The organism is Geomonas anaerohicana (assembly GCF_016458305.1).
GTDB lineage: Bacteria > Desulfobacterota > Desulfuromonadia > Geobacterales > Geobacteraceae > Geomonas > Geomonas anaerohicana.
Window position 1 is genome coordinate 1 of the sequence record NZ_JAEMHL010000015.1, and the last position, 57,671, is coordinate 57,671.

Below are 57,671 nucleotides of genomic sequence, written 5' to 3' on the forward strand. Positions count from 1 at the left end.
GGGGTACATGACACCACTGGAGTATGAACAGAAAACAGCCTAAACTTAGTTGTGTCTATTTTATCGGGGGAAGATTCACGGCGGCTGGGGCTTTCACCAGGGAGGCGCCAGCGATATCTATATGACGGCGGTCGCCTCCGCTGCCCTGCAACAGTTCCCTCAAGTAACCTCAATAGCAACTGCGGTAAACAAAGCATCCGCGTATCTCGTCAACCACCAGAATGAGGACGGCGGTTTCGGGGCGTCCGGGTCGACTGCGTATGAAACTGCCGTCGCTTATTCCGCTCTCGTGGCTGTTTCGAGCAGCTCTCCCGCTCTTTCTGCCGCCATCAACTACCTCACCGTTACCCAGTCCTCGGACGGCTCATGGCAGGAGGACCCCTATTCGACCGCTCTTGCTCTGAAGGCGCTCCATTACTCTGAGAACAAGCCTGCCGCACCGCCCGCACCTCCGGCTGGCGGAGTAATTGTCGGCACCGTTGTGGATGCTGTCACCAACGTTCGCGTCAGTGGGGTGGCTGTCGTCCTTGCCGACAACTCGCTCAACGCCACGACCACGGATTCCGCGGGGAACTTCACCCTTGCCGATGTCCCCTCCGGTTCCCACCTGCTGAATTTCTCAAGGACCGGCTACGCTTCGGTAAGTGCGACCGCCAACGTCGTTGTCAACGCTGTTACCGATCTCGGCAATGTCTCCATGGCTTCCAGCTACTCCACTGGCACCATTGCCGGGAGCATCACCGATGCGACCGGCAAACCGCTTGGCGGCGTCACGGTTTCGGTGACCGGCGCCTGGACCGGTAATGCCGTGACCGGTACGGATGGGAGCTACGTCTTTTCCTTCGTCACCCCGGGGACGGTGACCGTCACTGTAGCCAAACCCGGGCTGACCGCCATGACCGGTTCGGGCACCGTCTACGCCCGGACCACGCTTTACTTCTCGCCGCGCTTGAGCAACTCCCCGCCGCCAGTTACCACCGGCACCATCGTGGGGCGTGTCATCGGCAGTTCTTACTGGGAGGGGCCGATACTTCCTCTGGACGGCGAGCCCGGGGTGAGGATCACGCTCTCCAACGGCACCTACACCGAACCTGATGCCAACGGCTATTTCATCATTCAAGGGATCTCCCCGAACACCTACCAGACCACGGTCGGGAAGGACGGTTACGCCACCAAGATTTTCCGGTTGGTGATTACTCCCGGCAGCACCATCGATCTCGGCACCATTCGGCTGGAGAGCACTGTCTCCGAGATGACCCTCACCGGAAAGGTGACCGACGCCCTCACCGGCGCCCCTATCCCCGGCGCCGAACTGATAGTCTCGGACGGCAACCTTACCGGCCGCAGCGACTTCGCCGGAGTGTATGCCATCGCCGACATCAAGCATCCGAGTACGTTCACGCTCAGGGTTTCCGCTGCCGGTTACGTCGGCAAATCGTTCACTATCGGCTCCTCGGCATGGCTCGAAACCATGGACTTCGCCCTGGTGCCGCTGAACATGAAAGGGAGCATGACCGGTTTCGTCGTCGATGCCGACAGCGGGGTTCCCGTTCCCGGTGCGGTGATCACCTTGTTGGACTCTGCCAGCAGCGCCGTGTCCGACAGCGCCGGAGCCTTCAACCTTTCGTCCGTCTCCGAGGGGGTGCAACGCTTCACCGTAGCCGCCGCAGGATACGTCACCCGCACGGTAACGACTCCCATCGTCGCGGGGGCTGCCAACAACCTCGGCAAGATCCCGCTCTCGGTGAACCAGTTGGGGGCTTCCATCCAGGGGACGGTGTCGGACGCCGTCGCCGGGGCGGCCTTCGCCGGCGCGTCGATCCAGACTTCAGGCGCCGCGGTGCTGCAGACCACGACTGCAAACGACGGGGGATACCGTCTGGACAACGTGGCCCCCGGCGCGATCACCGTCGAGGCGGCTGCACCGACTAAACTAGGCTACTATCCTGCACGTTTCAGCGCCATCCTCGACCCGGGCGGAGTGCTGGTGTTCAACCCGACCCTCACCACGTTGAAGCCCGGCGCCGTCGAACTGTCGGTGCAGACGGATAAGGAGTCCTATCGGAAGGAAGAGCGGGTAGGATTCTCCGTGGTGCTCAAAAACAGCGAAAGCATCAGCCGCAGTACGCAGTTGCGCGTGAGGATGATCGACCCTTCCGGCGCGACCATCTTCGAGGATGGCGCAAGCACCGAACTTGCCGGCGACGGGGTAACGGCATTGGATTTCACCGCTCCGCTTCCGGCCAACGTCCAGGGGGGGCAGTACACCATCTGCGCCGAACTCTTCGACAGCACGGGCGTAAACCTCGGCCTGGTCAGCAAGAACATCGCAGTCGCCACGAGCCGGATAGCAGTAACGCCGATCCTTCCGGCAGCCTTTGCCGTCGGGCAAAACGAGGTGAGCTTCGATCTCGCCAACGCAGGCGAACTCCCGGTGGGAAGCGGTGCCTTGGAAATTACGCTTAAGGACCCGGACGGGACGGCGATCGCCACTAAAACGCTGAGCTTCGCACTCGGGCTGGGGGAGCGCACCACGCTAAAATTCGCGCTGACGATCCCCCCGCTCAAGTTCGGAACCTACAGGCTCAGCTACCGTCAAAGCGACGAGACGGTCGAAGGGCTTGCCAAGGAGATCCCGCTGCCCAACAGTATCGCCATCGCCGCCCTCTACGACAGCAACTCGCACCGGGTCAGGAACAGCGCGGGGCTTACGCTTCTCATAACTAACACGGGGCGCTTCACGATGGCCGGGGAGGGGAGCACCATTCCGGTGTCGGTAGCCATTCCCGATGCGGCATTTGCGGAAACCAAGATGCTTGCCCCCGCGCCCGCCGTCGGCGCCGCCGTGGGGAGCGCTCTTGCCTTCAGTTTCACCATTCCCGAAACCATGACCGCGGCACAGCATCCCACGAGGATCACCGTCACTCTCCCTTCCGGCTCCACCTCAGTGGAGAACGCGACACTCGCCATCCCGGAGTCGTCGCTCGCCATCGCACCGCTTGCGGCCGGCTATAAGGCAGGGGAGGTGATCCATGCCACCATCACCAACGACGGGGGCGTGGATACCACCGCGCAGTGCCGCTTCAGCCTCTACGATGCCAGATCGGTTACGGTCGCAGAACAGCTGACGAGCACGACGCTGTGGGCCGGCGCTTCGCAACCGCTCGACCTTACCGTTCCCGCCGGAGCCACAGACGGCAGTTACCGGCTGGAAATGAACTGCAAGGACCTGAAAAACGGCAAGGATTTGCTGGTGGAACATCCTGCTTCGGTGACGGGTGTCAAGGCTTCCATCAATGTCACGACCGACAAGGATAACTACCTTCTTGCCGAGGCCGTTACCGCACTGGCCGGCATCACCAATAGCGGCACCGATTTCAGCGGTGGCAATCTTCACCTCAAGGTGACCACCGGCTCGGGAGTCCAGCAGACGAAGACCTGGACCACTCAGGCCGATTTCCAAACCGGAATACGCAGCTCCGTCGACACATTCGGCGTGAACGACTGGATCATCCCCGACGACGATTTCAGCGCCGCCAGCATCAACAGGAACCGATGGGCCGCAACCGGAAACGTCTCCGTGCAAAACGGCAGGGCAGTCGTCAACAGCACCGCGGTGCCGTCGCAGTTGCTCAGCCTTTGGCAACTCTCGGGGGACTTCGATATCGAGGTGAAGTTCGATTCCAGTGTGAGTGTAAACGACCAAGGGCCGCGCCTGGCCGTGAGCTGCGGTTCCTGGTCCGCGGCGGTGCAGAACACCGTGGCCTCCGGCTGGAAGGGCGAGCTGCTTTTCGGTACGCAGCAACTCAGAAATTCCACTGGGGCCTACGCGAATTCCGGACGCCTCAGAATCGTCCGTAGCGGCAGTTTAGCGCTTTTGTATTACTGGAACGGGACGACGTGGAGCGAGTTGCTGCGCGGCTCAAACGAGTCGGTGACCCAGCCGGTCCAGGTGGCGCTTTCGGCGTGGAGCAGTGGAAGCGGCACCGGGCCCAGCGCGGCTTTCGACGATTTCAAGGTGAACTCGGGACGCATCAAGACCGAGAACCAGACCGTGGACTCGGTGCGGCTGCTCCCGCTGGATGACAACTTCGATGACGGGGTGCTGAACACCGACCGGTGGCGGGTGTCTGCCGGGGATGTCCCCGTAGAGTCCTCCGGCTCCTTGCACCTGAAAAGTTCCGCAGCAGCTCCAAGCAGTAGTGTCGAACTGCGTCCGACCCTGGCGGGAGACTTTTCGGCAACGCTTGATTACAAAAACTTCCTGGCCACTCCTACGGGAATCCCGAATGCACAGCTGTACCTTTTCGCCAGTATCTCCGGAACTCCATCCGCCTTTTACGTGGTGAGGGGCTCGGGCGAGCCATCCAGGGTGGGTGGGCAGTATATCGTGGGGCTCTCCATCATCAATGGCAATTACTTCATCGGCTTAAACCAGCCATTCACGTCGAACTTCGGCAAGCTGCGCCTTGCCAGGTACGTTACCACCGGGAACGACGACTATTTCGATGGCACCAGCTGGAATACCTGCTTTTCGGATCCCGGGCTGCCTACCGCACCTGCCGTCGTGAGCATCAGCGCAGGGAGTGGCGTGGATAAGCCGTCCCTCGACGTCGATCTGAACAATTTCTATACCAATAAGGGGACCTACGCCGCCAGCGGCAAGCTTTTCCTCAAGCACGACAGCGGCATAAGCGCAAACCATTGGGGGAAGCTGTTGTATTCGGCGCAGACCCCGCAAGGGACCTCGATCACCATCCGTACGCGGACGGCCGAAACCGAGGCGGGATTGAGCAGTGCCATCTGGAGCAGCTACGCCACCGCCAGCGGTGCGCCCGTGACGAGCCCTGCCGCTCGCTGGATCCAGATCGAGGTGAACCTCGCCACGGCATCAACCGAGGTCACGCCGGTTCTGCAGGACCTGACCGTGACCTACGCGACCAATCCGGGGGAGACCGTGTGGGAAGCGGACCTTCCGGTAAACCTTTCGGTTTCGCAGGTGAAGGAATTGACCGGCGCCATAGGTTCCTTGCACCGGATCGGCAAGTTCACCCTGTCGGGGACCCTGTCGTCCAGCACCGGCCAGTTGGTCGCCTCCGCCGAATATCCTTTTTACGTGGAGCAGGGCAACGTCCAGGGCACCCTGGCGACGGACAGGAAAACCTACCGTCCCGGCGAGACCGTGACCTTCACGGGCAAGGTCAGCAACCTCTCCGGTATCGCGACCAGCGGACTTGCCATCGTGGTTAAGGGGGCTGGTGGAGAAACCCTGTTCCAGGACAACTACAGCCTCGCCGCCAACAGCACCCGGACCTTCAGCTTTACGATGACCGCCGGCGCCCCCGGCAACTACAACTACTCAGGAAACGTGACCCAGGGGGGCGTGGTACTCTCGGACCTCGCCGGAACGTTTGAGGTGGCCGGTCCCGAGATGAATGCCGATCTGCTGGTGCCTGAAAAAGTCGGCGATGCTCCCTTCGTCGTCTCTCTTTCCCTGTTCAATACGGGCAAGGTTGCCGCTGTCGCCACGGTCCGCTTCTCGGACGACTCCGGCGGTGCCATCGACGAACAGGCGGTCAGTGTGCCCGCCGGTGAAAGCAGGGTGCTGCAGTATCAGCGGCAGACCGCGGTATCGACGACCTACACTGCTTCACTGACTGGCGACCTGACCGCGACCATTGCCAAGAAGGCGCAGTACGTTCCAGCCGTGGCCGGCAACGCCGTCGGCGGCACGATCGTGGCGGACCGCGTGCGGTATTATCCGAACACCGCGGTGGTGCTGATCTCCACCGTCAGCGCCTCGGCTGCCAGGGAAAATCTCACCACGGTGGTCAGCGTGACTAACGGCAAGGGGCAGGGGCTCTACACCGCCGTCCAAAGCATACCTGTGCTGAACGCGGGACAGACCCTCTCCGGCAAAAGCTACTGGAACACGGGGAGCGCCCCCGCCGGAACCTACAAGATCTCTCTCCAGGTCCTCGACGCGGGCTCTGTGATCGCGACGGCCGGCTGCGACCTCGTCATCGAGACCCCGACTAAACCCAGCGTGCTCCTGCGAGCGGCCTTGTCGATAGACCGGCAGAGCGTGCTTTCCGGCCAAGCAGTGAACCTCTCCTACGACGTTGCCAACATCGGCAACGTGGACCTGGCAGACGTACCGATCGCCGTCCGGGTCGTGGATTTAGCGGAACAAAAGATCTATGACACGATAAGCGGTCAGATCAGCCTGACTGTCGGGGCATCCGCAGCCGGCAGCGGCCGGGTCGACACGCTGAATTACGGCGCCAAGGACTACCTCGTCATCCTCTCGGCGACCATCGGTGGCGTCGAAGAGACCTTGGCCGGTTCCTATTTCCGCGTCGAGGGTGCGCCGTCGACACCGGCGCTCTCCTCTCCGCCGGTGGGGTCCGACGTGGAGACTCTTACGCCGGTGCTCGCGGTGAGTAATGCGGCCGATCCCAACAATGACCGGCTCAGCTACGCTTTCGAGGTCTACTCCGATCGTGCCATGACCACCTTGGTGGCCTCGGCAACGGTGCCGGAAATGACCGGCACCACTTCGTGGACCGTGCCCGAGCCGCTGGTGGAGAACGTCACCTATTTCTGGCGCGCGCGGGCCTATGACGGGCGCCTGTACGGCATTTGGATGGATATCGCGTCCTTCAGGGTCAATACCGCCAATGATCCTCCCTCGGCGCCGACCGTCTCCGGTCCGGTTGACGGAGGGAATGTCGCGGTGCTGACCCCGACTCTTGCCGTGACCAACGCAAGCGATCCGGACAGTGCCGACTTGACCTACAACTTCGACCTGTCGCTCGACCCGCAATTCACGCAGATCGTGGCGTCGGTGAAAGGGATACCGGCAGGGGACGGGACTACGTCGTGGGATATTCCGGTAAGCCTTTCAGAAAACACCACCTATTACTGGCGGGCGCAGGCCGACGACTGGTTTATCGAAGGACCATGGTCGGCCACCGCCGCCTTCTTCGTGAACACGGCCAACGATGCGCCCTCGGCGCCTGCGGTGGCGGCACCGGGCAACGGTGCCACCGTGGCAACGCTTGACACCGATATAGTGATCCAAAACAGTATCGATCCGGATTCCGCCGCTCTTTCCTACTACTTCGAGGCCGACACCAGGGCAACCTTCGATTCGCCGGATCTCATCCGCTCCGGCGCGGTAGCCGAGGGGACAGGAGGAACCACGTGGCACGTCTCGGGGCTGAAGGACAACTCGCGCTACTTCGTCCGTGTCAAGGCGAGCGACGGCGCCGCTGAAAGTGCGTGGTCGGCCGTTTCGCAGTTCGCGGTCAACACGGTGAACGATGCGCCGACCACCCCGGTTCTTGCCAACCCGTCCGACGGGTCGGGAGTGGCGGTATTCAGTCCGGCCTTGTCGGTGCACAACGCGACCGACCTCGACGGCGACCGTTTGTCGTACCAGTTTGCGGTCTACGCGGATGCCGCCATGACGCAGTTCGTCACCGGCGCGGATGCCGTTGCGGAAACGCCGGAGGTAACGTCGTGGCAGATACCGCAACTGCTCACCGAGAACACGACCTACTACTGGCATGCCCGTGCCTTCGACGGTGTCTCGTACAGCGCGTGGATGCCGGCGGCGGCATTCACGGTGAACACGGCCAACGATGCTCCATCCGCTCCCAAGCCGTACCTCCCTGCGGATAACAGCAGTGTGGAAACCACAACTCCTGTTCTTCAGGTGGTGAACGCCTCCGACCCGGACAGCGGCGCCCTGAGCTATGACTTCGAGATCTATTCCGGCACCTCGCTGGTAGCAAGCGGAACCGGGGTTCCGGGCAGTAGCTCGGGTGTGACCGGGTGGGCTCCGACTGTTGCGCTGGCCGACAACTCCGTTTATCTATGGCGGGCGCGCGCCTTCGACGGCGAAAGCTACGGGCCGTGGACGGCTCTTGCCTCCTTCACGGTGCACGTGCCGACGACCAGCATCAACGCCGCGATCAATTTCGATCCCAACACCCTGAACCGCCAGAGCGGCGGCACCTGGGTGGTGGTGTACATCGAGCTTCCTTCCGGTTACCGCGCGAGCGATATCGACATCTCCTCGGTCAGGCTGGAAGGAAGCGTGCCCGCGGAGGTGCGCCCCTATAGCATCGGGGACTACGACAAGGACGGACGCAGCGACTTGATGGTGAAGTTCAGGCGCAACGATGCGATAAGCCTCCTCCCGGTAGGTGACAAGGTGCCGGTGCATGTCTCCGGTAAAGTCGGCGGGGTGACCTTCGAGGGGGTGGATGTGATCAGGGTGATCAAGTGATGCGGGCTCGCAACAACAGAGGTCGTGTGATAGATGAGGCACATTTGAGCCATTAAGGATCGGGAAGGGACCATACCACCCGAAGCGACTACATCCGGGCGAGAAAAGGCAGGCCAAGCCGCTTTCGATGATGAGGGCGGCTAGTTCGGCGACGGATAGAGAGTGCTTTTCCGTACCGCATATACACCAAAAAAGAAACCTCCCGGTTTGAGCGTCATGGCGGCGAGCCGCCAGAGAGGCTTGGGAGGAGTTGTTAGCTGGTATATATACGATCTTCTCGACACAAGAGTGAAGTATCCGATCGGGGTAGAAATGGGCTGCTCAATCGGTCAAGCCGGTCAGCACATCTTACCGGTCATATCGCGATTGCCTCCTTGTCGATCTCGTCCTTCTTCTCTTCCGGAATTTCGGTATCCAGAACGACATCGACCGGAACCTTGATGAGCTTCTTGACCTCCGCCGCGATTTTCACCAGCTCCATCAACCCCGTTTTCCCCTTGATCGGCGACACCAGCAGATCGAGGTCACTTCTGTTGGTATCCTCACCGCGTGCGGTCGAGCCGAAGACCCTGACGTTGGTGACATGATGTGCCAGGGCGATGGCCTTGATCTGCTCCCGGTAAATGGCTACCTGCTCACTTGGCCGGGGGCGGGGGGGGCGCTTAGACCTAGTGGGGCTGAGGGGAGGGGTATCCCCTTTGAAGCCGCTTCCATTCTGGGCTCCCTGTGCGGCCTGTCTGATCAGGTGTCGGACAAAGGAAGACAGTGTGGTTTCCACACCTGTTCGGCGACTAAAATCCGCGGCAAGCTGCTCGGCCAGTTCCTTTTCTTCGGGTTCTATGACGATGTTCAGGCGTGCGGTTTTCACCTTGCTCCACCTCCTTATTTTATGTACATAATATACACATAAATGCGAGAGGAGGGCAAGGATGGTTGGCCCAATGCCGGGGCCGGATCAGCGGGTGTTTCCTGATTTTCTTTTTCGGAACTGACAGCTGAGGTAGCAACATGCGGCGCCGCCAGGCTTCTCCTGCATTTTCCTGTTCTTCCCTACATCTTTGACGTTCAGCTTACCTCGGCCTTTGCCGTCGCTCCCCTTCCCCTGCAGGACGAGGTGATTTTGGCCATTAGTATAGGTCCTCCTTGTTTGCTGAAGGATTAAAGGTGAAGCCCTTTATCTCCGGTGTCTCCTTCTCCGGAGCGGCCGTCGCGGGCTTCGCGGTTTTGCTTGCGTCGCCTGTGCTGCCGCGTTCATTAGCAGGTTGTTCCATGGGGCGGCCAGGCGGAGTCCGGATCAGGCTCTTCGTGTAGTTCCAAAAAGCAGCATAGCCGAAGGCCACTTTCCCCTCTTCGTACAGGATTCCCCAGATACTCTTGATAGACCACCCATCGCCGAGTGCCTGTATGATTTCTTGGCGTAGGGCCAGGAAGATGGCCCGGTTTTGATTTCTATTGGAGGCGAGGGGCTTTTTGCCGACAGCCTTGGCCGCTAATCGATCGGAGATGGTTTTGTTCATGGTGTCGGACCGAGATTTTCCGCGATTGGAAGGTTACTTATTCCATATTCTGTGTATCGAGCGATATTTTTCGAAATCGTACCATATTATTGGAAGATTTTTATTTATCAGCTCAAATTCTTGGAAAATCAGGGTAAAATTGCGACGTGGTCGAAAGTCGTATTGAGGAAATCGCCGCTCGGAGCAGGGCAGGATAGGTGAAGGTGGCCACCCGGCAAGCCGGTCATCCCCCTTCACCATCCCTTATTCGCGCTGCGCGCTCAACGGGTATCCTGCTCTGCGAGGCGGACGGCTACCGCCGTCCAAGAGGTCGACATGACGCAAGAGAAGAGACCAACACGTAAAAAGCGGCTGCGCGTTCCCGTGCTGCCGGACGAAGAAGCCGCCATCAAGAAGATGGCGGCCTCCACCGGCCTTCCCGTCGCCGTCTTCCTGCGGAACGTAGGCTTGGGCTACCAGGTCGGTAGCATTCTGGACCACAAGGCGGTTGAAGAACTGGTACGCATCAACGGCGATTTAGGCCGTTTAGGGGGCCTTCTGAAGCTTTGGCTGGCCGACGACCCGCGCGCCGCGCAATACGGGGAGAGGCTTATTCGAGCCGTCCTCTCCAAGATAGAAGACACCCGCGATCAGATGCACGGGATCATGCAGACCGTGGTCAGGCACAGGCCCGGTCGATGATTTTTAACGGCTAAAATATGAGACCGTCGTGATAGCCAAAAAAGTGCCCATGAGGTCCATCCGCAAGAGCGATTTTGGTGCCTTGGTGGAGTATCTCACCGACCGGCAGGGCAAACATGAGCGTATCGGAAATGTGTGGGCAACCAATTGCCAGTCGGAAGGCTGGCAAGTCGCGATCACAGAAGTTCTAAACACACAAGCACAAAACACCAGATCGAAAGCCGACAAAACCTATCACGTCATCGTGAGCTTCCGGGCCGATGAACAGCCCGATGGGGCAACCCTCAAGTCCATTGAGGGTCGTATCTGCGAGGGTTTGGGCTACGACAACCATCAGCGTATCTGTGTCGTGCACCACGACACGGACAACCTGCATTTTCATATCGCCATCAACAAGATTCACCCGACCCGCTACACGATTCGTGATCCCTATAACGACCACTGGACGTTGGGAATCCTCTGCACGAGGTTGGAACAGGAGTACCACCTCCAAGGCGACAACCATCAGGTCGGGAAAACGGGGAGCCAAGACCGCGCTGCCGACATGGAGCGGCAGGCCGGGGTGCAAAGCCTCTTAGGCTGGATCCAGCGCGAATGTGCCGAGCAATTGAAGAGTGCACGAAGCTGGGGGGAACTGCATACGATGCTGGGCTGCAATGGCCTCGAACTCAGGGAAAAGGGTAACGGCCTCGTCATCACTAACGGGGCTGGCATCGGCGTTAAAGCCAGTTCCGTGGCGAAGGAACTGTCGAAAACGAGCCTCGTACGTCGCCTGGGGAATTTCCAGCCGGCAGACGTTACGAAAATACGGCACGGTCGGCAGTATGAGGCACGGCCGGTGCGCTTTCGCGTCGACACAACAAAGTTATTCCGCAGATACACTTCCGATATGGAAGCAGCAGCTACGGCCTGTAAAACAGAAGGGGCCGCTGCAACGGAGCGCAGAAACCTGCACATCGAATCGGCCAGGAAAATTGCGCAGCATAAACGGGACGCAGTAAAGATCATCAACTGTTCCAGGATGAGCAAGAAAGTGCTGTACGGCGCAATCAACAGAACGCTGAGGAACGCGAGATTCAAAAGATTAAAAGGCGATGCCTCGCAGAACGGGTGGCCATCAAGGGCAAATATAAGCGCACTGCATGGGCCGACTGGCTGAGAGCGAAGGCCGTCGAAGGAGACCCTGAGGCGCTGGCCGCTTTGCGCGCCCGCGAGGCGGCAACCAGTCTGAAGGGGGACACCATAACCGGCAAGGGCGGCCGTAAACATGCGCCGCTAACGGCAGAACTGGACTGCATCACCAAGAAGGGGACGATCATCTATCACGTCGGCTCGACTGCGGTGCGCGACGACGGGGATAGGCTCCAGGTTTCACGGGGGGCAAACATGGAGGGACTGCAAGGCGCTCTACTCTTGGCGTCAGAACACTATGGCAGTTGCATCGCCGTCAACGGAACTGAGGCCTTCAAGGAACAGGTTGCCCGGGCGGCGGTGGTCGGCAGATTGTCCATTACCTTTGACGATGCAGCTTTGGAGCGCCGCCGTCAGGAACTGCTGGGATCAGGAGTCCTCAACGCGGAGGAGGCCAGTGGGCACGGCAAACGACCGGGAGCACGAACCGCCGGCGAAAGGCCAGGAGTCGACGCAGGAGATGATATCTGCGGCAGTGGCGGCCATGGATGCACCGCTGCAGCAATCCATCCAAGGGGAACCATCCGAGGAACAACAGCCGAGGGAGGCGTTGCCCGTTACGATAAGCCCTATGTTGGAGGCGTTGGACGAAAGCCGCCGCCCCAAAGCCAGAAACGTCTGCGAGAGCTGTCCGAACTTGGTGTGGTTCAACTCGCCAGCGGAGATCAAATGCTACTGCCGCACGATGTTGCTAATCGTTTAGGGCGAGAAGGAACCAAACCGGATCACGGCGTACGACGGAGTGTTCCTGGGCCAGGTGAGATGACGGTAGGCCAAGCCGCCGCGGAGAAGTATGTCGCCGAACGTGAGGCCATGCGACTGAAAGCCTCAGGTGTGCCTAAACACCGGCTTTACGACCAAGAGGGGCGGACCACCGCCGCCTACGCGGGAATCCGCCAGGTGGAAGGGGAAACCCTGGTTCTTCTGAAACGAGACGAGGAGATCTTGGTCCTGCGAGTCGCCGCCAGCGTCGCCGAGCGGCTCAAGCGTGTGGCGATCGGCGAAACCGTCACCGCTACGGCCAAGGGGCGTGTCGCTAGAACCAAAGCGCGGAAGATATAAAAGACAGGTTCAACAACCCGCGGGACCGCAGTTGCAGGGACGGGCCAAAGGGCCCAAGATCCGCAGGATAATCACGGTGCCGCGGTCTTCTCGTCGCGGCCCTGCAGACTGCCAGCAGGTTCTCCGCACAGCATTCCGATGCCAGCCCGCGCTGGGCGGGAGCATCCGCGAGGCACCGTGACGGTTGGCCTCGGGCTGCTCGTCGTGGTCTATCCGCCGACGCTGCTCATCCGGCCCAATAGCGTGGGTGCTATTCTGGACCGCCAGAAGAGCGGATGCCGCCCCCTCGCTAAAACCGTCAGGGCTTAAAGCCCCGCATTCCGCTTCCCCTTCTGCGGGAGAACGCCTCCGCAACCGCTCATCATCAAGCCATGCACCCTTCAATAGGACCGGAAACCAGAGCAGCCCAACAAAGGGGGGCAAGCCGTTGGAGCGGAGCCCTTCGCGGCAAACAGTGGTCATACTGAGAGGGGTCGAACGTCCGATCTTCTGCCAAAGCAGATGTATTACTTAATGGGTGGTGTTAATAATTTCTAAAGTTTGATGCAGCCGTGTCCGATATCAAATATATTGCCTATCAACGCCACCAGCCGCCCGATGAAGCCGGCCTCACGTCAGGGGTTGATTCCAGCATTAGGAGGCTTCTATGGACATGGATAAAGTGATCCGGCGCAAGCAACTCCTTGAGATGATAGGGGTAAGCGCCGCAACCCAATATCGTATGGAAAGGGCAGGGCTGTTCCCCCGGAGGTTTAGGCTCGGCAAGGGCCTGGTAGGGTGGCACCTGACCGAAATCGAGGAGTGGCTAAGGAGTCGCGAGCCGGTGTCGATTCACTGTCCGGATGCCACGGATAAAGGCAGCATTGTGGGAGTGGTGCCGCAGGTTGAAGTGCTGGGGCACCGCCCGGGGAGAGGGCGGAAGGACCCTTGATTAGTCTGCTAAGATACGTTTTAGTTCCTCTTCCCACAGCAGCATCGCCGCCTTCTTCTCCTTGGCGTACTGATGCAGGTTGTAAACCTTCACCACTCCCTGCTTCTTGTGGTTGAGAATCGCCTCTGCGTGCTCCTCCGGGATTCCTATCCGGGCCATTACGGTACGGGCGGTGCGCCTCAGGTCATGAGGGGTCCATTGTGGGAGGTTGAAGTACTTCCTACTCGCCACGTGCTGGGACAGGGTTTGCCTCACAATCGGGCACGGTTCCCCGGCATCTCCGGTTCTGTACGAGGGGAAGATGTACCCCTCGCTGTCCCCGATCAACTCCAATGCCAGGGGAGCAAGATAGACCCGGTGTGCTTCCTCGTTCTTGGTGTCCGCGCTCCCCAGCGTCCACCAATTCCCCTCGATCTGGCTGCGGTGCATGCTGGCCACCTCCCCAGGCCGCTGAGCGGTCACCAGCACCAGCTTGATCGCAGCCTTGGTCCTCTCGTCCCCTGTGCCTTCGTCTAATGACTTCCACACCTGCTTTAGTTCACTGTCGGACAGGATGCGTTTCTTGACGACCGGCTTCAGGGACGGAATCACCTTGCTGAGTTTCAGCATCGGGTTCGCCTCCAGATGCTCTCGGTGGATGGCGTACTCGAAAACTCCTCTGGCCACCTTATGTACGTTTTTGGCCTGCCCCGGTGCACGTGTCGCTACGTGCTCCAGGAGGGCAATGGCATCGCGTCTTCTTATTTCGGTTATGGGCCGGTCCTTCCAGGTGGGGAGGACATCGTTCTCCAGCGACATCTTGACCGTCTTAAACCAGGCCTTGGCATGGTTTGCCTCAGACCACTTGATGTACTGTTCGGCGAAATCTCCGAAAGTGGCGATGACAGGCTCTTCTGCCTCTTGGGGGAGAGGGACGTAGGCGGGGTCTTCACCCATCTGCACCTTGTTGTAGGCCTCGTTGTACTTGACCCTCGCCTCCGCCAGGGATACGTACGGGTATTGGCCCAGGTAGAGGTTCTTCTTCTTCCCCTGGAAAAGGTATATGTAAAGGAAGCTCTTGGTTCCCGACGGCAGCACCTGCAGGCAAAAGCCCCTTTTTTCACGAATGACCTGTTTCTTCTCCTCCGGCTTGATGCTTTGGAGATACTTGTCAGTAAATTGTTTCTTCATCATAACTCTCCGGGGAGGTGCAGCTCCCTGTTTCATGCTTGCATCCTTTGCATCCTTTTTGCATCCTTTTGGGGGCTGGCAAGGGGTGATGTGGAATGAAGCGTGTTGATGAGTTTTTAACAGTAAAACTGCGCAAAGTCAAGTGCTTACATCTTGGTAGTGATGCAGGGTGAGCCGCATTGATGCAGCGTGAAATGGTGAAAAACCAGACTTAGGATCTGGCACCGCAAGGTATAGGGGTTCAAGTCCCCTCTCTCGCACCAGTACTTCGATGAAGCCTCTATCTAGATTACAGATAGAGGCTTTTTCTATTCTGTGTATCTCCTGCTGGCAAAATCAAATCCCCCCTGTCCCCCCTTTCACAAGGGGGGGACGCACTGCCTTTTCCGTCCTTTTAATAAACATTTCTCTTGCGTTGTCTGTTCCCTTCTCCTTATTTGCATGCATGTCCGAAAATAGCCGGTTTTTTGGGTGAGGATGTTGTATCTTGCTAAAAAAGAGGTGGGAGCATGTCGAGGGACGAAGAACGGATATGGTACGCGGCACTGAAGGCGAAGGACGCCCGCTTCGACGGGCACTTTTTCGTGGGGGTCTCCTCTACGGGAATCTACTGCCGGCCGATATGCCGGGCAAAACTCCCCAAACCCGAAAACTGCACCTTCTACACCACGGCTGCTGCGGCGGAACAGGCCGGCTTCCGGCCCTGCCTTCTGTGCCGGCCGGAACGCGCCCCGGGAACCGCGCCGGTCGATGCCGGCATGGCGCTGGTGCAGCGGGCCAAGGTCCTGCTGGAAGAAAACTGCGGCAGCGGGCTGAGCATCGAACAAATCGCCGACCATCTCGGCTGCACGGACCGCCACATGCGCCGCGTATTTTCCGCTACCTACCACGTCACCCCTGTCCAATATCTGCAGACCTGCCGTCTGCTGCTCGCGAAAAGCCTCCTCACCGACACCGACCTCTCCGTGATCGACGTGGCGATGGCGGCCGGATTCGGCAGCTTGCGGCGCTTCAATGACCTCTTTAAGAGTAAGTACCGTCTGGCGCCTACCGCCCTGCGCCGGCAGTCGCCCCGCACGCAAAGCCGGGACAACGCCATCGTCCTGGCCCTGGGGTATCGCCCCCCTTACCAGTGGCGGCAGATGCTGGACTTTCTCGCCCAGCGCGCCATTCCCGGCGTGGAGGCGGTAACAGACGGCGCATACCTGCGCACCGTAGATCTCGTCAGCGCAGAGAAGGGACATGTATATGGCTGGGTGCGGGTGGGGCACCGGCCGGAACATAACGTGCTGACGGTGACGGTGGACCCCGCTCTCCTGCCGGTACTGACCCAAGTGCTGAACCGGATCCGGCACCTCTTCGATCTGTTCTGCGATCCGCATGCGGTGTTTGAAGTGCTTGCCGGTATGAACGCCATCCGCCCCGGCCTTTGTACCCTGGGGACCCGCCTGCCCGGTTGTTTCGATCCGTTCGAGATGGCGGTGCGGGCCGTGCTGGGGCAGCAGATTACCGTGAAGGCGGCGCGGACTCTGGCCGCACGGCTCGTGGCAGCCCATGGCACTCCCGTTGCGACCGGCATCGAGGGGCTCACCCACGCCTTCCCGTCACCCGAGCAGATCATTGCTTTGGACGGTCCCGTCGACGGGCACCTCGGTCCACTCGGCATCACCGGGGCCCGGGCGCGCACCATCCTGGAGCTGGCCCGGGCATTGGTGCGGGAAGGGATACGTCTCAACTTCGCAGCCGAACCGGAAAGGGAGCTGAAGCAGTTGCTGGACGTCCCGGGCATCGGACCGTGGACGGCGCAGTACATCGCCATGCGGGCCATCGGGTGGCCCGATGCCTTTCCCGATACCGATTTCGGGGTCAAAAAGGCGCTGGCGCCGCGCACGGCAAAGGAAATATCGGCCTTGGCCGCAACCTGGCGCCCCTGGCGCAGTTACGCAACGGTCAATTTATGGAACTCACTGTGAACGCACCGGCCCGGTGCACGAGGTAGCTATGATGTACTCGACACATCACTGGTCCCCCCTGGGGATGATCATGCTGGCAAGCGACGGGGAGAGCCTGGTCGGTTTATGGCTGGAGGGACAGAAGTATTTCGCGGCGACGGTGCCGGAAGAGACGGAGGAGAGACCGGACCTGCCGGCGCTTGTTGCGGCGCGGCAGTGGCTGGACCGGTACTTCAGGGGGGAGCGCCCCGCCATTGCCGATCTTCCCCTGGCACCCAAGGGCGGGGCGTTCCGCAGGGCGGTCTGGGACATCCTGTGTGAGATCCCGTACGGAAAAGTCATCACCTATGGCGACATCGCGAAAAGGATGGCGGCGCAGACCGGCAAGGCGAGCATGTCCGCGCAGGCCGTCGGCGGGGCCGTGGGCCACAACCCGATCTCCATCGTGATCCCCTGTCACCGCGTGGTGGGGACCAATGGCAGCCTGACCGGTTATGCGGGAGGCGTCGACAAAAAGATAAAACTACTGGAGCACGAGGGCGTCGACCTGTCGCGGTTGTGGATGCCCGGGCAGGGGACGCCTCTTTGAGAAGAGGCTGGCTGTAGCAGGGGAGGCGGTTGCCTCAGTACTCGCCGGCCATGGCCAGGGCCCGTTCCACCTTGACGGAGAGGGTGGCTTCGCGCAGCGGCTTGGGGATGAAGTCGAAGAAGCCGCGGCGCAGGGCGGTGGCTTCTTCGTCCACGGTGGCGGTGGAGGTGATCAGTATCACCGGGACGTGGGCGGTGTCGGGAAAGGTGCGCAGGCTCTCCAGGACGGCGTAGCCGTTGAGCTTGGGCATCTCCTTGTCGGTGATCACCAGGTCGAAGCGGTTGGACATGATCTCCTTGAAGGCCTCCATGCCGTCGCCGGCACAGACGACGTGGTACCCCTTGCGCCTCAGCGAGCCACTGATGAACTGGCTCACCGCCTGGTCGTCGTCCACGATCAGCACGCTTTTCTTGTCGGAGGCCGCCGCCGGAGCCGACTTGAGGTAGTGCACCTTGATGGCGAGCATGATCTCGCGCCGGGGGGCGACGTAAGGCACTATGCCCACTTTGTGCTCTTCGGCTATGGCGCGCAGCACCTCCGAAAGGGTCGGATCGCTGACGGCGACAGCAAGTTTCCCCTCCTGCCGCTTCAGCGGGAAGATCAGGTTGGCCATGGCCGTCTTGGCCGGGATCAGCCTGAGCAGGTCGTCGGCATACCGGTAACGGTGAAAGTCCCCCAGGAACTTCAGGTTGTGCTGCTGCGCCAGCGCCTGGGCCAGCTCGTCCGGCGTCACCAGCTCCAATTCCTCGAGCACGGTGCCGAACCGCTTTCCTTTCTTGCGCGCATAGGCGACCACTCGTTCCACGGTTACCGCGGAAAGGATGCCCCTCTCAACGAAGATCTCCCCGAGCTTTTTCCTGGTGCTGTGCTCCTTTGGCTGCGCCGCCTGCCGTGCAAACTCCACAAAGCCCCCTTTGGCCAGCGCCGACCCCCGCGTCTGGACGCAAAAAAGCCGGGGCTGAATATCGTCTGATATTTCGGCAACCCGGCTGTCTCGTGGAGACCCTTTAGGCTTTCCGCCCCATCCTCGCGAATGGTTTAGTATTGTCGTGTATCGGCAGATTTTTTCATCTGATTACACTCATAAGCCCGCTTCTGTCAAGGTCAATTACAAACAGCGCAGCAGGCATCGGTGCAGCCATTACAGAAAAGGCGGCGCTGCCTTTCCCTTTGCCCTCCTAAAGAGCTGAGACTGCGTCATTGTGTTCCCCAGCGGCTGTACATTGGACGAAGACTGCACCAAGTGACCAGTGTGCCTTTGTGGTCAATAGTGGGAGAAGTTTTCCCTTTTCCTGATTCAAGTATGAAGTTGCCGCTCCGATGAGTGATCATGTTGCTGAAAGAGCTGGCATATAACTTTATTGAGGAGGGGCGATGAAACGACTGGTCTTTTTCGTGTTGCTGTCCAGCGCGGTGACGGGCTGTGCCACAACCACTCCCGTCGTAATCAATGACGGTGTCAGGAGCCGTACCTTTATTCCCTGCACTACCGACTCGCTGTGCTTTCGCGACGGGTACAACGTGACCTGGGACAACTGGTGCGCCAACATCAACCGCGACTATCCCGTGTCCTACCGGCTGAAGCAGTTCGAGTACATGTCCAACCGCGTGGAGTACATCCTGCTGCCGCGCACCGAGATCGGCCGCGAGGGAGGTGACCAGTGAGATACCACGTAAAGGCTTTGGCACTGCTCACCATCGGACTCTGTTCGGCATGCGCCAACTCGGCCGCCATGGGCCCCGCTTCCGTGCACAGGGATGCCGACAGCTACCAAAAAGAAAGCCTCGAGTCCAACCAGCGCTACATCGTCGACGAGCCGTTGCAGGTCCAGGACAGCCTGACCCAGGTGGGAAAATTCAACGCCCGCATGATCTTCATGACCGACCAACTGGAGAGAAACGCCGACAGGAAGAGCCTGGAGAACACCTTTATCGTCACGAGCTTCGTCAATCTCGACAACCTCAACGAGACCACCTCCTTTGGCAGGCTGGTCGCCGAGGACGTGATCCACGAGCTCCAGGTACGCAAGTGGAAGGTCTACGAGGTGAGGCTTGCCAAGGATACCACCGTCAACGAGCACGGCGAGTTCTCCCTAAGCCGCGACATCCAGAAGATCCGGGCCCTCTACAAGATCGGCGGCGTGGTCACCGGGACCTATTCCGTTGCCGACAACCATCTCATCGTCAACGCGAGGGTGATGGACATCGGCACCGGGCTCGTCATTTCCTCCGGGCAGATCCATCTCCCCAGGAGCCACTACATCGACAGCCTGCTCTTCCGCGAGGACAAGCTGAGCACCATGAAGATCGTCGGGGATACCCCTTACAGCTGCCGCGACATCCCGACCTGCTGGGGCGGCCAGAGTACGGCAGGTGAGGGGATCCGTAAATGAAACCGGTGCGCCTTATGCTCATTGCCCTCGTCGCCGGGTCCCTCCTGTCGGGATGCGCGGGGACCTTGCCCATCACGGTGGGGGGGGACTGTCACAACAAGACCCTGCCCATGCTGCTCGATGCGACCGACATGAAGACGCTGTTCCACGACATGGCCCTGGAGTTGTGCACCGACAAGTGCGCCGACCGCCAGAGCTGCGCGCCCGCCTCCTGCCAGAATGAGACCGGCGGCAGGGCGACGGTCATGGTGACGGACTTCGCCGACTTGCAGAGCCTCGTTCCGAGCCAGTCGGGGATGCTCATGGGCGAGCTGATGCGGGGCGGGCTGAACTCGGTGTGCTGCTACAAGATCGTGCAGGCGGAGTTCGCCAAGTACTTCAAGCTCTCCGAGAACGGGCTGGTGGTGCTGACGCGCAGGGCCACCGAGGTGAAGAAAAACGAGTACCAGCAGCCCGAGGCGGTGGTGGGAACCTACACCTACCTGAGCAACAACAAGGTCCTCGTCTTCGCCCGCAAGATGGACACCGAGACCGGCACCATCTCGAAGATGGTGACCCGGGAGCTCACCTATTCCTGCGGCGGGAGCTCGGTCATCAACTACACCGTGAAGTAGGCCGGGTGCGGCCGAGGGGCAAAAAGATGGAAAAGGCTTACCCGCTGCCGGGTAGGCCTTTTCGTTTTGGATGTTTCTTTATGCGTAGTTTCGGTAACACCCGCCGAAGGGAGGCAACACCGGCAGGTGAGAAGCGAAAAGTTTGGGGAGGCATAAAGGCATGGCGCGCAACGGCTCGATGTGCAGAAGGTTTCACCACGAGGTGAAACCTTCTGCACCGACTTTGGGGGGAGCCCGCCAGGTCGGCCGCTGTAACAGCCGGTAATCACAACCGGCGAGGAGAGGCGGCTTACATGGCATGGCTCGTGTAAAGAACATTCGCAGCAGTAACAACCCCTTCAAAGGAGTACGACCCATGAAAAGAACGTTGGCGATTTATGCGGTGACCGCGATTACCCTGCTTTCATTTGCCAGCCAGGGCATGGCCCGGGGCGGGATGGGAGGAGGCGCCGGCCATGGCGCCGGCCATGGCGCCGGAGCAGGGATGGGCGCCGGAGCAGGTGCCGGAGCGGGTGCCGGAGCGGGTGCCGGAGCGGGTGCCGGAGCAGGGATGGGTGCCGGAACGGGAGCCGGCGCCGGTATGGCTGGCGCTGCCGCGACTGGGATGACCAACGGAGTTCGGGGGACTCACGCAAACATGGCCGCGTCCCAGTCGAAGACGACCATGCCGCAATCGATGAAGGACAGGGCGCTTGCCATGCATCAGGCTGCAGGACGGACGGCGACGCCGGCTACTCCCTAGCAGGGCAACCGCGTAAAGGAACAAGGTACACGGCGGGCCCGGTAGCGGACCCCACAGCACTGAATGAAAGGCTTGCCTCGTTGGAGGTAAGCCTTTTTTCGTGTGACCGCGAAGCTCATCACCGCCGATGATCTCCCTGCTCCCCGGTACCTGCGGGTTCATTCGCCGACCCGGCGAGAGCCGGGAGGGTGACCGTCGCCTTGGTCCCCCTGCCGGGTTCCGACTCGAACGCCAGGCTGCCGCCATGCTCCTTGACGATGGACGAGGAGATGTACAGCCCAAGTCCCGTCCCCCCCTTGTTGATCCTCATGGTGAAAAACGGCTCGGTGAGGCGCGCGAGCACCTCCTCGGACATGCCGTCTCCCTCGTCCTCGACGCTCAGGTTCACCGTCTCCCGCTCGCGGTCGTGCCAGGTCGTCACCACCACGCCGCTGTTCTTGTCCGGCAACGACTGCAGCGCGTTCATGACCAGGTTGATCACCACCTGGTCGATCTGCTGCTGGCTCCCCTGCACGGTCGGGAGATTCTGCCACAGCTCCATGCGGTACTTGTCGGTGTGACGCTGGATGTGGTGCCACAGGATGGCGGCTGAGTTCTCCACGCTCCGGTTCACGTCGATGGTCCCCTGCATGTCCAGCTCCGCGGGTTTACTGAAGTTCTTCATGTCCCGCACGATCTTGTCGATCTGCTGTGAGCCGTCCCTGATGCCGTCGTGCAGCTTGGGGACCATGTCCAGCACCTCGTCGTAGGTGAAGCCACCGAGCTCGAACTCTCCTTCCGCCTCCCGGGACGCCCGCAACCGCGCCAGGGCGTCCCGCGTGATCTGGGTCAGCACGGTGTTGTTGATGGAGATGCAGTGGTTGGGGTTGTTGATCTCATGCGCGACGCTGGAAACCAGCATCCCCAGGGAGGTCATCTTGTTGGTCTGGATCAGCTTGGCCTGGGTGGCACGGATCTCCTGCTCCAGGCGCAGCTTCTCCGAAATGTCCCGGATCGAGCAGAGCAGCAGTTCCTCGTCCTTGAGCCGGATCTTGGTGCCGCGCAGCGAGATGACGATCTTCTCGCCCCCCGTCTTGTAGCTCGCTGCCCGTTGCAGGAATCCCTGCGAGGTGTCGTGCTGGGCGAGCTCGGCCCTGAGCTTGCGCAGGTCCGGGGCGTCGATGAGGGTCTCCATGCTGAGCGACTGCAGCTCCTCGCGGCGCAGCCCGTAGAGCGCGAGCGCCGCGGGGTTGGCGTCGATCACCTGCAGCGTCTCCAGTTTCATCAGGATGACGGGGTCGTCGTTTTGCAAAAAGACCTGGTAGAAGCGCTCCTCGCTCTCTTTGAGCTCGCTCTTGGCCCGGGCGAAGTCGGTGATGTCGCGACCTTCGGCGACCAGGTAGATGACCGCTCCCGCCTCGTCCCGGATCGGTGAGAGGGAGAAGTCGACGTGGCGCAGCTCTCCCTGGTGGTCCAGGTGGGTGGTCTCGAAACGGGCCGGGATTCCCTGGCAGCCGGTGGCGATCGATGCCCGCAACTGTTCACGCAGCTCCGGGGCGTGGCGCCACCAGGGGGTGTCCCAGTAGGGGAGCCCTATGACGGCCTCCTTGGTGGCCCCGACCAGGGCCAGCGCGGTGCGGTTGGCGTCGACCAGCGTCCCGTCAGGGGTAAGTAGCCCCTGGTAGTGGAAGGCGTGGTCGGTGACCGAACGCAGCAGCCTTTCACCCTCCACGAGCTGCTGCTCCCGGTAGCGGATCTCGTCCGCCATGCTGAGCAGGTCGCCCGCCAGCTGCTCCACCTCGGCGATCTCCCCCGGCGGCCAGGGAGGCGATTTGTGGCCGGTGGCGACCCGGCGCGCGAAGCCCGCCAGTTCCTCCAGGCGGCGCGACAGGCGGCGGGCCAGGAACAGGGAGGCCGACAGGGCGAGCAGCAGCGCGGCGACGGCACCGGCCGCCACGTTGCGCGTGGTGATGACCACGGAGCGGTAGGCGCTCTGCACTGGCTGGGCGACCAGGACGTACCAGCCGATATGGCTGGAGCGCATCATGGTGCCGACCAGGGCGCGCCCCTGCAGCCGGAACTCTCCGCTCACCGGCTGCCCCGAGGCGAGGCCGCTGCGCACCAGGGGGATGTCGCCCATGAAGCGGGGAGCGGCCGGGGCGATGCCCCCCTGGTCCGCGATCACCTGGCCGTTGCCGTCGATGAGGATGATGTCCTGACCCGCGCCCCCGACGATGTCGCGCATGGACCCGATCAGCTTGGCCAGGTCGACCTCGCCGATGACGACCAGGTCGCCGCTGGGGACTCCCACCGCGATGGAGACTCCCTTGCCGAAAGCGGAGGGGAAGGTGTTGGACCAGACCGGCTTCCCCTCGCGCCGGGTGTCGCGGAAGAGCTGCTCATGGGCCAGGCTGGTCCGCTCCATGGTCCGGTGGTCCTGCAGGGTGTGACGGTGTTCCTTGGGGATGCCCGCCGCCCTGATCCGGCCGTCGGGGAGGACGGCATAGAGCAGGTTGAGTGAGCCCGATGCCTCCACCTCGGCATCGAGGATTTCCTGCAGCCCGCCCAGGGAGCCGGGGCGGGAAAGGGGGAGGGCGGCCACCGCCCTGACGTCGGTGAGCGCGGCGGAGAGGTAGTTGTCGAGAGCGACGCCGAAGGCCCGCGCCAGTTCGCGCTGTCCGGCGGCGACGTCCTGGGTGATGTGGGGGAGCAGCAGGAAGACGTTCAAAAAGACGACCAGCAGGAAGGGGATTACCGCCAGAAAGGTCGACTGCAGCGACAGTATCCTGCGAAAACGGTGGGTGGGCACGGGGCTCCTCGCGATGTGGCTCCCCCGCAGGGAGGCTGCCATGGGCATTCGGCGCGAAAAAAATTCTTTTGCTTTTAACATTTTGAGGCTAAGCTGGCAAACACATTTGACTATAAGCATTAGTTGATAGCAAGAGACGGCGGAGCGTACATGACAGCACAGGGCAACAAGAAGGGCGCGGCAGACCTGATCCTCCTGGTGGACGACGAGCCCCAGATACTGTTCGGATCGTCGCTGATGCTCAGGCAGGCGGGGTTGGGAAGGGTGCAGACGCTGGAGGACATCCGCCAACTGCTCCCCTTTCTGGCCGAGGAAGAGCCGGGGGTGATTGTCCTGGACCTGCAGATGCCGCACATCTCGGGCAAGGAGATGCTCGGGGAGCTCTCCTGCGGCTATCCGGCCATCCCGGTGATCATCGTCACCGCGGCCAACGAGCTCGACACCGCCATCGACTGCATGAAGCTCGGCGCCTTCGACTACATCGTCAAGCCGGTCGATGCCACCCGGTTCGTCACCAGCGTCAGGAAGGCGCTGGACCGCAACACCATGCAGCGCGAGATCGAATCGCTGCGCGAGTCGCTTTTGACCGGCAAGCCCGCCAACGAGGAGGCCTTCTCCGGAATCAAGACCAGGAGCCCGCGCATGAAGGCGATCTTCAGCTACCTCGAGGCGGTGGCCCCCACCGAACAGCCGGTGCTGATCACCGGTGAGACCGGGGTGGGCAAGGAGCTGATCGCGCGCGCCCTGCACGAGCTGAGCGGGCGCCGTGGGCCGTTCGTCCCGGTCAACAGCGCCGGCGTCGACGACCATGTCTTCTCGGACACCCTCTTCGGACACAAGAAGGGGGCCTTCACCGGCGCCGACCACGCGCGCGACGGCATGATCGTGCGCGCCGCCGGCGGGACGCTCTTTCTCGACGAGATCGGCGAGATGTCCCTCGCCACCCAGGTGAAGCTTTTGCGCCTTTTGCAGGAAGGGGAGTACTACCCGCTGGGCTCCGACGTCGCCTCCGCCAACCAGGCCCGGGTGGTGGTGGCGACCAACCGCGACCTCGGCGCCGCCATCGGCGAGGGGACCTTCCGGCGCGACCTCTACTACCGGCTCTGCGCCCACCAGGTGCACATCCCCCCGCTGCGCGAGCGGACCGAGGACATCCCGCTTCTTTTGGAGACCTTCGTGGAGGAGGCGGCCCGCACGCTGCACAAGGAGGTCCCGGAGTACCCCTACGAACTGGCGAGCCTTTTGGCCGGGTACAGCTTCCCGGGGAACATCCGCGAACTGCGCGCCATGGTCTTCGACGTGGTGACCCGGCACCAGCGGGGGAGGCTTTCCCTGGCGCCCTTCAAAGACGCTACCGGCGTCGGGCTTGCGGCCACGGCCCCCGAGCCCGACGAGGGGGGGCAATGGCTGAACCTCGCCGCCGGGTTCCCCACCCTGGCCCAACTTACCCAAAGCCTCATAGAGGCCGCCCTGAAGCGCTCCGGGGGCAACCAGAGGGCAGCCGCGGACCTTTTGGGGATCAGCCGCCAGGCGCTCAATCAGAGAATTAGCAAAAAATAATGTAATACTGCCGCATATTTAGCCTTAAATTCCGCTTAACCCACCTCCGCAGCGACTCGTTCGGGCAAGATTTCTTGCCTTGTCAAGTTTTCTTGCTCGATTGTGTAAACAGCGGGCGTTTAATGAGAACTTCGGCTGTTCCCTTCCTTTTGTCAATTTTTCTTGCTCCCCCGTAACCGCCCCCCCAGACTTTGCATCCGTTGCAAGTGCCGCCAGTAGGGAACTGCGCAATTTCACCAGCGCTGGCACGGGGCTTGCCATACCGCCCCCTGTGCGGCACGAACTCCAGTTCCGACCGGCCGCTCTGCCGCTCCCGCTCCAACGCCCTCACCCCAGCCCTCTCCCGGAGGGAGAGGGGAGGTAGAAGCATGTGGCGGAAGATCATGCCTAATCAGGAAAGAAAAACGAGGTGCGCGATGCTCAAGAAGGTGCTGGTAGTAGATGATTCGGAAATGATCCACAAGATGTACCGCCTGGTGCTGAACCGCTACAACTGCGAGATTCTCGACGCCATGGACGGACAGCAGGCGCTCGACATGCTGGAGACGCACCAGGGCATCCAGCTCATCCTGCTCGACATCAACATGCCGGTGATGAACGGGGTGCAGTTCCTGGAGAAGGCGGGCGCGCTCGGCTACCCCCAAAGGATCCCGGTCGTCATCATCAGCACCGAAGGTAAGGAGGGCGATACCATCCGCGGCCTGCAGTTGGGCGCCAAGGGGTACGTCAAGAAGCCCTTCAATCCCACCCTGCTGCACGAGCTGATCGAGAAGCTCCTGCTCCCCTCGGGCGGCGCTGCCGAGTTCGACCAGCGCCGCTGCGCCAACACCCTGTAAGCTGGCGGCCGTCGGGACCCGCGGCGCCTGCGGCGCCCGGTGCCGGCCCGCACCCGCTTGGAAAGGTAGAGAGATGATGCTGAACAAGGTTCTTGTAGTCGACGATTCCGCGCTGATCCACCAGATGTACCACCTGGTATTGGCGCGCTACCGCTGCCAGGTGCTCGACGCGAGCAACGGGCTGGAAGCGCTGGACATCCTGGCCCGGCAGTACGACGTGCAGCTTGTGCTGCTGGACATCAACATGCCGGTGATGAACGGGGTGCAGTTTTTAGAGAAGGCGTCGGCACTGGGGATCACGGAGCGGGTCCCGGTGGTCATCGTCAGCACCGAGGGGCGGGAAGCCGATACCGTGCAGGGACTCAAGCTGGGGGGGAGCGGCTACCTGACCAAGCCCTTCACGCCGAGCCAGCTGCACGAGGTGATTGTCAAGGTGCTCGCGGCCGGGGGGACCGGTCACGAGGCGGCAGAGGTGACGGCCCTTGAACGGTGAGTGCGATTTCTCAGTCCTGATCGGCGATTTCGTCGAAGACGCCGGGGGACACCTGGACGCGGTGGAGGGGTTCCTCCTCGAGTTGGAGCGGCGCGCCCCGGAAGGCTGCGACGGCGAGCTGGTCACCCTGATCCAGGGGCACTTGCACACCCTCAAGGGGAACTCCGGGATGATGGGGCTCGTGCCGCTGCAGCAGTACGTGCACCGCCTGGAAGAGGTGATGAAGGAGACCGGCGCCGGGGTGCTCGCCCTGGGCCCTGCGTTCTTCGGCACGCTCTACGGCGGCGTCAATGCGCTCCGCTCGGCACTGTTTGCCTTCGCCCAGTCCCCTGACGCCGCGCTTAATTTCGCCGCCGAGGAGACCGCCCTGGAGGCGCTGCGCGCAGCGCCCGAGGCCGCGGCGGAGGCGGAGGCGGTGGCGGTGGCCGTGCCCAGCCCCGCGGCCGACAGCGCCGCCCCGGCAGCCGGGGCGGTCGCCTCCCGTCCCGCCACCCCGGCGGAATTCGGCTACATCACCCAGAAAAGCAGCACCCTCAAGGTGAACTTCGAGAAGCTGGACGAGCTCTTGAACCTGATGGGGGAGCTGGTCATCCAGCGCACCGCCCTTGCCACCCTGGAAAAGCGCCTGCGCGAAGAGGTCACCGACCGGGAACTGCTGAACGCCTTCAACGAGACCAGCCAGCTGATCGGCAAGAGTACCGACGACCTGCGCCAGTCCATCATGAAGGTGCGCATGCTCCCGGTGAAGAGCGTGTTTCAGCGCTTCCAGCGCCTGGTGCGCGACCTCTCGGTGGGGCACGGCAAGGAGGTGCGCCTGCTCCTGGCCGGTGAGGAGACCGAGCTGGACAAGACGGTGCTAGACGAGATCGGCGAGCCTTTGCTGCACCTGATCAGGAACGCGGTGGACCACGGCCTGGAGACGCCCGCCGAGCGGCGCGCCCGCGGCAAGGAGCCCCGCGGCACCCTGACCCTCGGGGCGCGCCACGAGAGCAACCACATCGTCATCTCGGTCTCCGACGACGGCCGCGGCATGGACCCGGAGGAGATCCGCAGGAAGGCGATAGAGCGCGGCGTGCTGGAGCCGGAAGCGGCCCGGGCCATGAGCGAGGCGGAACTCCTGCAGCTGGTCTTCGTGCCCGGTTTCTCGACCAGGAGCGAGGTGACCGAGACCTCCGGCCGCGGCATCGGGCTCGACGTGGTCAAGAAGATCGTCTCCTCGTTAAACGGCATCATCGAGATCGAGTCCAAGGTGGGGCGCGGCACCACCTTCACCATGATGCTGCCGTTGACCCTGGCCATCATCACCGCGCTCATGGTGGAGGTGGCGGGCGAGACCTACGCGGTGCCGCTCTCCGGGGTCCTCGAGAGCGTCCAGGTGCAGGCAGCGGAGTTCCACGACACCGGCAACGGCGAGGTGATCATGCTGCGCGACCGGGTGCTCCCGCTGCATCGGCTGGACCGCTTCTTCGGGCGGGAGAGCGGCGCACAAAAAGAACAGGAGTACGTGGTGGTGGTCGCCAGCGGCGACAAGAAGGGGGGACTAGTGGTGGACCGGTTGGTCGGCCAGCAGGAGATCGTCATCAAGGGACTGGACGACTACCTGGGTGAGCTCCCCGGTATCTCCGGCGGCACCGTGCTCGGCGACGGCAGGGTCTCCCTCATCATAGATATCCCCTCGATACTGGGGCGCTGAACCTAAAGGCATAAGAGTTATCGCAAAGGAGAAAGGCATGGCAGAGCAATTTATCCTCCCAAGCTCGGGGCTCGCGGAGGACGTGCTGGCCCGGTTCATCGAACAGGCCCAGGAGGAGGTGGACCGGGGTACGCTGGTCGACTCCACGGCCCAGGGTGGAGGGGCGCTGCAACTGGTCACCTTCCGGCTGGGCAAGGAAGAGTACGGCGTCGACATCAACAGCGTCCAGGAGATCATCCGGGGGGGCGGCATCACGGATGTCCCCGGGGCCCCCCCCCACGTCGAGGGGGTCATCAACCTGCGCGGCAAGATCATCCCGGTGGTCAACCTGCGCCGGCGCTTTGCCCGCCCCGACATCGAGGCCAACGAGGAGCAGCGCATCGTGGTGGTGGAACTGGGCGAGAAGCGCCTGGGGATGCTGGTCGACTCGGTGCGCCAGGTGATCCAGTTCTCCACCAGCCTCGTCGAGGAGATGCCCGAGGACGCCACCACCCCCGAGGCGAGCTACATCCGGGGCATGGCGAAGCTCGATACCCGCCTGGTCATCATCTTGAACCTCAATCGTGCCCTCTTGCTCTAGCACGCGGCACTACCAGTAAAGGAGAAGGAGATGTTAAAGAACGTTCGCATAGGGGGCCGGCTCGGCCTTGGTTTCGGCATCATGCTGGTCATCGTCATGGCGGTTGGCGGCACCGGCTACTGGGGAGTGAAGGAGAGCACCCAGACCACCATCGCCATGCTGCAGGGGGACGCCACCATCTCGGAAAACGCCTCCCGGGCACGCGCCAACGTGGTGGGGCTTCGGCGCTACGAGAAGGACCTCTTCCTCAACATCGGTGACCGCGACAAGGAAAAGGAGTACCTGGGCAAGTGGAACGAGCAGCGCGAGCACCTGGAGAACCGCCTGAAGGACCTGGACAAGATCGTGGTGCTGCAGAAGGAGAGGGACGAGATCAAGGCGATGAAGGAGGAGCTCGCCGCCTACGAGGCGGGCTTCACCAAGATCTACCAGCAGATCGAGGCGGGGCGCATCAAGAGCCCGGCCCAGGCCAATAACGCCGTCGAGCCCTACAAGGCGGGCATCCACAAGTTCGAGTCCGTCTCCAAGGATATGGCCGACGAGAGCAACAAGCGCATGGACAGCAAGGAGAAGGTGATGATCGACCTCTCCCGGCACGTGACCCTTCTTGTGCTGGGAAGCGTACTGGTGAGCCTCGTGGTGGGGATCCTGGTGAGCTTTTTGATCACCCGCAGCATCACCGCCCCCATCAATGCTGCGGTCGAGGTGGCCAAGACCGTGGCCGCGGGCGATCTCACCGTGACCGTCGAGGTGAACTCCAAGGACGAGGTGGGCGAGCTGCTCTCGGCCATGCAGACCATGGTGCAGAACCTCATGGCCATGATCGGCAAGATCCGCGGCACCTCCGGCGAGGTGGCCTCCGCTGCCGGCCAGATCTCGGCCAACACGCAGCAGCTCACCAAGTCGGCGCACGGCCAGGCCTCGGCCACCGAGGAGACCTCGGCCACCATGGTGCAGATGGCCGCCTCGATCCAGACCGTCGCCGCCAACGCCGATTCCCTGGCCGCCAACGCGGACGAGGTATCCTCCTCCATCGAGGAGCTGGGCGTTTCCAGCGAGCAGGTGGCCAAAAGCGCCGACGTGATGGCGAGCGCAGTCGCCGAGACCTCGGCCACCATCGAGCAGATGACCATCTCCATCGAGAACGTGGCGCAAAACGCGGACGAACTGATGACCTCGGTCGCCGAGACCTCCGCGACCATCGAGCAGATCACCGTCTCCATCGACCAGGTGGCCAGCAACTCCCAGGAGCTGCAGAAGGTGGTGGCCGATTCCTCCTCCACCATCGAGGAGATGGCCGCGTCCATCCGCCAGGTGGCAAGGAACGTCGAGGAGGCGGACCAGGTGGCCAAGGGGGCGGCCAAGGAAGGAAACGCCGGCCTCGAGGCGGGTCAGCAGGCGGTGACCGCCATGGGGCGCGTGGCCGAGGTGATCGAGAAGACCTCCGACTCCATCCTGAACCTGGGGCGGCGCTCCGAGGAGATCGGCAACATCGTCAAGGTGATCGGCGAGATCGCGGACCAGACCAACCTCCTGGCCCTGAACGCCGCCATAGAGGCGGCGCGCGCCGGCGACGCCGGGCGCGGCTTCGCCGTGGTGGCCGACGAGGTGAGAAAGCTCGCCGAGCGCAGCATGGGGGCCACCAAGGAGATCGCCCTGGTGATCCGCCAGGTGCAGGCCGACACCGGCGAGTCGGTGAAGTACGGCGAGATCGCCTCCCAGGAGGCCAAGAACTCCATGGAACTGATCACCCTGGCCGGCAACTCTCTGGAGAACATCGTCTCCAGCATCGAGCGCACCAGCACCCTCATGTCCGACATCGCCCGCATGACCGCCGAGCAGTCCAATGCCTCGAACCAGGTGCTGAGGGCGGTGGAGCAGATGAGCGGGGCCTCGGACGTGGTGGCCAACGCCGCCCGCGAGCAGGCGACCGGCGGCAGACAGATCCGGATCGCCGTGGAGCGGATGAACCAGCTCACCCAGGAGGTGACCGGTTCCGCCAAGGAGCAGGCCTTGGGGAGCCGCCAGATCCGCATCGCGGTGGAGAACATGAACCAGGTCACCAGCCAGGTGACCCTGGCCACCCGCGAGCAGTCCCTGTCCGCGCGCCAGATCGTGGCCGCCGTGAACAGCATGACCGCCATGACCCAGTCGGTCGCCAACGCCACCTCCGAACAGAAGAAAGGGGGCGAGATGGTGGTGGTCGCCATGGACAACATCAGCGACATCACCCGGGAGAACCTCTCCGCCGTCGAGCAGCTCTCGCGCGCGGCGCAGAACCTGACCCAGCAGGCCGACGAGATGACGGCGCTGGTAGGGACCTTCAAGGTGGCCTGACATGGAACGAGCGGGGAACCTGGCATACCGGGACGGGGCGCCGGACCCGTACCTGGAGCGGATCCGGGAGCGGGTCTTCCAAAGGAGCAGGCTCTACTTCGGGCCGCGCAAGCTCTCCCTGTTCCGGCAGCGGCTGGAAAGCAGGCTGGCGCAGCTCGGGCTCTCCGATTACGAGGCCTACCTGAGCCTTTTGGAACAGACCCCGGCAGAGTACGGCTCCCTGCTCGACCTGATGACCATCAACGAGACCTTCTTCTTCAGAAACCCGGACCAGTTCCGCCACCTGCAACAGGTGGTGCTCCCTGAGCTGGAACTGGTCCGGGGGCGGGAGCTGATGCGCTCGTGGGGGGAAAGCGGCAGCGCCGGCGACAAGGTCATGAAGCTGCGCGTCCTGTGCGCCGGCTGCTCCACCGGCGAGGAGCCCTACTCCGTGGCCATGACCCTCCTGGAGGGGCTGCGCTACCCCAAGGCCTGGGACATCGAGGTCGTCGCCGGCGACATCAGCAAGAGCTGTCTCGATACGGCGCGGGTGGGGTACTACGAGACGGACCGGCTGCAGCAGATCCCGTCCCACCTGGTGCAGAAATATTTCGTGCCGAGCGCCGGCGGCGCCTTCGTGGGGGAGGACCTGAGGGCGCTGGTGCGCTTCATGCCGCTCAACCTGAACCAGCTCATGGAGGGGGAGCTCCCCCCGGGCCTTGCCACCGGCTGGGGCGGCTTCGACCTCGTCTTCTGCCGCAACGTGATGATCTACTTCGCGCCGGGGTGCCAGCAGCTCCTCGTGGAAACCCTCTCGCGGCTCATGGCCCCGGGGGGGCACCTGTTCACCGGCGACGCCGAGCCGCTGCATCTTTTCAGCCACGACCTCGCCGCAGTCCCCGATGCCAGCTGTCTCGTCTACCGGAAAATGGAGAACATAGAACATGCTTCAACCTTATGATCCCGTTGGTCCCGAATTGACCCGCCTGCAGGAACGTTCACTCCCGGAGCTGCTTCTGTTCGTCGGCGATGCCGAGCGCGGTCGCAAGAGCGAGGCCCTGGACACCATCATCGGCCGCGGGCTGGAAGCGATCTATCCCGCACTCGAGGCGGCGGTGCGCGACAATGACAACGCCGACCTGAGAAACGGCGCCATGGAAGTGCTGGTGCAGATCGGGGGGGACGCGGTGCCGCGCCTGGGGCGGCTGCTCACCGACGCAGACGTGGAGATCCGCAACTTCAGCGCGGTGATGCTGGGCGACATCGGCAGTCGCGACGCGGTGGACTACCTGATCCGGGCACTGGCCGACCCGGACAGCAACGTGAGCCACTCCGCCGCTGAGGCGCTGGGCAAGATCGGCGACCGCAGCGCCCTGGTGCCGCTGTTGGAACTTCTCAAGGGGGATTTCTGGCTGCAGTACCCGGCCATCTGCGCCATCGGAGAGCTGCGCGACTACCGCGCCGTGCCGCACCTTTTGCCGCTGCTCGATAACGAGATGCTGCGCGGCGCTGTGGTTGAGGCGCTGGGCAAGGTGGGGGACCACCGCGCCCTGTACGCGCTGGCCGGGATCCTCCCCTTCGTGGAAGAGAACCTGGCGCGCGGCGTGGCCCGTGCCATGGCGTCCATCATCACCACCCTGAACGACCAGGAGAGCTACAAGAACCGCATCGCCATGGGGAGTCAACAGGACCAGCTGCGCCAGCTCCTCTCCGCGCGGGGCGTGGAACGGCTCAAGTCGATGCTTTGGGAAGCCGGCGACGCCGAGACATCCCAGGCGGCGGCGATGCTCCTGGGGTGGATGGGGGAGCTCTCCGCCATCGACGGATTTTTCGGGCTCCTGGGCGACGAGCGCAACCACCAGGTGGTCGAGAACGCGGTGCTCTGCCTGGGGAGAGACGCTGAAGACAAGCTGCTGGCCGCCCTGGAGCATGACAGCGCCGCGGTGCGTCTGGTCGCCCTGCGCGCGCTGCGCTGGCTCGGCGTCCCCTGTGCGGCCGGCGAACTGGCGCGCCTGCTCTCCCAGGACGAAGAGCCGGTACAGCTCGAGGTGCTGGAGACGCTGCAGTCGTTCCCGGAAGAGTCGCTGCTGCCGCAACTGCAGCTCCTTCTGGCTGAAGGGAGCGACGCGCTGGCGCAGCAGGCGGCCGAGGTGCTGGCCCGCCATCGTCTCGGCCCCGTGCTGGAACTCTTCGACCGGCTGGCGCACTCCCCCTCGGTGCAGTCGCGGCGCCGGGCCGCCATGCTCCTGGGGTGCCTGAAGCAGGGTGGCGGGGTGGAGAACCTGCGCCTGCTCTGCCTGGACGACGAGCCCGAGGTGCGGACCGAAGTGGTGCGCTCCATCGGCAGGCAGCAGGTCAGCCAGGCCGTGCCGCTTTTGTGCCGGGCGCTGTGCGACCCCGAGGAATCGGTGCGCGAGGCGGCGGTGCTCGCCGCGGCGGAACTGGGTGAGACCATGCTCCTGGACGAGCTTTTGGCCCTCTTGGGCAGCGGCCGCGAGGACCTCGACTACTGCGTGATCCGTGCGCTGGGCGACATGGGGGCGCGTGACGCCGGGAGCTTCCTGGTGCAGTACCTGGTCGGGGGGGTGTCGCGCCAGCTCGAGTACGCCATCGTGGAAACCCTGGGGAAGCTCGCCTACAAGGAGGCTTCCGAGCTGGTGGTCAGGCGCTACCTGAACCACGCCGATCCCGACTTCAGGCGGCTCGCCGTCTACACCCTGGGTGAACTGGGCGACCAGGAGTCGCTCAAGGCGGTCGAGGAAGCGGTGGGGGATGCGCACTGGAGCGTGCGCATCGCGGCGCTGCGCGTGCTGGGCAAGATCGGCGGGGGGCGCGAGCTGCCGCTGCTCCTCAAGGGGGTCAACGATGCCGACGCCATGGTGCGCAAGCACGCCATCACCGTGCTCGGGGAGTTGCGTAACCCCGTTACCGTGCCGGAGCTGGTGGCACTGCTCGACGACCCGGAGGTGGGGAGGCAGGCCTTCGAGGCGCTGGTGACCTTCGGGCGTGGCGGGCTCCCCTGGCTGCACCGTATCATGAAGAAGAACTACAGCGCCGAGCTGCGCGAACGGGTCATCGACGTGATCGGGAAGATCGCGGACCACAAGAGCGTGGACGCGCTTTTGGAGCTTCTCTACGACGAGAGCGAGATCGTCCGGCTCGCCGCCATCGACGCATTGTGCCACTGCTACGATTCCCTGCCGCTCAAGCGCCTGATCCAGGTGAGAAAGGACGACCGCAGCGTCGAAGTCCGCACCAGGGCCGAGCTTGCGCTGAAGAGTTTCGCGCAGCAGGAATACCTTTGATGACCGTTGCGAAGATCGCGATGCAGGCTGAGGAGTTCAGGCTGATCAGGGAGTACGTGGCGGAGTCGATGGGGCTCGTGCTGGAGGAGGGGACGCACAAGGGGCTGGCCGCGAAGCTGTCGCCGCGGCTGCAGGAGCTGAGGCTGAAGAGCTTCGCCGAGTATTACAGCTACCTCAAGTTCTCCCCGGGGCGAAGCGCGGAGTGGCAGCGCCTGGTCCCCCTCATCACCAACAACGAGACCTACTTCTTCAGGGAGGCCGCGCAACTCTCGGTCCTGGTGCAGCAGGTGCTGCCGGCGCTCAAGGAAAGCAAACTCGCCCGCGGCGAGCGCTCGCTGCGTATCCTCTCGGCCGGCTGCTCGACCGGCGAGGAGGTCTACACCCTCGCCATGCTCCTTTTGGAGTCGGGGGGCTTCACCTGGGACTGGGACGTGCGCATAGCCGGCATCGACGTCGATGAGCGGGTACTGGACGCGGCCCGGCAGGGGAGTTACGGCGAGCGTGCCTTCTGGGCCACCGAGCCGCACCTGGTGGAGAGGTACCTGAAGCGCCAGGGCGACCGGTACGTGGTGCGGGACATCCTGAGGAAGTGGACCAGCTTCACCCAGGGCAACCTGCTCGACCTGGCCGATACCGCGGCGGGGGAGCAGTACGACGTCATCCTGTGCCGCAACGTCCTGATCTATTTCGCGGACCAGACCGTCCAGCGGGTGGTGGACAACTTCGGCGCCCTGCAGCGGTCCGGAGCCTACCTGTTCCTCGGGCATTCGGAGTCGCTGTCCAGGACCCAGGCGTCCTACCGGCCGCTGCGGTTCCCGGGCGCCATCATCTACCAGAAGAGGGAGACAGCTTGACCGGTCCGCTGAGAAAAATAAGGGTCCTGGTGGTGGACGATTCCGCTTTCGTGCGTCGCGCCATTATCCGCATGTTCGAGAACAGCACGGATATCGAGGTGGCCGGTGTCGCCGCCAACGGCGAGAGTGCGGTGGAACTGGCCAGGGGGCTGCGCCCGGACGTGATCACCCTCGACGTGCAGATGCCGGTCCTGGACGGTCTTTCCGCGCTGGAGCTGATCATGAAGGAGTGCCCGGCACCGGTGATCATGTTCAGCTGCCTGACCGGCAAGGGAGGGGAGAAAACCATGAGGGCCCTGGAGATCGGGGCCGTGGACTTCATCGACAAGAGCTCCGCGGGAGGGGCCATGGACATCGGCGCCCTGGCCAAGGAGCTGACCGGGAAAATCAAGGTGGCCGCCCTGGTAGACCTGGAAAAGCTGCGCTGCGCGACGCAAAAGCCGGAGCCGGTGCGCCCTTCAGGGGGGCGGATCGCAAGCGCCTGCACCGAGGTCGTGGTCGTCGGGACCTCGACCGGCGGCCCCCCTGCGCTGCAACAGGTCCTGAGCCGGCTTGAGCCGCCTCCCTGTCCGGTCCTCATCGTGCAGCACATGCCCGCCGGGTTCACGACCTCGCTGGCGGCGCGGCTGGACCGCAACAGCGCTCTGACGGTCCGGGAGGCCAGTGACGGCGAAATGGTGCTCGCCGGCCACGTCTACCTTGCCCCCGCCGGCTGGCACATGCGGCTGCGGCGCCGTGACGGGGAACTCCAGGTCTGGCTCGACCCGGTGCCGGGCGGGCACCTGCACTGCCCGTCGGTCGATGCCCTATTCGAATCCGCCGCCGAGGTCTGCGGCGGCAGGTCGCTGGGGGTGGTGCTGACCGGCATGGGCAAGGACGGGGCCGACGGCGCCCGGGCCATCAAGAAGGCGGGGGGGCGCGTCGTGGTCGAGACCGAGCAGACCGCCATCGTCTACGGCATGCCCAAGGCGGTTGCACAGGCGGTCGCCGTGGACGCCGAGGTGCCCCTGTACCAGGTTGCCGATACCATAACCGCGATGGTCTAGCACCCCCGTTTCCCCTTATGTCACCTCATCTCCGCGCCCTTGCCCTCATCGGCTCAAGCTCTTCCCGCAGCTGCCGATAAGAGGGTGAACCTCAATCGCGCGGAGTCCATCGCATGCCTCACACCACCAACATCCTTGCCGTCGACGACGAGCCCGTATTCCGCTTCCTCCTGGAGCGCCACCTGCGCGAGATCGGCTATAACGTCCTCACCGCGTCCGACGGGCTGCAGGCGCTGGAGATCCTCGAGCGGCAGACGATCGACCTGGTGCTCTCGGACCTGGTCATGCCGCGCATGGACGGCCTGCAACTGATCGGCATGGTGCAGAAGCTGTATCCGGCGACGCCCGTCATCGTGATCACGGCCCACGGCAGCGTGGAGAGCGCCGTGGAGGCGATGCGGCGCGGCGCCTACGATTACCTGGAGAAGCCCTACAACCCGGAGGACCTGCGCATCACCATCCAGCGCGCCCTCGACTATCAGCGCGTGGTCCAGGAAAACGAGCAGATCAAGGGGCTTTTGACCGAGCGCTACACCTTCCAGAGCGTGGTGACGGTGAACCCCGCTATGAAGCAGGTGTTGGAGCTGGCCTCGCGCGTCGCTGCTGCGCGGCAGACCACGGTGGCGATCTACGGCGAGAGCGGCTCGGGCAAGGAGGTACTGGCGCGGGCCATCCACTTCGCCGGCAATGGGCTCCCCGCCGAGTTCGTCGCGGTCAACTGCGCCGCCATCCCCGAACACCTGATGGAGAGCGAGCTCTTCGGGCACGTGCGCGGCGCCTTCACCGGGGCCGACCGCGACCGGGAAGGGAAGTTCAGCCTGGCCAGGAAGGGGACCATCCTCCTCGACGAGATCGGGGACATGCCGCTTCCCCTGCAGGCCAAGCTGTTGCGCGTGCTCCAGGAGCGGGTCTACGAGAAGATCGGCAGCAACACTCCCATCCCGGTCACCTGCCGCGTCATCGTCGCCACCAACCGCAGCCTGGCCGACCTGGTCGCGGCCGGGCGCTTCCGCGAGGACCTCTACCACAGGGTCAACGTCTTCCCCCTGACCATCCCGCCTCTTTCCCAGAGAAAGGACGACATCCCGATCCTGTGCGGCCACATCCTGGAGCAGTTGCGCCAGCACCTGGGCAAGCCGCTGCCGGGGATCTCGCAACAGGCCATGGACCTGATGCTGGAGTACCGCTGGCCGGGCAACGTGCGCGAGCTGCGCAACTGCCTGGAGCGGGCCGCCATCCTGACCGACAATGAGCTGATCCGCCCCGTCCACCTGGGTCTTGCCGGCGCCGCGCCGGAGGCTGTGCAGGGCGCAGGCGTCGATGCGGGTGCTACCGATACGAGCCGCGTGAGTTACCAGCTCACCCTTCCCGTCGAGGAACTTTCCCTCGACGCATTGAACGAGCAGATCCTGGGCATCACGCTGGAGCGTTGCGGCGGCAACAAGTCCAGGGCGTCCCAACTGCTCAAGGTGAACCGTAAGGCGTTTTACCGTTCCTGACCCGCCTCGACGAAGCTTCCCCTTCCTGGCGCTGTCCCCGTGGTTTGGTGCTTCCCCTGCCAGGCAAATCCCCCCTGTCCCCCCTTCGCAAAAGGGGGGGACGTAGTGCCCTTGTCTCGTCATTGGATGGAGCACACACGAGAGAAGGAACATACACAAGAGAAGGTGCATGGCAGAAGGGAGTGGCTCCGTTAGGTGCCTGTCCCTCTAGCGGAACGCTCCTTTCAGCTCGTCCACACTTCAGCCCCAAGGGGACAGGCACCCGGCGGAGCCAGTCCCCTCCCGGCCTCCCTTTTCCCTTGTCCCGCTCGCATACACACTGTCCCGCTGGGGGACACTCCGTAGTTTGTGGCTTCAGGCTAAGACGCTGGAATTGCAACGATTGCCGCTTTGGCACCGGCTGTGCTCTTTACAGGATCAAGGTGGTCCTAATTGTCCCGCACGGGACAGGGCGACGGCACCGGCCACCACAACCTCCCCCGGGGAGGCTGCCGCCACTACTTCAGACACGGGAGACATGACATGAAAGCGATCAGAGATCTTAAAGTAGGGGCCAAACTGGCAGCAGGGTTCGCCTGTGTGGCCATCATAGCTGCCATCATCGGCTTCATCGGTATCAGGGAAATCAACGCGGTCAACGATGAGGGGAACCGCCTCTATCAGAAGATAACTGTTCCGCTGGCGGACATCGGCGCCATCTCGACCTCCTTCCAACGGGTCCGGATCAATGTGCGTGACGCGGTCGAGGCGGCTACTGCTGCCGACCGTAAGCGTTACCTCGACACCGTCAAGGAACTGCGCAGCAAGATTGAGGAAAGGGCGACTGCCTTTGAGAAGAACATCCAGACAGAAGAGGTCCGCTCCCAGTTCAAGGACTTCAAAACCAGCCGCGGCGTCTATCTCGGCTACGTCGATCGCATCCTGTCCCTGGTCGAGGAAAACAAGGTGGAGCAGGCAAAGGAAATCCTGCACGGCGAGGCCAAGAAAGCCGCCCTCCAGGAACAAGCGTATCTCGACCAGTTGGTGAAGACCATGGAGAAGGACGGGAAGCTCTCTTCGGAGCAGACCGACGTGGTGGCACTCTCCGCGACCCGGCTTACCGAAACCCTGCTGGCGGTGGGGCTCATCCTGGCAATCGTGCTCGGCTTCTTCATCTCCAGGCTGATCACCCGTCCGCTGGACAAGGCGGTGCAGGTGGCCAATCGGCTGGCCGAAGGTGACCTGACCGTCGACGTGGTGGTCGATTCCAAGGACGAGACCGGCCAGCTCCAGCAGGCCATGGGGCACATGGTGCAGAGCCTGCGGGGGCTGGTCTCCCAGACCGTGCAGATTTCCAGCAGCATCGCTTCGGCCTCGACCCAGTTGCAGGGTACCTCCGCCCAGATCGCCACCGGCGCCGAGGAAGTCGCTTCCCAGACCGGGACGGTGGCTACCGGCAGCGAAGAGATGGCGGCCACCAGCGCGGACATCGCCCGCAATTGCGTGCTGGCCGCCGAGGCATCGCGTCAGTCGACCGAGTCGGCCAACCAGGGGGCCAAGGTGGTGCAGGAAACCATCGTCGGCATGGAAGAGATCGCCGGCCGCGTACGCCGGACCTCGAAGACCGTGGAAGCGCTGGGGCACCGTTCCGAGGAGATCGGCGACATCGTCGGGACCATCGAGGACATCGCGGACCAGACCAACCTCCTGGCCCTGAACGCCGCCATCGAGGCGGCCCGGGCCGGTGAACAGGGCCGCGGCTTCGCGGTCGTGGCGGACGAGGTGCGGGCCCTGGCCGAGCGGACCAGCAAGGCGACCAAGGAAATCGGCGCCATGATCAAGGCGATCCAGGGCGAGACCCGCGACGCGGTGCGCGCCATGGACGAGGGGGTGCAGGAGGCGGAGAAGGGCGCGGCTTCGTCGCAGCGTTCCGGCCAGGCCCTGGACGATATCCTCAGGTGCATCAGCGAAGTGTCCCTGCAGGTGAGCCAGATCGCCACTGCCGCGGAAGAGCAGACCGCCACTACCAGCGAGGTCACCTCCAACATCCAGCAGATCACCGACGTGGTGCAGCATACCGCACGCGGTGCCGAGGAAACGGCCATGGCCGCGGCACAGCTGGCACAGCAGGCAGACGAGCTGCAGACGCTGGTGTCCCGCTTCAGGGTCGCCTAGCGGTAGATCTGCAGGAAAACCGGGAACCGCGACAATGCGCTCAAGGGCGGCGCGGTTCTCCCCGAAGAATGAACTATGTCCCCCGCACCGGAGCGACAGCGACCGAGACCGGTTTGACCATACAGAGGTGGCGTCATGAACGCGGAACGCAGCCTGAAAATAACCATAGTAAGTACACTGGCACTGGTGGTCCTGCAGGGAGCACTCACCTGCCTTTTCCTGGAAAACTTGAGGGGCGGGATCAGCACCATCGACCTGAGGCAGTCCGCCCTGCTGCTCATCGCTGTTGCCGGCACCGTCTTCGGCTGGTTCCTGGCTTGGCAGTACATGGCCCGGCGCGATGACCACGGCGCCGCCGAGGGGGGACCGCACGCCTCGCTGCTGCTGCAGTCGGTCGAGGAAGGGGTGGTCTCGGTAGACGGTGCCGGGTGCGTCACCTTCGCCAACCAGGCCGCGCACGAACTCCTGGGCTACCGGGAGGGGGAACTGGTGGGGCGGGACCTGCACGAGGTCATGCACCACGGCAAAACACCCGACTGCAGCCGCTGCGCCAAGGAGAGTTGCCTGCTGAATCCCGCCTTCGCCGGCGGCAGCCGCCAGCGTTCACGTAACGAACTGCTCTGGCGCAAGAACGGCAGCTCCTTCAGTGCCGACCTCAGCTGCAGCGCGCTGGCCGGCGGCAGCCGCCCCGGCTCCGTGCTCACCTTCCGCGACGTCAGCGGACGGCGCGAGGCCGAGGATCGGTTGCGGCTGCAGGGGACGGCACTGGAGGCGGCGATGAACGGCATCATCATCGCCGACAGGCAGGAGAGGATCATCTGGGTCAATCCGGCGCTGTGCCGGATCCTCGGGCGCACCCCGCAGGAACTGCTGGGCAAGGACCCGCAGTCGCTGTTCAAGTCCGATGCGGACACGGAACTCCTGGCGGAGCTTGCCGAGAGCCTGGAGGCGGGGCGCCCCTGGCAGGGCGAACTGGCGGGACGGCGCGGCGACGGGACGGTGCTGGACCAGGAGGTGACGGTTACTCCGGTCCTGGACGACGCCGGAGAGCCGGCCAACTTCATCTGGATCATGCTCGATATCTCGCAGCGCAAGCGCACCGAGGCGGCGCTCCAGGAAAGTACCCGCATGCAGGAAGAGGCCAACCGGCAACTGGTCCGGACGGTGCAGCGTGCCAACGAACTGGCGGTCAAGTCAGCCCGCGCCTCCGCCGCCAAGAGCGAATTTTTGGCCAACATGAGCCACGAGATCCGTACTCCCATGAACGCCATCGTCGGGGCCGGGCACCTGCTGCAGGAGACCGAGCTCTCGCCGCGGCAGGGGGAGTACCTGCAGACCCTGATGGTATCCGCGGACCTCCTGTTGGGCATCATCAACGATGTGCTGGACTTCTCCAAGATCGAGGCGGGCAAGCTCATGATCGACCGGATCACCTTTTCTGTGCAGGACGTGGTGGCAGAACTGCTGGCGGTTTATGCGCCCAGGGCGCGCCAGCAGGGGGTCGATCTGCGATTCGAAGTGGACCCACAGATCCCGGAACTGCTTACCGGCGACCCGATGCGCCTGGCCCAGATCCTCAACAACCTGTTGAGCAACGCCCTCAAGTTCACCCGCCACGGCAATATCCAGCTCGCGGTGAAACTGGCGCGCAAGGAACCCGGCTCGGCCGAGCTTATTTTCGCTGTGCGCGACTCCGGCATCGGCATCCTGGCGGAGGACCAGGCCCAGCTGTTCCAGGCCTTCACCCAAGTGGACGGATCGATCACCCGCAGCCACGGCGGGACCGGCCTGGGGCTTGCCATCTGCAAGCGCCTGACCAGCATGATGAAGGGAGAGATCTGGTGCGAGAGCATCCCGGGGCTGGGGAGCACCTTCTCGTTCTGGCTCCCCTTCGGCATCGCGGCCGTCGACAGCAGGGTGGAGCGGCAGAAGGATGCGGGCTTCACCCGTTTCAAGCAGCAGCGGGTGTTGCTGGTCGAGGATAACCCCTTCAACCAGAAAGTGGCGCTGGCCCTGCTGGAGCGGGGGGGGCTGCAGGTAGCGGTCGCCTGCAACGGCGACGAGGCGGTGGACCTGGTGCGGGCCGGCGAGTTCGACCTGGTGCTGATGGATGTCCGGATGCCGGGCAAGGACGGGCTGACCGCGACCCGCGAGATCCGGGCACTGGGCAAACCGGGGACGGAAACCCTCCCCATCCTCGCTGTTTCGGCCAACGCCATGGACCAGGATGTGGCCGCGAGCCTTGCCGCGGGTATGAACGGGCATATCGCCAAGCCCTTCACGCCGGAATCCCTTTACCGCGCCATCGCGGTGTGGCTGGGCGGGGAGGGGGGCGCACCGGTCGGGGGGAAGGAACAGGTCGAGGAGCGGTCGTCCGTGGCGAAGATCGATTTCGAGACCGGCGTGCGCCAGACCGGCGGCGACCGCAAACTGTACCGCGACCTCTTGAGCCAGTTCGAGCGCGAGTACCAGGACCAGGTGACGGAAATCGAGCGCGAGATACGGGCCGGCAACAAGGAGGAGGCGTCGCGGCTCGCCCACTCGGTGAAGGGGATCGCCGGGGTGCTGGCGGCGCAGCCGTTGCACGGCGCCGCGCAGCGGCTGGAGACGGCTTTGAAAGGTGAGGGGGATCTGACCCGGGTGCTGTCGGACTTCCGGGAAGAACTGAAAGCGACCATAGCATGCCTGCAGGCCGAGGGGTGGCAGAACCTGACTAGCAGCGCGCCGCGCCAGCAAGGGGAGGCAATGGCGAATGGCCCCTCCCGTTCCAACGGCTGAGGGGCGCCAGCGGCAGTATAAGATTATTCCCCCCTCCCAGCCTCCCCCCTCCGGGGGGAGGAGCATGCGCGCACACCATAGGCGCCCGGCTTCCCCCTCCCCTTGCGGGAGGGGGCTAGGGGGTGGGGGACGGCGCCATCAGTGTCGTACATCGCGGCTTCACCCACTCCCCGACCCCCTCCCGTCAAGGGAGGGGGAGCCGATACGGATGAGCCACAAGAAAGCGCCTGTTCCAATCAAGGAACAGGCGCTTAATTTTTGAAGCTTGCTGCTGTGCCGTGCGGCCGGTGTTACTTGGCCTTGATCATCTCGATCTCGAGGTTGATGTCGACGTCCTCGCCCACCGCCACGCCGCCGGTTTCCAGCGCGGCGTTGTAAACCAGGCCGAAGTCCTTGCGGTTGATCTTGGTGCTGGCGGTAACGCCGCTTCTGAAGTTACCCCACGGGTCCTTGCTCTCCTTGGCCGGGCCTTCCACGTTCAGCACCACTTCCTTGGTGACGCCGTGCAGGGTCAGGTCGCCGGTCACCTTGAGTTTGCCCTTGCCTGCTTTGGCGACCTTCTTGGAGTTGAAGGTCATGGTCGGGTACTTGGCGACGTCGAAGAAGTCGGCGCTTCTCAAGTGCTCGTCGCGCTTGGCGACGTTGGTGTTGACCGAGGCAGTGTCGATGGTGACGAAAACCTTGGACTTGGTGATGTCCTTGTCGTTGATCTCCACGGTCCCCTTGTGCTTCTCGAAGTTCCCTTTCACGTTGGAAACCATGAGGTGACGGACCTTGAAGCCGACGCTGGAATGGTCGGGGTCTATGTTCCAAGTGGATGCGGAGGCGAGTGCGGGAAGTGCCAGTGCGGCTACTGCTGCTATGGTTGCGATGGTTCTTTTCATGGTGGTTCTCCTTTTCTGATCCGATTACGGATTTCGTTTTAGTTGTTATCTTTTTAGTTGTGGTCTTTTGATGTTAAATTACTATGCCAAAAAAAAGCTGCCGTTGTCTCTCTGTCCGCTATCCCTCCCGTAAGCCGAGTTTTTTGCAAAGTTTGCCCAAGGTCTGCTGTTCTTCATCGGTCAGCACCCCCATCTCCGCGACGATGGCCGCTTCCACCTCGGCGAAGGTGGCCTCGATCAGGCCGCGTCCCTTCTCCGTGAGGAGCACGGTGCAGTAGCGGCGGTCCTCCAGGGAGCGCTCGCGCTGGACCAGTCCCTGCTTCTCCAGGTTGTCGATGACCAGGGTGATGTTGCCGGTACTTTTCAGAATCTTGGACGCCACGTCGCGCTGGCACATGGAGCCCTTGTGCAGCAGGGCCTCCAGCACGCCGAACTGGCTGATGGTGAGCCCGGCGTCCGACATCTTGCGTCCCACCCGTGCCGTCACCGACTCGGTGCCGCGCATCAGCTTGGTGTAGGTGTTCAGCGCGAGTTTTGATTTGGCGTCCTGTCTCATGGTCTGCCTCTCCGTTGAGGTGCAACATTGTTTCGATGATTTAAAGCTACAGCTGAAACAATTAAATGTCAAACTATTTTTTTAAGGGTACATCTCACAAAAACAAATTCCACCTGGCCCCCCTTCGCAAAGGTGGGGACGCGAGGGGGGCGGTAGTGCTACGTGGCAAATCTGTTGCGGCCTCCCCGGAATTTCCGGATGCTTTTGCGAAGGAGTGGCAGGGGGGTGATCCCGGCGGAATCTTATCTGCTGTTCACGAAGCACAGCACGAGAACCGGCGTCCTCCCCCTTTGCGAATGTGGCAGGGGGCGCTTGATCCCAGCGGAAGCCACTCTGCTGTTCACGAAGCACAGCACGAGAACCGGCGTCCTCCCCTTTGCGAAGGGGAGACAGAGGGGATTTGCCTTTGGACGACGCCACGGCTCCGGAGAGGCACTGGTTGCGAAAGACGTCCTTTTAATGGAAAATATCGCGGTGCCGTGTTAACAAAAGCAAGGTGCGCGTCTTTGCGCCTTTGCGGCTTTGCGTTAACAATCTGCTTTTGGTTTTGTTGCCTTTGTCTTACGGAGGTGCCGAAATGAAACGATTGTTTCTGGTGCTGCTGATGCTGGTGCTTCCCCTGTGTCTCAGGGCGCAGGAGCCGCAGGTGGCAGTGATCTCTCTGCGCGGCCCGATCAACCCGGTCAGCGCCTCCTTCCTCAGGGAGAACCTCGCCGCGGCGGAGAAGCGGGGCGACCGGCTGCTGCTGGTGGAACTGGATACGCCGGGCGGGCTGGACACGGCCATGCGCGAGGCGGTCCAGGCCATCTTCGCGGCGCCGGTCCCGGTGGCGGTCTACGTGGCCCCTGCCGGTGCGCGCGCGGCTTCCGCCGGCGCGGTGATCGGCCTCTCGGCGGACATCCTGGCCATGGCCCCTGGCACCAACATCGGCGCCGCCCACCCGGTAGGGCTGGGGGGCAAGCCCGACCCGGTCATGGAGGCGAAGCTCGTTAACGACGCCGAGGCCTACGTCGCGGGAATAGCCGCCAGGCGCGGCCGCAACGTGGACCTGGCGCGGAGCATGGTGCGCCAAAGCATCTCCCTCACCGCCGAGGACGCCTTGAAACAACGGGTCATCGACCTGGTGGCGCCTTCGCGGCAGGAGTTGTTGTCGAGCCTGGAAGGGCGGCGGGTGCAGCGGGGTGGCAAAGAGGTGGTGCTGCACCTGGCCGGCGCGCGCGTGGTGAATCACGAAATGGGGACCCGCGACAGTATCCTGAACGCGGTCAGCAACCCTGACGTCGCCTACATGCTCATGCTGCTCGGTATCGCCGGAATCTTTTTCGAGCTCGCCCACCCGGGGGTGATCCTGCCGGGGGTGATCGGCGGCATCTCGCTGCTACTCTCCTTTTTCGCGCTGCAGACCCTGCCGGTGAACTACGCCGGGATCGGGCTGATCCTTTTGGGCATCATCCTGTTCATCGCCGAGATCAAGGTGGTCTCCTACGGCATGCTCGCGGTGGGCGGGGTAGTGTCCATGGTGCTGGGTTCGCTGATGCTCTTCCCGTCGCCCGAGCCATACCTGCGCCTGTCGTGGCAGGTGCTGGCGGGGACGGTCGCGGTGACCGCGCTTTTCTTTGGCGTGGTGGTCGTCAAGGTGATCCAGGCGCACCGGGAGAAGCCGATCACCGGCGTCGAGGGGATGATCGGGTCAATAGGCGTGGCGGATAGTGACCTGGTGCCGGAGGGGAAGGTGCTGGTGCGCGGTGAATACTGGAACGCGACCAGCGAGGAACCGGTGCGCCAGGGCGAGAAGGTGCAGGTGGTGGCGGTGACCGGGCTGCGGCTTACGGTGCGTAGGGAGGAAAAAGCAGGGGCGCGGGGAGAAGGATGACCGGTAGCCCGAGGAGGGCCTGTGCCGGCCCTGCCTCGAGCGGTTCAGTCGCCCCTGAGCACTAGTAGTGCTTGGGGATGGGGAGGCACCCTTCATCGTGGAGTGCGCTCAGGTAGGCGCTGCGCAGGCCGATGAAGGCCTGGGTGAGCCGGTCGATGAGGGTGTTGTGGTTGCACCCGATCAGTTCCAAAAGCCCGTTCTGCTTGTTGGCGATCAGCCGCTCGATGTGCGCCGCCCGGCGGTTGATGTCCACGTGGGTGTGCCCCTGGGCGTGGCTGATCAGGCTCAGCATCGCGTCGGTCACGAAGACATCGATGGAGTAGACCGCCGCCACCTGCGGGTGCTCTTTGAGTTGGAACACCACGCGGATTTCCGGGTGCGGGAATTCGATGCCGGGCAGGTGCTCCGGCCCCATGTAGTAGGACGCCGCCACCGGCAGCACTTCTATGTAGCAGTTGAGCAGGGTGGACTCGATATCGATGGGCGTCTGCACCGGAAGTTTCAGTGCGGCCCGGGAGAACTGTTCGCCATGTTCGAGATAGAGAGATAGCCGCATGTCATCACCTATAGTAGATCCTGCAGTAGAGGGGATACGTCAGTTGTCACGATAAAAATAATACCGGCCCTTGCCAAAAAGCAAGTGGGGGCATGCAATTATCTTCGTGGCGCAACCAGGTTCCGCCTTGCCGCAGGTGGCTGATCGCGGTTGACATAACCCGTCGGTCTATGCCATTAATTTCTCATCTTCGTTTCCCGCTCATCCCCTGCTAAGGTGTCTTGCCCTTGCACGTTTTCCACGTTGTACAGCACATCCAGAGACCCTGCGTCAACGCGGCCGGCCGCAGCCGGCTGTGCCTTGCCGTAGCCGCCATGCTCCTGGTGGTCCTGTCGCTCGTGCTGCCGGCCCCGCCGGCCGGTGCCGACTCCCTTGGGCGCGGCGGAGTCGGCAAGGCGGTGGTCGTCGTCGGGGGGGACTTCAACTATCCGCCTTACGAGTTCGTCGACCACGACGGCAAGCCGGCCGGCTTCAACGTGGAGCTGACCCGCGCCATCGCCGAGGTGATGGGCTTCAAGGTGGAGATTTCGCTGGGGCCGTGGGACGGCATGCGGCGCGCCCTGGAGCAGGGGGACGTGGACATCCTGCAGGGGATGGCGTTCTCGCAGGAGCGCACCAGCGAGGTCGATTTCTCCACTCCGCACGCGCTTTTGTTCCAGTCCATCTGGATCCGCCGGGACGACCGGCGCATCAAATCCATCGAGGATGTGCGCGGCAAAGAAGTCATCGTGATGAAAAACAGCATCATGCATGACTTCATGAAGGGGTTCGATCCCAAGGCGCGCCTCATCCTTACCGACACGCTGGCCGAGGCGCTCAGGCTTTTGAACCAGGGGAGGGGGGACTGCGCGCTGGTGTCGCGGCTCACCGGGATGTACCTGGAAAAGGAGATGGGGCTCAAGCGCATCGTCCCGGTGGCCGAACCGATCATGACCCAGGCCTACGGCTACGCGGTGAAGAAGGGGAACGCCGAGGTGCTGGCGCGCTTCAACGAGGGACTCGCCATCCTGAAGCGTTCCGGGCAGTTCCAGGAGATCCACAACAAGTGGCTCGGCGTAATGGAATCGCAGCCGGTCTCCTGGGGGCGGGTGGTGCGCTACGTGACCCTGGTTTGTCTGCCGCTGTTGCTGATCCTGGGGGGAACCGTGGTCTGGTCGCGGACCCTGCAGAAGCGGGTGGCGCAGCGCACCGAGGAACTGGCCCGCGAGGTGGCCGAAAAGCAGGCCGCGCTGGAGAAGCTGCGCATGCACCAGGACCAACTGGTGCAGGCCGACAAGCTCGCCTCGCTGGGGACGCTCGTGGCAGGCGTCGCCCACGAGATCAACAACCCCAATGGGTTGATCCTTTTGAACCTCCCCCGTTTCGAGGAAGTGTTGCGCGGCTCGCAGCCGATCCTGGACGAGTACCGCGAACAGCACGGTGACTTCAAGCTGGGGCGGCACAGCTACGACCGGCTGCGCGAGGAGCTGCCGCACATGCTGTCCGAGACCCAGGACGCGGCCAAGCGGATCAAGCGCATCGTTGCCGAGTTGAAGGATTTCGCCCGCCGCGACAGCGCCGACCTGACTGAACTGCTGGACCTGAACCAGTGTGCCCAGGCCGCGCTGCGCCTGGTCGAGAACACGGTCGCCAAGAGTTCGCACCAGATCGTGGCGCACCTGGCCGACACCCTGCCGCGGGTCAAGGGGAACAGCCAGCGCATCGAGCAGGTGATCGTGAACCTGCTTTTGAATGCGTCCCAGTCGCTGGAGGGGACCGGCAAGAGCATCCAGATCTCCACCCGGCACGACCGCTTCCGCGACCTGGTGCTGCTCACCGTGCGCGACGAGGGGAGGGGGGTGGAGCCCGAGCACCTGGCGCGGCTGACCGACCCGTTCTTCACCACCAAGCGGGAAGAGGGGGGCTGCGGCCTGGGGCTCTCCATCTCGGCCGGGATCGTGAAGCAGCACGGCGGCACGCTCATTTTCGATTCGCAGCCGGGGTTCGGCACCACGGTCACCTTGGAGTTGCCGGCGCTGCGGGAAGGTGCTGTATAGAGACTGTAGGAGCAATGCACGGATGACGACCCGGGCATGCTGCGGATAGAGCGTTCCCGCCCCCGGAGGGGGAGGGACAGGGAGGGGGATTTCGTCGCGGCCAGCTATTGCCCCCCTCCCAGCCTCCCCCCTCCGGGGGGAGGAGCATGAAGATTAAAGGGGACAGGCACCTGCGGAGCCAGTCCCCACACAGATGAAGAGGAGTAGCAGATGAGCGAAGCACTATATCCGGCCTTCGGCGTGCTGCTGGTGGACGATGAGGCCCCCTGGCTGCGCAGCCTGCGCATGACGCTGGAGGGCCCCGGCGCCATCAGCAACATCACCGCGCTCACCGACAGCCGCCTGGTGATGGGGGCGCTGGACCGGGGTGACATCGGCCTGGTGCTGCTCGACTTGACCATGCCCTACCTCTCGGGGCAGGAACTTTTGGCGCGCATCGCGGAGGAACATCCCGAGGTGACCGTGGTGGTCCTCTCCGGCCTGAACCAGATCGAGACCGCGGTCTCCTGCATGCGCCTGGGCGCCTTCGACTACCTGGTGAAGACCGACGAGGAGGACCACATCCTCGAATCGGTGCGGCGCGCCATCCGGATGCAGGAACTGCAGCGGGAAAACAAGGAGATGCGGCGCCGTTTCCTGAACGACCGCCTGGAGTGCCCGGAGGCGTTCGCCCCCATCGTCACCAGCAACAAGGCGATGCGCTCCATCTTCCAATACATCGAGGCGGTGGCCAAGAGCACGCAGCCCATCCTGGTCACCGGCGAGAGCGGCGTGGGCAAGGAGCTGATCGCCCGTGCCATCCACACGCTGAGCCGCGGCGACGGTCCCCTGGTCCCGGTCAACGTGGCGGGGCTGGAGGACAACGTCTTCACCGACACCCTGTTCGGGCACAAGAAGGGGGCCTTCACCGGCGCCGACGAGAGCCGCAGCGGCATGGTGGAGCAGGCCGCCGAGGGGACGCTGTTCCTGGACGAGATAGGAGACCTGTCGCTCCCCTGCCAGGTGAAGCTGCTGCGCCTTTTACAGGAGGGGGAATACTACCCGCTGGGGAGCGACCAGCCCAAGCAGCTCAGGGCGCGCATCGTGGTGGCGACGCACCACGACCTCTCCAAGAAGAAGGACGCCGGCGGCTTCAGGAAGGACCTCTACTTCCGCCTCAGGGCGCACCACGTTCACATCCCCCCCCTGCGCGAGAGAAAGGACGACATCCCGCTGCTGTTGGACCACTTCCTCAAGGAGAGCGCCGAGGTCTTCGGCAAGAAGGTGCCCAGCTACCCCAAGGAGCTGCTGACCCTTTTGGCCAACTACAGTTTCCCGGGGAACCTGCGCGAGCTGAGGTCGATGGTCTACGACGCCATGAGCGTGCACTCCTCGCGCATGCTCTCCATGAACAGCTTCCGGCAGGCCATGGAGGTGCAGGGGGAGGTCCCCGCGGAACAGGCCGCGGCTGCGGGCGAACAGAACGTCTTTTACTCCTGCCCGGAGATCCCGACGCTGAGCGCCGCCGTGGAGCAGTTGGTGGCCGAGGCGATGCGGCGCTCCGACAACAACCAGAGCATGGCCTCGCGCATGCTGGGGATCTCGCAACCGGCGCTCAGCAAGAGGCTCAAGCTGCAGAGGGACGGGAAAGGGGAGTAGAGGAGAGGCAAGTGAAGCCTCCCCCCGGAGGGGGGAGGTTGGAGGGGGGCGCTGGCAGTAGCTGGATTTCCCCCTCCCTGACCCTCCCCCTCCGGGGGAGGGGAGTAGGTGTGCCTATATTGAAGGCATCACCGTGCAGTCCCGGCCCCATCGCCTGGACCAGCCAACCGCTGTTTTTGCCGCTTTTTTCATCAAACCAACGCCTGTCATAAACCGGCTTTCCTGATGGTCCATCTGCTCGCTCACTCGAAGAGGTATAACTTTCGTTAAGCCTATAATGATTGTTATACCCGCCGTAAAATCCCCTTTCTGCGTCACTTCCTTTCTTAACTCAAACAGCTTTCCACGAGTGGTTATACCCCATTGTTTCTAATGTTGCCTTTCGAAATGCCGTATTCGGATAACAATCCGAGTTGTTAGCTGTTTACGCGGTCTTTGGCACCGGCTTTGCTGTATATGAAGCTGCACTGCACGCTTACCCACGTTTCCGCTCAACAAACGACGGTTGGCGAAAACGGCAGGCAGGGAAAACTGCCCATATCCTGTGCAGCAGCTTAGAGTGACTCGATTGGCAACAAATAGAAAAGGAGCAGCAGATGATCAAGTTTGAAGGGGTCCACAAGTGGTTCAAAAAGCTTCACGTGCTTAACGGGATCGATCTCCACGTCAAACCGGGAGAAGTGGTCGTGGTCTGCGGTCCCTCGGGGTCGGGCAAATCCACCCTGATCCGCACCATCAACCAGTTGGAGCCGATCGAGGAGGGAAGCCTGATCGTCGACGGCATGGACCTCAGGAGCAAGAAGACCGACATCAACAAGCTGCGCGCGGAGGTGGGCTTCGTATTCCAGCAGTTCAACCTGTACCCGCACCTCTCGGTGATCGACAACATCACCCTGGCCCCGACCAAGATCCGCAAGACCCCGAAGAAGGAAGCACAGGAGCAGGCCATGGAGTTGTTGGAGCGCGTCGGCCTCGCGGTCAAGCGTGACGCTTACCCGACCCAGCTCTCCGGCGGTCAGCAGCAGCGCGTCGCCATCGCCCGCGCCCTGGCCATGAAGCCGCGCATCATGCTCTTCGACGAGCCGACCTCCGCACTCGACCCCGAGATGATCGGCGAGGTGCTCGCGGTCATGCAGGACCTGGCCAGCACCGGCATGACCATGGTCTGCGTCACCCACGAAATGGGCTTCGCCCGCGAGGTGTCCGATCGCGTGGTGTTCATGGACCACGGCGTCATCCTCGAGGAGGCACAGCCGGAAGAGTTCTTCCGCAACCCGCAGCACGACCGCGCCAAGCAGTTCCTGAAGCAGCTGCTGTCGCCGATGCACTAGAGAACTTGTTCACCCGACCAACGCCGCAGGATCACCGCGGCGGGCGCGGGTGCTTGTTAATACCGATCATCAAAGGAGAGTACTGTGAAAAGATTGGCTGCTGTTGTTATGGGTTTGGCCCTGTTTGGTTCTTTCGGTAAGGCGATGGCTGCGGCTCCCGCCGACACCCTTGCTGAAGTTAAGAAGAAAGGCGTCCTGGTCGCCGGTGTCAAGGACTCCCTCCCTCCGTTTGGTTACGTTGACGAGAAGAGCCGCGAGATCGTGGGCTACGACGTCGACTTCGTGAAAGCCATCGCCAAGAAGCTGGGCGTCAAGGTAGAGCTGAAGCCGGTTACCTCCGCTTCCCGCATGCCGCAGCTCACCGAAGGCAACATCGACATCATCGCCGCCACCATGACCAAGAACCCGGAGCGCGCCAAGCAGATCGGCTTCAGCCACACCTACTTCGCCACCGGCCAGAAGTTCATCACCGTGAAGGGCAAAGTGAAGAGCCTGAAGGACCTGGCAGGCAAGAAGATCGGCACCGCCAAAGGCTCCACCTCCGAGCAGAACGTGAAGGCCGCCCTGCCGACCGCCACCGTGCTCTCCTTCGACGACTACCCGCAGGCGTTCCTCGCCCTGCAGCAGGGTAAGGTGCAGGCCGTGACCACCGACGAGGCGATCCTGGCCGGTATCCTCGCCAAGGCTCCCAACAAGGCCAAGTTCGAGATCCCGAACGTTCAGATTTCCAACGAGCCGTACGGCCTGGGCATGAGGAAGGACGACGCCAAGTTCATCGCCTTCGTGAACAAGACCATCCTCGACATGGAGAAGAGCGGCGAAGCCAAGAAGATCTTCGAGAAGTGGTTCGGCAAAGGCACCGATTTCGCCCTCAAGCGCACCTTCAAGATCGTAGCGGACAAGTAAAAAAGCAGATTAAGATTGAGGTTGAGATTAAGAAAACCATACTTAGTCTCAACCTCGACCTTAACTGTCGTTTCAACAGCAAACCAGTTGATGCTGAGCTTTAGGTTGAGAAAAAGGATTTTGTTGGTAGGTTTTTCTCAGTCTTAATCTCAATCTCAGTCTCAGCTTCAATCTGCCTCTAAGGGGTTTCACGTGCTAAAGTACACATTTGACTGGTCCATCGTCACCTCCGGCAAGTATTTCGAATGGCTGGTTTCCGGGCTCAAGGTAACCCTGGAGCTCTCCGCGGTCGGCATCGTCTGCGCCTTCATCCTGGGCCTCCTGATCGCCGTCCTGAAGATGAGCCACTACCGCCCCGTGCGCTGGATCGCCACCGCCTACCTGGAGTTTTTCCGGAACACCCCGCTGCTGGTCCAGATCTTCTTCTGGTACTTCGGCTCGTACAAGGTGCTCCCGGCGGCGGTCAACGAGTGGCTGAACAGCACGAACTTCGAGTTTGCCGCGGCCGCCATCGCCCTCACCATCTATACCTCGGCCTTCATCGCCGAGGACATCAGGTCGGGCATCCTCTCCATTCCCAAGGAGCAGATGGAGGCGGCCAGGAGCGCCGGCTTCTCCTATCTCCGTTCCATGCAGTACATCATCCTGCCGCAGGCGGTGCGCATCACGATCCCCCCGCTGGTGAACCAGTTCCTGAACCTGGCCAAGAACTCCTCGCTGGCCATGAGCATCGGGGTCATGGAGCTCACCTACCAGGCGCGCCAGGTCGAGAGCTACACCTTCAAGGGGTTCGAGGCGTTCACCGCCGCCACCGTGGTCTACCTCGGCCTGTCCGTGGTCATCACGGCGCTCATGGACCTGTACAACAAGAAGGTGCTCAACCCGCACCGCGCCTAGGCGCCGGGTTCAGTAACGAGATCGGCGGATTTTTCCGCGGGAAACGGAGAAGAAAATGGAAGAAGCACTCAACTTTCAGGTAATCATAGACAACTTCACCTACTTCATGATCGGGCGCTACCCGAACGGGCCGCTCGGGGGGCTCGGGCTCACCATGTACCTCGCGGTGGTCTCCTGCGTCCTCTCCTTCTTCGGGGGGCTGATCCTGGGGCTCTTGAGCCTGTCGCGCTACGCGGTGATCCGCTACCCGGTGAACCTGTTCATCAACGCGGTGCGCGGCATCCCGCTTTTGATGGTGATCTTCTGGATGTACTTCCTGCTGCCGGCCCTGATGGGCAAGACGGTGCCGGAAGCGACCACGGTCATCATGGGGCTCACCATCTTCACCTCGGCCTACATGTCGCAGATCGTGCGCGCCGGCATCCAGGGCATCCCCAAGGGACAGACCGAGGCGGCCGTCTCCACCGGGCTGAAGCACTGGCAGGCCATGCTCTACATCGTGCTGCCGCAGGGTCTTAGGAACATGATCCCGTCCTTTGTGAACCAGTTCGTGTCGCTGATCAAGGACACCTCGCTGGCGTTCATCGTCGGGGTTTCCGAGCTGACCCACGTCGGCACCCAGATCAACAACCGCACCATGGCCTTCCCGACCGAGATCTTCATCTTCATCGCGGCGGTCTACTTCGTGCTCTGCTTCGCCTTCACCAGCTTCTCGCGCTGGCTGGAGGGGAGACTGGCGTGGAGAAAGTCCATCTAACGCTGCCGGCTGCACCCTGTTTTTCAGACGCCCTCCTTGGCTTGCCAAGGGGGGCGTTGCTGTTTTGGCAACAGTGGATTTATGGGAGTAATGGGAATGGGACGGCCGGGGGACAGTTGCCAACTTCGACGCGGTGACCTATTCTTTTGGTCTTGCTGCTATTGCACTGGGGGAGGGAGTGTCATGGAGGTTCAGGTCGTTTCGGTTCGCTACCGCATTCCGCTTACGGAAAACCAGGCGCAGAAACTGCGCCGTACCTGGCCTAACGGCGACCCTTTCTACCCCTACGAAAAGATGGAACGCTACCTCGGTCCGCTCCTGGTCGAGGACCTCAACTGGCACCACTACTCGGGCAACTACCTCTACTTCACCGTCTACGGCGACGAGATCGAGGCGACACTGGCGGATGCCCTCAAGGTGTTCGAGACCAGACTGGCCCTCCTGGAGGGAAAGAAATGATAAAGAAAAAACTGGCGCTATCCTGCCTGATGCTCCTCCTTGCTGCCAACACTGCCCGCGCGGAACCGGCGGACCTCGGCCAGCAGGTGCTGGCGGAAACCAACGCGGCCCGCCAGAACCCGCAGCGCTACGCACAATACATCCGGGAGTTCAAAAAGAGCTTCGTCGGCAAGGGCTACCGGCTGCCGGGATCGCTGAACATGGTGATGACGTCGGAAGGGAAACCTGCGCTGGACGAGGCGGTGCAGTTCCTGTCGCGGCAGCGGCCGCTGCCGGCGCTGTCGTGGTCGCCGGGACTGGCCAGGGCGGCGGCGGACCTGGTGCGGGAACAACGCGGTTCGGGGGAGACGGGGCACGGCGAGCGCGGCGACATGAAGAAGAGGATCGACAAGTACGGCTCGTGGCGCTCGAGCCTCGGGGAGAATATAAGCTACGGGCCGGACACGGCCCGGCAGGTGGTGATGGGGCTGATCATCGACGACGCCGTCGCCGACCGGGGACACAGAAAGAACATCTTCGACCGCTCCTTCACCACGGCGGGCATCGCCTGCGGCCCGCATCCCCTCTACCGCACCATCTGCGTCATGGACCTGGCCGGCGGCTTCCAGAGCCGGTAAAACGGGCACAGAGGGGACTGGCTCCGCAGGTGCCTGTCCCCCTCGCCGGCGCCTACCCCTGGTTGACCAGCAGCGCGAGGCTCAAGCGGTTGCCGGCGGGGAGCTTGCCATAGATGGAGGTGAGGTGGGCCTTCACGGTGCGCTCCACGATGCCCATGTCGGCGGCGATCTCCAGGTTGGTCCTTCCCGCGGCCACCATCTCGGCGACCCGGCGCTCGGTCGGCGTCAGGGGGGCGAAGAGCTTTTCGGTATTCCTTTCTTTCCCTGCCGCCGCGCTGTTCTGAGCGGCTTCCAGGATCAACTGCTGGATCACCTGCTGTCCCAGCCATACCCCCCCGCCTGCTACCACACGCAGCGCCTCCAATAGGTTGTCACGGGCGATGTAGCTGTTGGCGTACCCCACGATCCCCACCTTGAGAAACGCAAGCCCCTCCTCGGGGTCGGGGCGGTCCGAGAGGAGAAAGAGCCGGGCTTTCGGGGCGGCGGCGCGCAGTTCGGCGCAGGCGGCCACGTCCACCAGCTCGCGATGCAAAAGCACCAGCTCGGACGTCCCGGTCGCGGCCAGTTGCTTCAACTCGCCGAGGGTGCGGCATTCCTGGACCTGGTTACCTTCCGCGACCAGACCCTGCCACCGGTTGGACAGGGATCCGTTGGCACTTGCCAGCAGGATCAGCATGTAATCACCTCTCGCGCAGCGCCGTGTACTTCGCCTTGAGAATCGGTTTCAGCAGATAGGAGAGGATGGTCCTCTTGGCTGCCACGATATCGACGGTGGCCACCATGCCCGGGATGATGGGGAGCGGCTTGTCCTTGGTCCCCAGGTAGTTGCGATCGGTCCTCAGCGTGACCAGGTAATAGGTGTCCCTGGTCTTTTCGTCGGTGAGGCTGTCGGCACCGATCTGCTCCAGGCGCGCTTCCAGGCCGCCGTAGATGGTGTAGTCGTAGGCGCTGAACTTCACCGTGGCCTTCTGGTTCGGCTTTAAAAAGGCGATGTCGGCCGGCTTGATCTTGGTCTCGATGAGCAGGGTCCCCTCGGTGGGGACGATCTCCACGATGTTCATCCCCGGCTGGATGACCCCGCCGATGGTGTTGACCAGGATGCGGTTCACGGTGCCGTTCACCGGGGAGCGTACCAGGGTGCGGTCCAGGCGGTCCTTGAGCGCCAGCGACGAGGCGGTTTCCTCGCCGACCTTGGCCACGGTGTCGTTGTACTCGGCCTTGGCCTTGTTGGCGAAGTTGAGGCGCAGCTCCTTCATGGCAGCGTAGCTCTCGTCGATCTTGGCCTGGGTGCGCGGGATGGACTGCTTGATGGTCTCGATCTCGCCCTTCATCTCGCTCGCCTTGCGCTCGAGTTGTAGCAGCTCCATGTCGGAGACAGCCCCCTTGGCGACCAGTGGCTTGGTGATGTTGATCTCTTTCACGTACAGGGTGTAGGTCTGGTTCAGCTCGCGCAGCCGGGTGTTCAACTCCCTCAGTTCGCTCTGGCGCTGGTCGATCTGCGACTGCTTCACCTCGAGGGAGTGTTTCAGCTCGGAGCGGCGCGATTCGAACAGGGCACGCTCGCTGGCGGCGATGCTGGCCGGTACGTCGCTGGGCATGGAGAAGCTGCCGCTGCCGGCCGCCTCGGCACGCAGGCGGGCCGCCTTGGCCTTGTCGGCGCCGGACTTGGCCTGGCTCTGCTCCAGCGAGGAGACGAAGCGGGTCTCGTCGATCTTCAAGAGGAGTTGCCCCTTTTTGACCGTGTCCCCGACCTTCACGTGCAGTTCGGAGAGGATGCCCCCCTCCAGGTTCTGGATCACCTGCACCTGGCTGGCCGGGATTACCTTCCCTTCGCCCCTGGTGGTCTGCTCCACCTCGGAGACCGCCGCCCACCCGATGAAGATGACGAAGAGCGCCAGCGTGGCCCAGAGGATGGCCCGGCCGCCGCGCGGGGTCTGCACCAGGACGGAGGTCCTGATGTCGGTGACGTAGTCGACGTCGTCTTCGGGCATCCTGCGGAACACCCCGTTACCCTTGTTCTTGGCTGCTTTTATCTCCACGTCGTATTCTCCGCTAGATGTTCAGGTGCCCGCGCTGCAGCGCTTCGAGGACGGTTGCCTTGGGACCGTCGGCGATGACGGT

Annotated in this window: 44 protein-coding genes and 1 riboswitch (1 of these 45 running past the window's edge); of the genes, 33 read left to right on the forward strand and 11 right to left on the reverse strand. The window is 62.9% G+C overall.

The features are described from left to right. Positions 1-49: 49 nt before the first annotated feature. Positions 50-8,296, forward strand: a complete 8,247-nt coding sequence (locus JFN91_RS19445) for a carboxypeptidase regulatory-like domain-containing protein (protein WP_199390808.1) — start codon at positions 50-52, stop codon at positions 8,294-8,296. A gap of 355 nt (positions 8,297-8,651) precedes the next feature. Here JFN91_RS19445 and JFN91_RS22335 read toward each other — a convergent pair whose 3' ends face one another. Continuing rightward, on the reverse strand, positions 8,652-9,164 hold the full coding sequence (locus JFN91_RS22335) for a nucleotidyltransferase domain-containing protein (RefSeq protein WP_199390809.1): 513 nt from the start codon (positions 9,162-9,164) through the stop codon (positions 8,652-8,654). A 259-nt stretch (positions 9,165-9,423) separates the two neighbouring features. After that, a complete protein-coding gene (locus JFN91_RS19455; protein WP_199390810.1) occupies positions 9,424-9,813 on the reverse strand; it encodes a TraK family protein in 390 nt (129 codons plus the stop codon). A gap of 315 nt (positions 9,814-10,128) precedes the next feature. Between JFN91_RS19455 and traJ the strand changes: the two genes are divergently transcribed. The 4 genes from traJ to JFN91_RS19470 all read left to right on the forward strand — a co-directional run bounded on the left by traJ (position 10,129) and on the right by JFN91_RS19470 (position 13,678). Then, a complete protein-coding gene (gene traJ, locus JFN91_RS19460) occupies positions 10,129-10,494 on the forward strand; it encodes a conjugal transfer transcriptional regulator TraJ (RefSeq protein ID WP_199390811.1) in 366 nt (121 codons plus the stop codon). A gap of 28 nt (positions 10,495-10,522) precedes the next feature. Then, positions 10,523-11,653 carry a TraI/MobA(P) family conjugative relaxase gene (gene traI / locus JFN91_RS22130; RefSeq protein WP_328747654.1) on the forward strand — a complete coding sequence of 377 codons (1,131 nt, stop codon included), beginning with the start codon at positions 10,523-10,525 and terminating at the stop codon, positions 11,651-11,653. Continuing rightward, positions 11,605-12,747 carry an LPD7 domain-containing protein gene (locus tag JFN91_RS22135; RefSeq protein WP_328747656.1) on the forward strand — a complete coding sequence of 381 codons (1,143 nt, stop codon included), beginning with the start codon at positions 11,605-11,607 and terminating at the stop codon, positions 12,745-12,747. Before traI ends, JFN91_RS22135 begins: the two co-directional genes overlap by 49 nt. Before the next feature lie 646 nt (positions 12,748-13,393). Next, a complete protein-coding gene (locus tag JFN91_RS19470) occupies positions 13,394-13,678 on the forward strand; it encodes a helix-turn-helix transcriptional regulator (RefSeq protein ID WP_199390812.1) in 285 nt (94 codons plus the stop codon). Here JFN91_RS19470 and JFN91_RS19475 read toward each other — a convergent pair whose 3' ends face one another. Beyond that, positions 13,679-14,884: a tyrosine-type recombinase/integrase gene (locus JFN91_RS19475; protein WP_199390813.1), complete on the reverse strand. Its 1,206-nt coding sequence runs from the start codon at positions 14,882-14,884 to the stop codon at positions 13,679-13,681. Positions 14,885-15,357: 473 nt separating this feature from the next. Between JFN91_RS19475 and JFN91_RS19480 the strand changes: the two genes are divergently transcribed. Then, on the forward strand, positions 15,358-16,821 hold the full coding sequence (locus JFN91_RS19480; RefSeq protein ID WP_199390814.1) for an AlkA N-terminal domain-containing protein: 1,464 nt from the start codon (positions 15,358-15,360) through the stop codon (positions 16,819-16,821). A gap of 28 nt (positions 16,822-16,849) precedes the next feature. Beyond that, positions 16,850-17,389: a methylated-DNA--[protein]-cysteine S-methyltransferase gene (locus JFN91_RS19485; protein ID WP_199390815.1), complete on the forward strand. Its 540-nt coding sequence runs from the start codon at positions 16,850-16,852 to the stop codon at positions 17,387-17,389. 34 nt (positions 17,390-17,423) lie between these two features. Here the strand turns inward: JFN91_RS19485 and JFN91_RS19490 are convergent, their stop codons facing one another. Beyond that, positions 17,424-18,293: a response regulator gene (locus JFN91_RS19490; protein WP_199390816.1), complete on the reverse strand. Its 870-nt coding sequence runs from the start codon at positions 18,291-18,293 to the stop codon at positions 17,424-17,426. A 72-nt stretch (positions 18,294-18,365) separates the two neighbouring features. After that, positions 18,366-18,442: riboswitch (cyclic di-GMP riboswitch) on the reverse strand. A gap of 321 nt (positions 18,443-18,763) precedes the next feature. Between JFN91_RS19490 and JFN91_RS19495 the strand changes: the two genes are divergently transcribed. The 4 genes from JFN91_RS19495 to JFN91_RS19510 all read left to right on the forward strand — a co-directional run bounded on the left by JFN91_RS19495 (position 18,764) and on the right by JFN91_RS19510 (position 21,004). Continuing rightward, positions 18,764-19,054, forward strand: coding sequence for a hypothetical protein (locus JFN91_RS19495; protein WP_199390817.1), 291 nt, complete (start codon positions 18,764-18,766; stop codon positions 19,052-19,054). Then, positions 19,051-19,782 (forward strand): FlgO family outer membrane protein, encoded by a 732-nt coding sequence (locus JFN91_RS19500; RefSeq protein ID WP_199390818.1) that lies wholly within the window; start codon positions 19,051-19,053, stop codon positions 19,780-19,782. The genes JFN91_RS19495 and JFN91_RS19500 overlap by 4 nt, the downstream gene beginning before the upstream one ends. Further along, positions 19,779-20,396, forward strand: coding sequence for a FlgO family outer membrane protein (locus JFN91_RS19505; RefSeq protein WP_199390819.1), 618 nt, complete (start codon positions 19,779-19,781; stop codon positions 20,394-20,396). The genes JFN91_RS19500 and JFN91_RS19505 overlap by 4 nt, the downstream gene beginning before the upstream one ends. A gap of 455 nt (positions 20,397-20,851) precedes the next feature. Next, on the forward strand, positions 20,852-21,004 hold the full coding sequence (locus JFN91_RS19510; RefSeq protein WP_199390820.1) for a hypothetical protein: 153 nt from the start codon (positions 20,852-20,854) through the stop codon (positions 21,002-21,004). 252 nt (positions 21,005-21,256) lie between these two features. On the opposite strand, the gene JFN91_RS22420 is transcribed toward JFN91_RS19510, so the two are convergent. Further along, the gene (locus JFN91_RS22420; RefSeq protein WP_199390821.1) at positions 21,257-23,926 is read right to left on the reverse strand and encodes a PAS domain S-box protein; all 2,670 of its coding nucleotides are present in this window, start codon (positions 23,924-23,926) and stop codon (positions 21,257-21,259) included. Positions 23,927-24,076: 150 nt separating this feature from the next. Here JFN91_RS22420 and JFN91_RS19520 point away from each other — a divergent pair, with 150 nt between their 5' ends. From JFN91_RS19520 to JFN91_RS19580, 13 genes are all read left to right on the forward strand, one after another. Next, on the forward strand, positions 24,077-25,486 hold the full coding sequence (locus JFN91_RS19520; protein ID WP_199390822.1) for a sigma-54-dependent transcriptional regulator: 1,410 nt from the start codon (positions 24,077-24,079) through the stop codon (positions 25,484-25,486). Positions 25,487-25,854: 368 nt separating this feature from the next. Then, on the forward strand, positions 25,855-26,322 hold the full coding sequence (locus JFN91_RS19525; RefSeq protein ID WP_236015261.1) for a response regulator: 468 nt from the start codon (positions 25,855-25,857) through the stop codon (positions 26,320-26,322). Between the two features lie 73 nt (positions 26,323-26,395). Beyond that, positions 26,396-26,815 carry a response regulator gene (locus tag JFN91_RS19530; protein WP_236015262.1) on the forward strand — a complete coding sequence of 140 codons (420 nt, stop codon included), beginning with the start codon at positions 26,396-26,398 and terminating at the stop codon, positions 26,813-26,815. Then, positions 26,805-28,508 carry a chemotaxis protein CheA gene (locus tag JFN91_RS19535; protein WP_199390823.1) on the forward strand — a complete coding sequence of 568 codons (1,704 nt, stop codon included), beginning with the start codon at positions 26,805-26,807 and terminating at the stop codon, positions 28,506-28,508. The genes JFN91_RS19530 and JFN91_RS19535 overlap by 11 nt, the downstream gene beginning before the upstream one ends. A 37-nt stretch (positions 28,509-28,545) precedes the next feature. Further along, on the forward strand, positions 28,546-29,088 hold the full coding sequence (locus JFN91_RS19540; RefSeq protein WP_199390824.1) for a chemotaxis protein CheW: 543 nt from the start codon (positions 28,546-28,548) through the stop codon (positions 29,086-29,088). 30 nt (positions 29,089-29,118) lie between these two features. Next, entirely contained in the window at positions 29,119-31,425 is a 2,307-nt protein-coding gene (locus tag JFN91_RS19545) for a methyl-accepting chemotaxis protein (RefSeq protein ID WP_199390825.1), read from the forward strand. Between the two features lies 1 nt (position 31,426). Beyond that, positions 31,427-32,365 (forward strand): CheR family methyltransferase, encoded by a 939-nt coding sequence (locus JFN91_RS19550; RefSeq protein WP_199390826.1) that lies wholly within the window; start codon positions 31,427-31,429, stop codon positions 32,363-32,365. After that, complete coding sequence (locus JFN91_RS19555) at positions 32,349-34,709, forward strand: HEAT repeat domain-containing protein (RefSeq protein ID WP_199390827.1); 2,361 nt, start codon at positions 32,349-32,351, stop codon at positions 34,707-34,709. The genes JFN91_RS19550 and JFN91_RS19555 overlap by 17 nt, the downstream gene beginning before the upstream one ends. Further along, positions 34,709-35,563: a CheR family methyltransferase gene (locus JFN91_RS19560; protein WP_199390828.1), complete on the forward strand. Its 855-nt coding sequence runs from the start codon at positions 34,709-34,711 to the stop codon at positions 35,561-35,563. Before JFN91_RS19555 ends, JFN91_RS19560 begins: the two co-directional genes overlap by 1 nt. Beyond that, on the forward strand, positions 35,560-36,609 hold the full coding sequence (locus tag JFN91_RS19565; protein ID WP_199390829.1) for a protein-glutamate methylesterase/protein-glutamine glutaminase: 1,050 nt from the start codon (positions 35,560-35,562) through the stop codon (positions 36,607-36,609). The genes JFN91_RS19560 and JFN91_RS19565 overlap by 4 nt, the downstream gene beginning before the upstream one ends. A 113-nt stretch (positions 36,610-36,722) precedes the next feature. Further along, positions 36,723-38,108 (forward strand): sigma-54-dependent transcriptional regulator, encoded by a 1,386-nt coding sequence (locus tag JFN91_RS19570; protein WP_199390830.1) that lies wholly within the window; start codon positions 36,723-36,725, stop codon positions 38,106-38,108. A 522-nt stretch (positions 38,109-38,630) separates the two neighbouring features. Continuing rightward, entirely contained in the window at positions 38,631-40,262 is a 1,632-nt protein-coding gene (locus tag JFN91_RS19575; RefSeq protein ID WP_199390831.1) for a methyl-accepting chemotaxis protein, read from the forward strand. A 135-nt stretch (positions 40,263-40,397) separates the two neighbouring features. After that, positions 40,398-43,040, forward strand: coding sequence for a PAS domain-containing hybrid sensor histidine kinase/response regulator (locus JFN91_RS19580; protein ID WP_199390832.1), 2,643 nt, complete (start codon positions 40,398-40,400; stop codon positions 43,038-43,040). Between the two features lie 290 nt (positions 43,041-43,330). Here JFN91_RS19580 and JFN91_RS19585 read toward each other — a convergent pair whose 3' ends face one another. Together JFN91_RS19585 and JFN91_RS19590 are read right to left on the reverse strand one after the other, a co-directional pair. After that, positions 43,331-43,924 carry a YceI family protein gene (locus JFN91_RS19585; RefSeq protein ID WP_199390833.1) on the reverse strand — a complete coding sequence of 198 codons (594 nt, stop codon included), beginning with the start codon at positions 43,922-43,924 and terminating at the stop codon, positions 43,331-43,333. 118 nt (positions 43,925-44,042) lie between these two features. Next, positions 44,043-44,480, reverse strand: coding sequence for a MarR family winged helix-turn-helix transcriptional regulator (locus JFN91_RS19590; RefSeq protein ID WP_199390834.1), 438 nt, complete (start codon positions 44,478-44,480; stop codon positions 44,043-44,045). A gap of 577 nt (positions 44,481-45,057) precedes the next feature. On the opposite strand from JFN91_RS19590, the gene JFN91_RS19595 reads away from it, so the two are divergent. Further along, complete coding sequence (locus JFN91_RS19595; protein ID WP_199390835.1) at positions 45,058-46,353, forward strand: NfeD family protein; 1,296 nt, start codon at positions 45,058-45,060, stop codon at positions 46,351-46,353. A gap of 61 nt (positions 46,354-46,414) precedes the next feature. On the opposite strand, the gene JFN91_RS19600 is transcribed toward JFN91_RS19595, so the two are convergent. After that, positions 46,415-46,909: a hypothetical protein gene (locus JFN91_RS19600; protein ID WP_199390836.1), complete on the reverse strand. Its 495-nt coding sequence runs from the start codon at positions 46,907-46,909 to the stop codon at positions 46,415-46,417. Positions 46,910-47,136: 227 nt separating this feature from the next. Here JFN91_RS19600 and JFN91_RS19605 point away from each other — a divergent pair, with 227 nt between their 5' ends. The 8 genes from JFN91_RS19605 (at position 47,137) to JFN91_RS19640 (ending at position 55,550) form a co-directional block, all read left to right on the forward strand. Continuing rightward, on the forward strand, positions 47,137-48,945 hold the full coding sequence (locus JFN91_RS19605) for a transporter substrate-binding domain-containing protein (RefSeq protein WP_236015263.1): 1,809 nt from the start codon (positions 47,137-47,139) through the stop codon (positions 48,943-48,945). Between the two features lie 210 nt (positions 48,946-49,155). Next, positions 49,156-50,583, forward strand: coding sequence for a sigma-54-dependent transcriptional regulator (locus tag JFN91_RS19610; RefSeq protein ID WP_199390837.1), 1,428 nt, complete (start codon positions 49,156-49,158; stop codon positions 50,581-50,583). Between the two features lie 596 nt (positions 50,584-51,179). Beyond that, on the forward strand, positions 51,180-51,914 hold the full coding sequence (locus JFN91_RS19615) for an amino acid ABC transporter ATP-binding protein (RefSeq protein ID WP_199390838.1): 735 nt from the start codon (positions 51,180-51,182) through the stop codon (positions 51,912-51,914). Positions 51,915-51,998: 84 nt separating this feature from the next. Then, positions 51,999-52,820, forward strand: coding sequence for an ABC transporter substrate-binding protein (locus JFN91_RS19620; RefSeq protein WP_199390839.1), 822 nt, complete (start codon positions 51,999-52,001; stop codon positions 52,818-52,820). Positions 52,821-53,012: 192 nt separating this feature from the next. Continuing rightward, complete coding sequence (locus tag JFN91_RS19625; protein WP_199390840.1) at positions 53,013-53,717, forward strand: amino acid ABC transporter permease; 705 nt, start codon at positions 53,013-53,015, stop codon at positions 53,715-53,717. Between the two features lie 55 nt (positions 53,718-53,772). Continuing rightward, positions 53,773-54,474: an amino acid ABC transporter permease gene (locus JFN91_RS19630; protein ID WP_199390841.1), complete on the forward strand. Its 702-nt coding sequence runs from the start codon at positions 53,773-53,775 to the stop codon at positions 54,472-54,474. Between the two features lie 183 nt (positions 54,475-54,657). After that, positions 54,658-54,933, forward strand: a complete 276-nt coding sequence (locus tag JFN91_RS19635) for a hypothetical protein (RefSeq protein ID WP_199390842.1) — start codon at positions 54,658-54,660, stop codon at positions 54,931-54,933. Further along, positions 54,930-55,550 (forward strand): CAP domain-containing protein, encoded by a 621-nt coding sequence (locus JFN91_RS19640; RefSeq protein ID WP_199390843.1) that lies wholly within the window; start codon positions 54,930-54,932, stop codon positions 55,548-55,550. Before JFN91_RS19635 ends, JFN91_RS19640 begins: the two co-directional genes overlap by 4 nt. A gap of 52 nt (positions 55,551-55,602) precedes the next feature. Here JFN91_RS19640 and JFN91_RS19645 read toward each other — a convergent pair whose 3' ends face one another. The 3 genes in view from JFN91_RS19645 to JFN91_RS19655 are tightly spaced (at most 13 nt apart) and all read right to left on the reverse strand, a layout consistent with a single transcriptional unit that may run on beyond the window. Further along, the gene (locus tag JFN91_RS19645; RefSeq protein ID WP_199390844.1) at positions 55,603-56,226 is read right to left on the reverse strand and encodes a response regulator transcription factor; all 624 of its coding nucleotides are present in this window, start codon (positions 56,224-56,226) and stop codon (positions 55,603-55,605) included. Positions 56,227-56,230: 4 nt separating this feature from the next. Further along, positions 56,231-57,589: an HlyD family type I secretion periplasmic adaptor subunit gene (locus JFN91_RS19650; protein ID WP_199390845.1), complete on the reverse strand. Its 1,359-nt coding sequence runs from the start codon at positions 57,587-57,589 to the stop codon at positions 56,231-56,233. A 13-nt stretch (positions 57,590-57,602) separates the two neighbouring features. Further along, a protein-coding gene (locus JFN91_RS19655) for a type I secretion system permease/ATPase (RefSeq protein WP_199390846.1) crosses the window boundary here: on the reverse strand, positions 57,603-57,671 show its final stretch. Its footprint extends 2,106 nt past the window's final position; the window shows 69 of its 2,175 coding nt (coding positions 2,107-2,175); its start codon lies off the right edge, out of view; its stop codon occupies positions 57,603-57,605.

Bases quoted from the DNA above. Each gene is read 5' to 3' on its own strand.
- JFN91_RS19610 (WP_199390837.1), top strand. From the start codon at position 49,156: ATGAGCGAAGCACTATATCCGGCCTTCGGCGTGCTGCTGGTGGACGAT.
- JFN91_RS19600 (WP_199390836.1), bottom strand. From the start codon at position 46,909: ATGCGGCTATCTCTCTATCTCGAACATGGCGAACAGTTCTCCCGGGCC.
- JFN91_RS19540 (WP_199390824.1), top strand. From the start codon at position 28,546: ATGGCAGAGCAATTTATCCTCCCAAGCTCGGGGCTCGCGGAGGACGTG.
- JFN91_RS19495 (WP_199390817.1), top strand. From the start codon at position 18,764: ATGAAACGACTGGTCTTTTTCGTGTTGCTGTCCAGCGCGGTGACGGGC.
- JFN91_RS19455 (WP_199390810.1), bottom strand. From the start codon at position 9,813: ATGAACAAAACCATCTCCGATCGATTAGCGGCCAAGGCTGTCGGCAAA.
- JFN91_RS19615 (WP_199390838.1), top strand. From the start codon at position 51,180: ATGATCAAGTTTGAAGGGGTCCACAAGTGGTTCAAAAAGCTTCACGTG.
- JFN91_RS19505 (WP_199390819.1), top strand. From the start codon at position 19,779: ATGAAACCGGTGCGCCTTATGCTCATTGCCCTCGTCGCCGGGTCCCTC.
- JFN91_RS19470 (WP_199390812.1), top strand. From the start codon at position 13,394: ATGGACATGGATAAAGTGATCCGGCGCAAGCAACTCCTTGAGATGATA.
- traJ (WP_199390811.1), top strand. From the start codon at position 10,129: ATGACGCAAGAGAAGAGACCAACACGTAAAAAGCGGCTGCGCGTTCCC.
- JFN91_RS19555 (WP_199390827.1), top strand. From the start codon at position 32,349: ATGCTTCAACCTTATGATCCCGTTGGTCCCGAATTGACCCGCCTGCAG.
- JFN91_RS19485 (WP_199390815.1), top strand. From the start codon at position 16,850: ATGATGTACTCGACACATCACTGGTCCCCCCTGGGGATGATCATGCTG.
- JFN91_RS19595 (WP_199390835.1), top strand. From the start codon at position 45,058: ATGAAACGATTGTTTCTGGTGCTGCTGATGCTGGTGCTTCCCCTGTGT.
- JFN91_RS19520 (WP_199390822.1), top strand. From the start codon at position 24,077: ATGACAGCACAGGGCAACAAGAAGGGCGCGGCAGACCTGATCCTCCTG.
- JFN91_RS19475 (WP_199390813.1), bottom strand. From the start codon at position 14,884: ATGAAACAGGGAGCTGCACCTCCCCGGAGAGTTATGATGAAGAAACAA.
- JFN91_RS19530 (WP_236015262.1), top strand. From the start codon at position 26,396: ATGATGCTGAACAAGGTTCTTGTAGTCGACGATTCCGCGCTGATCCAC.
- JFN91_RS19525 (WP_236015261.1), top strand. From the start codon at position 25,855: ATGTGGCGGAAGATCATGCCTAATCAGGAAAGAAAAACGAGGTGCGCG.
- JFN91_RS19590 (WP_199390834.1), bottom strand. From the start codon at position 44,480: ATGAGACAGGACGCCAAATCAAAACTCGCGCTGAACACCTACACCAAG.
- JFN91_RS19560 (WP_199390828.1), top strand. From the start codon at position 34,709: ATGACCGTTGCGAAGATCGCGATGCAGGCTGAGGAGTTCAGGCTGATC.
- JFN91_RS19640 (WP_199390843.1), top strand. From the start codon at position 54,930: ATGATAAAGAAAAAACTGGCGCTATCCTGCCTGATGCTCCTCCTTGCT.
- JFN91_RS19575 (WP_199390831.1), top strand. From the start codon at position 38,631: ATGAAAGCGATCAGAGATCTTAAAGTAGGGGCCAAACTGGCAGCAGGG.
- JFN91_RS19570 (WP_199390830.1), top strand. From the start codon at position 36,723: ATGCCTCACACCACCAACATCCTTGCCGTCGACGACGAGCCCGTATTC.
- JFN91_RS19580 (WP_199390832.1), top strand. From the start codon at position 40,398: ATGAACGCGGAACGCAGCCTGAAAATAACCATAGTAAGTACACTGGCA.
- JFN91_RS19545 (WP_199390825.1), top strand. From the start codon at position 29,119: ATGTTAAAGAACGTTCGCATAGGGGGCCGGCTCGGCCTTGGTTTCGGC.
- JFN91_RS19645 (WP_199390844.1), bottom strand. From the start codon at position 56,226: ATGCTGATCCTGCTGGCAAGTGCCAACGGATCCCTGTCCAACCGGTGG.
- JFN91_RS19550 (WP_199390826.1), top strand. From the start codon at position 31,427: ATGGAACGAGCGGGGAACCTGGCATACCGGGACGGGGCGCCGGACCCG.
- JFN91_RS19480 (WP_199390814.1), top strand. From the start codon at position 15,358: ATGTCGAGGGACGAAGAACGGATATGGTACGCGGCACTGAAGGCGAAG.
- JFN91_RS19635 (WP_199390842.1), top strand. From the start codon at position 54,658: ATGGAGGTTCAGGTCGTTTCGGTTCGCTACCGCATTCCGCTTACGGAA.
- JFN91_RS19510 (WP_199390820.1), top strand. From the start codon at position 20,852: ATGGCGCCGGCCATGGCGCCGGAGCAGGGATGGGCGCCGGAGCAGGTG.
- JFN91_RS19585 (WP_199390833.1), bottom strand. From the start codon at position 43,924: ATGAAAAGAACCATCGCAACCATAGCAGCAGTAGCCGCACTGGCACTT.
- JFN91_RS19630 (WP_199390841.1), top strand. From the start codon at position 53,773: ATGGAAGAAGCACTCAACTTTCAGGTAATCATAGACAACTTCACCTAC.